Origin of the sequence: Pseudoalteromonas sp. McH1-7, assembly GCF_013366255.1 — a bacterium.
Taxonomy (GTDB): Bacteria; Pseudomonadota; Gammaproteobacteria; order Enterobacterales; family Alteromonadaceae; genus Pseudoalteromonas; species Pseudoalteromonas peptidolytica.
On the sequence record NZ_JABWPQ010000024.1, the window covers coordinates 1 to 57,671 of the forward strand.

Here is a 57,671-nt window from a genome sequence, read left to right on the forward strand (position 1 = left end):
ATTTTTTAACGCTAATACCTTTAAGTGTTCGTCAATATTCATTAGTTACTTCCTATCTATAATGAAATTTTCACCAATATGCTTTTCTAATCCGTAAGCTCAATTGGCTTATAACTTCAGCTTAAACCGCAGACAACGCAACAACCAAGTTACCGCATTGCGCCTTAAACACTCAACTTACCGCAAACCAAAACTGCCACGCGTTGGCTGTCGGTTTGAAGCTTTTGTTAGCGTCGGTTTAAAGCCATCAATGTTTCAACTTCAGACAAATACCATGTAGCTTCTTGTCGTTCCAATAATCTATCGCTATGTGTTGATATATTTCTGAAACTTACTACTTTTTGAACATTCACTCTTTCGCCATTCGGCTTTCTGGTTCTAAGTAAGCCTTTCTTTAACAGCACATTTAGGACTACTCCAAGACTTTGCCTTTTCAAAGGTTTCTTTTTGAAATATCCATAACCAAGTAGCTTAACTGATAGATCCTTCGAGTACTTTTCTAACTGTACCGACGCTGTAACAACAGCTTCATTAAAATGACCATCACCAATAAGCAATCTAGCACGATTAAGAGGACAAATAGTTACAGCAGACTTTCGTAACACTCCCAATATCTTTGATACAGTGGCTTCAAGCCCATCGCTAAAGTCAGCCGCGAGCAAATCACCTAAGGTCGGTGAGAATTTAATTACTTCATGTTTCGCAACGTTGTGCCAGATTGGGAGAATGATTTTACCTTCTTCGATCTGCCTTGCTTTTAGACCCTTAAATTCCTCTTTCGTCCATTTTTTATTCATAAAATGTTGACTAATAACAACAGCAGCAAATGAGGACTCGGCAAGTCCTTGGTCGATTGATTCAGAGAGACTGTCACCCAGTGTCAGAGAAAACTCATCATACCAAACATCTACCCCATGATTCCTTAGAGATATAGCTAAAGGGCGAGCTACTAACTCTTTATCTTCACTAGCATGACTAATAAATAGATCCGGCACCTTCAAATCCTCCTATCATTAAGACGCTAACGCCTCGCATAACGGGCTAATAATGCTTGGCTAAAATTGGTGAGGCACGAACCAAGCCAAGCTTTATTAGTCCATGCGTTGATGCGTTTGTTAGCTTCCGTGTTTAATAAGAAACTGCAAACACTCAGTTTTAATTTCATCTGAATTGCCATAAATTCCCAAGTTTGCATCAGCCAATTCGTCCCAATAACACATCATTTGACCTTCAATTTGAGAATCAGGCGCGTACCCAGAAAATGCCATGTCGTATAGCTTTCTAGTAACTCGCTCATAAGTTGTTTTATTTCCTTGAAGTCCCTCAGCAAACAAAGTGAAAGCGCGAGCACCTATTTCGTTTAATTTTTCATGCTGCTCGAATTGGTTCAACAGGGAAACGATTTCATAAGTATCCTTGGCAACGGAAATATCAAACAAACGAACATCTGGTTCAGTAGATTCTAAGATAATTTGATCTGCCCAATTTATTGCATCTTGTTTTGTTAAAGCTCGGCACTCAAGAGCCAAAATCATAGAGCTGATTTCTAATTTATCCATAAGGAAGCTAACGCCTTAATAAACGGCGGAAAATAGCAGGCTAAACTAAGCGAAGAATGAGCGCAAGCCTGTTGTTTTGCGTCCATTGTTTAATTAACTTGTTATATTTCCAATGAACTAACCTTGGAAATCCCAAGGTATTTCTTTTTTAAATAATTCTATAGAAGCTTCAACAACCTCTAGTGGTATATCTTTGTTATAACTTGTCACTTCACGCGACTTTTTTGTGTCATCACGAAATATCTCAAGTATCAACTTACCCTTGAAGTAAATCTCAACTCCTATTCCGTCTCGACCGTTACTGACATCACTTGCAATCGTGACCTCATACTCATTGTTAAGAATCACGACAGACTCCAAAGGAAATATAACAATTTAATATCGAGCGATTGGGTCGTTTGTCTGCCATAATCTGTCTCGCTTTTGTCCTCTGACCATTAATATCAAATTCAGAAAGTATTTACCAGCCTTGAAGTTACGCTGTATTGCTCTGAATGTATACACGGCAAGAGCGACCCAATGGGTCGTTTTCTTGACTATAGGAGAAACGCAACAATACTGTATATAAACACAGTCACTTTGAGGCTGGCTCAATGAGAACGCGTTCACCATTTCTAAACCACATCGCTGAGTTTATGCTGACTAAGCAATATTCGCTTAGAACAGTTGATACATATCTTAAATGGATTTCTTCCTATATTCATTTTCATGATAAGCGTCACCCAGCTTCAATGGGTGATAACGAGGTTGTCCAATATCTCGACTACCTTGTTCTTAAATGTAATGTGTCGCCTAAAACACAAGCGACAGCGTTAAATGCATTATCTTTTCTGTATAAACAAACAATTAAACAGGATTTGTGTCCTAATCTAACGTTTGTCAGAAGCAAACGCCAATCTAAGTTGCCAATTGTTATGACCCCTGAGGAGGTTAAACGTCTCATGTCGTTTTTAAGTAAACGATATTATTTAATTTCAGGTTTAATGTATGGTAGCGGCTTACGTGTAATGGAAGCTGTGCAACTCCGAGTTCAGGATATTGACTTTGACTACAAGTGCATTCGGATCTGGAATGGGAAAGGAAATAAACATCGGGTGGTTACACTCGCCACAGAGCTTATACCTTTGCTAAGAAATCAAATTGCTCAGGCTGATGAATACTTAAAATTAGATTCCCAGAATGAACATTATGCTGGAGTTTGGATGCCAAATGCACTAGCAAGAAAATATCCTAACGCCAACAAATCAATTGCTTGGCAGTATCTATTTCCCTCATATAAGTTAAGTGCTGACCCTGAAACTGGCGAGATCCGCCGACATCATTTTCATCAAACAGGAGTAAGAAAAGCGGTTAAAGAGGCAGCCAAAAAAGCACAAATAACAAAGCCTATAACGCCCCACACTTTTAGACATTCATTTGCTACTCATTTACTACAAAGTGGTGCAGATATCAGAACCGTGCAAGCTCAACTTGGTCATTCCGATGTGAAGACAACGCAAATATATACCCATGTTTTACAGCAAGGCGCTAAAGGTGTTGTTAGCCCTTTAAGCAAAATTTTCTAGCTTGTTTTGGGGCATAAATAAGTTAGTGGAACGTGCGCTTCGTGGAACAAAAGTAACGTTGATGACCGTCTTTTATTCGCTCAAAACGCCTGTTAGGTAAAATCTAATCCCGTTCTTTTTAAACGGTGAGATTCGGGTATGGGCTACTACGTTTTATACCTGGTAAAAAGTGCAAATCCTGCTAAACAATAATGATCACAGCAATCAAGTCGCGCCGGTTACTGGCATATCCGAATCAAAGCCAACACTGGTAAACAGGCTATCTAGTTCAAGCTCAAAATCTTTGCGATTCAAATCCAAAGATTTTAGTGCTGTCCCACCAAGTACGGTTTCTTGGCCTCTTTCTAATCGTGCATGTAAACTTGCTATTACCGTACGGATGCGATCTCTATCTTGCTGTGCTAGCGCTTTTTGACTTTCGGTTTCATGGTCGAGCTTGGCTAACATTTCCAACCGTTCCGAGAGTTCTTTATATGCCAAGAAGTCCAGCTCTAAATTTTTAAACAGTAGTAACTGAGATTGATCTTTACTGCCGATCGTGACTTTTATCGGGTTGACCATAATGTCCGCTAGCAGTCTTTTAAGCTCCTCAAAGGCAGCTTCATCTTGTTGTGCGAGACTTGCAAGATCAAACAAAACCTCATGCTCTGCAAAGTGGAATTTCAGTGGCTCTTGCTCATTTTTATGGTTTTCTATCTCAACAGCAGGCTTAGCTTGTACCGCCTCTATCAAATTTTGTTCAAACGATGCTGTCCGTTGTATTTTTGTATTTGCATCAAATTGGTAGTCTTCACTGCTTAGAGCAATCTCAGGCGTAGCGCTAATTGTAGCCTCGCTAAGCCCAGGGGCTTGTGATCCTATAAAAAATATCTGCATGAAATAATCAAGGTTTAGTTAGCTAGATAACTAGTCTTAGCAAGCACTATTCCACCTCAATACCAACTAAAAACAGGTCAAAAGAAAAGCAATAGGTAGTTCCACGCTTGATATTTCAGATAAAAACCTAGCTTCACAGGCAATTCATTGCCACTTTGGTACGTTTTATTGCCTCAAGAGTAATGGTTGATCAAGTGACTGCTTAATCTAGCCATGCTTTGCTTCATGCTAAGTCGCGACGGCTAGTAATTTGGTACAAACCTTGCTGGATAAATATCAACCACCCAATGGATGTGTTAAGCCATGAAACTAACAAAGGAAGAGTTATTGTTTATTAATCGAACGTTGACTAGTCATCCCACTGAGCAACAACGGCCATCAGACAATATTCCAAAGCAGGCGCAGCAAACTTATGCGGAAATTAAAAAGTTACTGGCAAGTATTTCGAGTCATTCACAGTTTTGTATCGTGGCTAAAAACGACAATGAGCACGTTGAGTTTCCACTTACCAATCTATCGAGCCTGATTGATTTACTCGAGCATAATGTCGAGGCTCCGAGTATTCTCGAAGCCACACAAGCAGGCTCAGCGCGCAGTTGGCGAACTTGCCCTTCGACCCCTGTTAGATTGAGAGTCTCCTCTCAATACATGCCCTTTAATATCGTTTCTATTTCACAATCTGGTGGGCTGCTGAATACTTTTCCCTTCAAAGCAAGCGCGATCCAAGCCAATTTAGCCCGTCGGATCGCAAAACTATACCTCGGTGATCCTATTCCATTACTTGCAAAGATAAACTCCATAAAAGTGATCACTCCGCTGGAGCTTGCCATCTCTTTTACTATGGATAAAGTAGACAATAGCAGGCTCAAAGCATTTATCCTACATAACTATATACAGCGAAAAGGTTTTGATAAGACGTGAGTTAACCTCATCCAAATCGATTCCCACGTACTGTCGGACGGATACTAACTATCTAAAGTTCAGATCAGTTAACCGAGTCACGACAGCATTATCATGTAACGTTCGTAGTAATGTATAAAAATCATAGTTTAATTTAAGTTTTATCCCATCAAGCTCCGCGATGGGAACACAGGGCGTCCAAGAGTTTAGTAGTGCAAGCCCATCTAGCTGCTCTATTTCACTTAACGAAATATCAACACAGCTTTGCTTTATTCCAGCTTGTTGCGCCATTGCTTCTATGATTTGCATCATGGTGCCGTGTAACTTAGGCCCTTTCGGCCAGACTAACCCTTCCCCATCCCACCCCACAAGATTCCAAATGCTGCCTTCCAATACTCGGTTATTGTGGACAAAGATGGCATCATCAAAACCAGCGTTATGTGCTTCACGCATAAAGTAAGTCTTTGCGATTTCACCCACATGTTTAGTGTCGGCTAGTGGGCGCTGATATTCAAAAGATTTCAAACGCATAGGCCCAGTTGGACCATTATGTGCTGCGCTTGTTTTAATCATAATATTGAGTTCTGCATCTTTAGATTTTTGCGTAAATTCACCGTCCGAACTAAATACTGTGATTAAGATTGAGCTGTCCTTTGGGGCCTCTCTTATAGCGGCTTGTAACTGCTCTATCACATCACCCTCATTCAATTCCATTGAAAATAATTTTTGTGAAGCTTGCAGTAATCTTGTCATATGGAACTCGAATCCTTTCACTACATAATCTCGCATCTGCATCGCAGTAAAATGTGCATGACCTGTAAATGCCAACTGCTCTAATACCTCTTCTTTGGCAACATTACCATTAATAAAAGTAGTAAACTTATTTTTCATTTCACTAGTCCAAATACCTCTGTGTGGTATTATTCTCGCCAAAGTAGAAGGCTTTGAAAAACGAATTGTTTTTTCAGCGTTACAAATTAAATTTGCAGAGATATTAAATGAAGTACTTAAGTGGCTCTCTCTTTCAAATCTTGGACGCGAGTTTGCGGCTCAAAAACTTTTCAAAAGTAGCTAACGAACTTGGACTTACACCTGCAGCCGTGAGCTACCAGATCAGACAATTTGAAAGTCGACTTGGTTTTTTATTATTTACGCGACACCCTGGAGGTCTCGAAGTGACCAAAGAGGGTCAGATCATTTGTCAACAAGCTTGCGAGTCGATTACACAAATGCGTTCGGTAATAGAGCAAGCAAAACGGCTCAACCAAGATGCTAAAACATTACGCATTACAGCAAGCACACGCTTTGCTACTCAACTGCTTTTACCTAATTTAGCTCGCTTGAAATCAATAACCCCTGATACAGACATTGAGATTGATATTTCAGATAAAATACGACCACTGGTACAGAGCGATTTTGATATAGCAATACGCTTTTGTGATGGTAAGCCGCAAGGCGCGGTTCGAGTAAAAAAAGTAATGAATACCAGTCTAGTCGCTGTTTGTAGCAAGGCTTTATGGCAACAACATCAAGCCTTATTAGCAAGTCCTAAAGCATTTCCACAATTTTTATTATGCTCAGTTAAGTGTCGCGTCGGTACGTTAGAGTGGCCAAGTTGGTCAACTTGGTTCGAAAGCTTGGCAAGCGTCGATTGGCACAATGCTGAGCATCTTACATTTGACGAAATGACCCAAGTGATCCAATTTATACAAGACGAAAACGCAATTGGCCTAGTCGAGCCCAAACTGGCTGAGAAAGAAATTTCCAACGGTCGATTGGTTCAGCTGAGCAAACACGAGCTCACTATTCCTGCGCCTTACGCATATTATGCTGTAATTCCTGATAGGCGCGAAAATAGTGCGCCTGTCCAAAAATGTGTTCAGTGGCTACAGGGATTGGTAAATAACTCGTATCGCGAGCAGTAAAAAGGCGCAGCCGAGTATTTTATCAATCACCGCACGCTTTGCTGTTAAATCAAATTTATCCCTTGCTGAGGCACTGGCCACCGAGACAAAAAAATACCATAAGGCGTCTATCGTAAGCACTGTGATACACATGACAAATCCGACGAATAGTGTCATTTTTTCGGGGTCTATAAACTGTGAGAAAAGTGCGACAAAGAAAATGGCAAGCTTTGGATTCAAAAAGGCAATTGCGAACCCGTCTTGAGCTGCTTTTCGGTATGAGCTAGCTCCATCAGCATTTGACACACTGAGACCCTCACTTTTACTTGTTAGGATTTTAATCCCCATCCACGCGAGGTATGCAGCCCCACCATAAACCAAAAACTGATATATAATTGGAAATTGGTGGATCAACCCAGACAAGCCTAAAATGGCTAAACTTGCATAAATTCCCACACCAACACCATGTGAAAGGCTCGCCACAATGCCGTGTTTAGCACTATGAAATAAGCTGTAGCGCAATACAACAGCCAAGCTAGGACCCGGTGACATCGCACCGAAAGCACAAATAGCGGCCAAACTTAGCCAAGCAGTAAGTTCCATAATATTTCCGTAGAGAATTTCAAAGCGCGTAGAATAACAGAATTAAGAAAATAGATGATAGTTTACAAGTAAAAAGGAGCAGATTGCTCCTTTTTTATGTTGATTATGCAGATTGAGATTGTAGCGTTTGCTCATCCTGCGACTGACCAATAAACCAGATGCTATTAGGCTCACCATAAAGTGCTCGAAGCCTTGTTTTATCAGCCATTTTCCAGAAAATGACACCAAGGATCGCAGCACTTAGCTCCAGAACCACCGATGACCAACCAGATGCTGGCCAAATACCTAGGCTTGGCAACATCATCGCAATAATTGAAGATAGCGGCAGTGAAAAGCATAAAATCGCGATGCTTCTTTGTGACCAAATTGCGGTTTTACTTATGCCAAAAATAAATGCAGACATTAGCGTAATAAAGAAGCAGAGATAGTAAGCCCACATATAGACTACATTTATATTTAACGCTGTCAGCGCCACCCATTTAGTCACCGCAAAAGCCGCAGCGACCCCAAGCATCGCACCCATTGCGACGCCAATAGTGAGTTTACCCATAATCTGAGTAGATTTAGATTGCTCGGCCTGCTTTTGTTTACGCCGCTTTTCGAGCCAGAGTAAGTTACCAGTGTAAAATAATACGGCTCCCAGCACGCCTAGGAAAAAATACACCCACCGTCCTATCTCGCCACCATAGCTTCCAAAATGAAGACCAAATAGTGTGGTAACTACCGCTCCCCAAATACCTTGATCGCCATTAATTACACTGCTCGTTGAGATTTCAAACGTATATGGATTCATAAACAAGAAGTCTGTTTTTGGTCCACGCATCAGATACTCATCACTTACCAGTTGCACCGAAGCTGATGGGCTTTTACTGTTTAGGCGGCTAAGTGTGATCTCTTTGATTGAGTGTTCTGGTGCATAAACTTTCGCTCTTGCCACTATTTCTTCAATGCTAGGCAAATGCGCTACGTTAAATTCAACCTTGGAGGGGGCGTCACGCGCGAAAAGCGGTTTATCGCCATATAGCTTACTTAAGCCACCATAAAGAATGTCGTGAAATGCAAATACAATGACGGTAAGCGCTATAATAATATGAAATGGTAAGCTAGTGATCCCAATTAAGTTATGAGTATCCAACCAAAAACGACTTGCCCCTTTATTATCCCTAAGTGCAAAGAAGCTTTTGACCAATGTAGGTAATAAAAATATCACCCCAGAGATCAACGCGATGAAGTACAAAATAGCAGCAATACCGAGCACATACACACCCGCTTGATCATGGCCAATTTCCCCTGCAATGCCCGCGCTTCGATGTAAATAATCAACCAAAGCAGAGAGCTCGTTGATGTAGCTCGTATGCGCCTGCAACTCTCCAGATTCATCCAATGTGCCATGCCATAGCTGTTTATCTAAGCTTAGTCCTCTTGCACTCCCTTGCTGATACCAAGTAATAGGAGATAGCCCCTCCTCAAAACTCACTTTTAGTCCATTTTGAGACTCGGGATATTGTGCTAACACACTGTGAATTAATGTATCATATTGAGTCGACTCGACTTGTGGTAATTGATGAGATGGTGGCGTCGCCCATTTATCTATGGAGCTTGCAAACATCGTAATGGCACCAGCAAAAAAACCTATAAACAACAAAAGTCCTGTCGTGATCCCGGTCCACGTATGAACAGCCTGATAAATTCTTAGAATGTCTGCTCTTACCTTCATGCTATCCCTCTCACAAAATACAATAATACATAAACCAGTATGTTTGCTCCACCTAACCAAATTAGTGCTTGCTTTGCGCTTCGAAACATAAATACAAAGCTCAGAATTAACAGCCAAATAGGTGGTATGATCCACATATTAAACTGAGTACGCCAACTATGTTTTTCTACACTAATGGTTTGGGTAAGGCCATCACTACCAAGCCATGCAAATAACCCTACCATTCCAAAACTCAACGCAAGTCCAAATACAGCACCAGCGAATATTTTCCCCCACCAATCAGGTTGGACTTTTTCTGTCGTGGCTAACCTACTCATTATGATTTCCTGAAAAGCATCAAAATAGTCAGTGGGATAAGTGCAGTCAGCGCCATTACAGCAACTAGCCAGCTAAATAAAACAGCAGCACCAACAAATAACTGAAATGCACATGTGAAAGAGATAGTCATCAAAACATAGCCTACGACCCTAGCTTTTTTGGGTAGACGTTGACTCAACAAGCGTTGGTGTTTGCTGGTGCAATAAATCAGCGTAATGGCAACAATCAAGAGAAGGACAAAAAACAAAATTACCAAAGTAAAACTCCGTTTCACATCAAAAAAGGATGAATAAAGCATGAGAATTATAGCGCGTGTTTTTATTTCAGCAACACAAAATACAATTGATATGATAATCATTTTTGTTTAGAATAAACCAAAAATGACAACAATCTGTGTCTCTAGCCTATTCGTAGCCTAGCGTGTAGATGTGTATATCTTGATTGCTCAGGCAATTATCTTAAGAAAACTACTATCAGGTAAGAAGGATCACCTCGGTGAATAAATACTCTCCAAATAAGTCTCTCATAGCGCTTTGTGTCTCAACCGCACTACTCTCTCCTCTTAGTTACGCCGATGATGATAAAGAAATCGAATCTATTGAAAAAATCATCGTATTAGGCGAAAAAACAGCACGTAGTCTAAAAGATACCGCTTCTTCCGTATCTGTAATTGATGAATCTCAACTCAAAGATCTAACGCACTTAAGCTTAAGTAGTGCAGTTTCTGAAATCGCCAATGTAGTTGTACTTTCAGGTGCAAAGCCAGATATTCGCGGTGTATCAGGCAATGGTTCGGCAACCGGGTTCAACGGTGTTTCTGGTGGTGCTAAAGCAAGAGTTTCAACCATTACCGACGGTGTGGCTGAGCCATTTATGGCTGATTTAACCGGTGATACGGGAATGTGGGATGTAGAACAAATCGAGGTATTTAGAGGACCACAATCTACTAGCCATGGCCGAAACAGTATCGGCGGCGCAATGTTTATAAAGACCAAAGATCCCTCTTTTGATTGGGAAGGTGCAGGTAGAGTTGCATATAGAAATAAAGATAGTTATATAGATAAGTCGATTATGCTATCTGGGCCGCTTATTGATAATGAGCTGGCATTTCGTATTACTGGTCAGCGTGTTGACGGTGAAGACTACGACAACAGCATTGAGTACAAAGATAACCCACCTAAATTTGACCTAAACGAACTCAATACAGAAAAAGCCAGATTTAAATTATTGTGGCAACCTAGTCAATTTGAGGGAGTAACGGCACTGCTTAGCCATTCAATTGCTTTTGAAAAAGGTAACACAGGCCGTACAAACTATATTGCAAAGGATCCTCGCGCTTTCATCCCAGCTTGGGAGCGTTATATGGATACCAATTCAAAAACAACTAGTTTAAAAATCAACCACAAGCTAAATCAAAACCTTGATTACGAAATTTTGATGGCAGCGATGGATTACAATTTCGGCTTTGATTCTTATGAAGCTAATCCGAATTTTGAACAAATCATGAGAATGAATGAGGACAATGTAAACGTCGAATTCAAACTCAATTACAACGCAGACCTTTTATCAGGCTTCATTGGTTTAGCATATTATGATAGAGAACAAAGTTATCATAGTGACGGCTTCGCTAACTATTTTGGCAGTGATGACAGCAAATCAAAAGCCATATATGGGGAGCTAAGCTATAAACTAAACCCTGATTTTACGATCATCACTGGGGCACGTATTGAACAAGAATCACAGTGGCGTGATATTCACTTTACTACTGCTCAGGGGGTACTAAACTCCCTACTCGATCAAGACAAAACAATTCGCTTACCTAAACTGGTTTTACAATACAATGTAAATGATAAAACCACAGCATCTTTTAGTGCTAGACGAGGGTATAATGGTGCAGGTGGCGCATTACAATGGGAAACTGGAGAGTATTATTATTACGACTCAGAAACCGTTAACACGTATGAACTGGGTCTAAGATCGGCATTGAGTAATGATGTGAATATCAGCGCTAATTTGTTTTATAACAATTACGATGGTTACCAAGCAAATGATCCTCAATATCGTATCTCCAATATGGATACTGTGATCACCTACGGTGCTGAATTCGAATTTTCCGCGATGTTAACACCTGATCTTCAGGTTCGAGGCGGCGCGGGGGTATTAAGAACCGAAATACAAGATACCAGCGTAAAATTCTCCGCATTTGATGGTAACGAGTTAAGCTCAGCGCCAGGCTTCACAGCCAATTTAGCAATTAAGTATTGGCTCACTGATGAGCTGCATGTTGGCCTTAGCACCGTTAAAGTAGATGAGTACTACGGTGAAATCGGCAATACTCAAGAGCGGATCGCAGGCGATTACACGCTGTCTCGCTTTAATATCGATTATGAAATTGACAATTGGTTGATTGCTGCCTTCGTAAATAATGTTTTTGACAAAGAAGCATACACTCTGGTTTCACCGAGCAGTCGTCGCTACGAATACGGTTATGTTGGTATTGTAGACCCTCGCAACATGGGTATTTCAGCTACTTACCGCTTTTAACTGTAAATCGACTAAATCTCAATGATATAAAGCGCAACATCATCATGTTGCGCTTTTTCTTATCTCAAATTAACCTTAGAGGAGGATAGTTAAGATAGTTTATTAAATGCGGGTCTTCTTCTTTTTGTTCGCTGTGTTTGTGTGTACAGTGTCCCAAGCAAAAACAAATGAACACATAATCAATATATGCTTTGAGCGTTGGTGGCCTTATAGTTTTTTTGACCAACACAAACAGGCGCAAGGTATTGAGGTTGAAATCATAAAAGTAGCGCTAATCGATAGCGACTACAAATTGGTTTTTCACGAACTTCCTTATCGCCGTTGCTTGGCTGGTGTTGCCAATAACACGTTCGATTTTACGCTACATGTTGATAAAGCTGATGGCTTTGCTACTTTGAATATGTCTTTCACTACATGGCAGCTTTCTCTTGCAGTCACCCGTGGCCGCTTTGCATCGCCAGATGATTTTTATCAGCTCGCGGCACCACGAGTGATGATTTCAGAAGACTATAATTATCCCGAGCAGGTCATTAACAGTCTCAAAGCTATCAATGCAGCCATTGTTGAACGCTCATTTTACGAACAAATCCATGAAGACGGCAAAATATTTTTCTCCGTACTAAATAACAATAGAGTTGATGCCGTGTTAGTTGACAAAGTGTGGGCGTTGGAGATGATCAAACACCATCAGCTCGCAGTCACATTTTTACCCAGTCCATTTCACGCTGAGCCCCAGTTTATGGGCTACAAAAGCAGCAATCAGACGCTAGCAGATTACGTAGGAGCAAAGCTCCATAGGGTAACACCTGAGCAGATCCAAACCATAAAAACAAAGTATTTAGGAAACTAGACGCGGAATACCTGTAACAAGCTTAGGCATTTTAGCTATCAACTTTTAGCTTAGTTACACGTATTACAATTTAATGAGTCAACATCATACATATGCACCAACATTCTGCTTTATATAACCTTTTTATTGCTGTGCATTTTATTTATGTTCAAATAACAAACAAATAACCACACTTCATTTGAGCCGTTCTACACTTAAGATATACGTCTTATAAGCGTTTGCTCATTGAATATGGTGCCTACTTAGAAATACAGAAACCGTACCGATAATGAGATGAAGATTATCCCAAGTGGTCGTGAGTACGTGAGAAGTATTAGTGCCAAAGCAATAGTGTTGATACCCATTTTTTCGATCTATGCGGCTTCAAGATACCCATATTTATATGGTAAATACCACTGATGTTATCGCGTGCTTCAAAAAAGAAGTCTGGACAAAAGGTAAGTGTCTTAATTTCAAGGAATGAGCTACGTCAATAACTTGAAATCAAGAGGAGCGAATAACGCGCTTCGTAGTGCGATCTGCATTTCTTTAAACGACGCTAAAAGTAGTTTGTTTATCCAAAACATGAGGAGCGACTTATGAAATCACCAAAATTATGGCTCTTTATCGCACTTCTGATTGTGCTTATTACAGGCTCAGGATACTGGTATTGGCTGGAGAGTGAGCGTCAGCAAATCTTAGGCGTTAAGGGGATTGCCAGTAGTGAAAATACAGCAATTCTTGACTTTTATCCTCATATTTCCAAAGCAGAAAGACCCAAAGATCCCTTTGAATTCCCTATTTTTGTCGGTAAAACCGGCCCAGCAACCAGTTTATATTCTGGGCCTAATCAGTATCCTTTTTACTGTATGACTGTGGATTCCGGCCTCGGCCAACCAGACGTTGATAACCAAGATGGTGTTGGTGTTCCAGTGCTTAGCGAGCAATCTGGTAAAATAATGGGTTACAGCAAAGACTGTACAGTTAAAACGCGACTACAATATTTTCAAATAACTGAAGATGAGCGTATTACACCCGTAGACGCCACAGCAGATCTATCACAATCTGGGCTACTGCTGCGGGTAGAGCAAGGTACAATTAACCGCTTTATCTACACCATAGTGATGCCAATAAACGCAGAAGAAATTGGCAGCCAGCATGGTAAAGCAAAATGGAACCAACGGCTAATTTACCAATTTAATGGTGGCTCAGGTATTGGCTATCGCCAAGGGAGACAAAAAGCAACTCGGGTAATTGACAGGCAACTAGAGCAGCTAAAGCTGGGCTATGCCGTGATAAGCTCAAGTGGTAACAAAACCAGTTATACCTATAACATGTTATTAGCTGAAGATACTGCTAGACGGGTCAAAAAACAGTTCACGAGTTTATATGGCGAACCACTTTATACCGTTGGTATTGGTGGTTCTGGTGGTGGAATAGCTCAATACCTCATTGCCCAAAATAGCGATGGGATCTTAGATGGTCTAATTCCATTGTATAGTTACCCAGATATGATCACACAAACCACTTATGCCCTTGATTGTGATCTGCTAAATAACTACTTCACCTTTCGTGCTAATGACCGTAACGCATGGCGCGATTGGACCCGGCGTCGTCATATAGAAGGAATGAATGCCATTAACGACTTTCCCCAACGAGCTGGCTTTTTACAACCACTAAACCAGTTGATGTCGGGGTTCGTTCCCTCATTTCCTGATGGCAACAGTGAGTGCATTAATGGATATTTTGGCTTATCTGCTTTTATTAATAACCCAAGGCAAGGATTTTTGAGGCCTTTTTTCGCAGACTCGGTTGTAGAAAATACAAATTGGAGTTACTGGCAAGACATGGCTAACCTATTTGGTACCGACGACTCTGGAATGGGGCTGAGTACGTGGGATAATCAAGGTGTCCAGTATGGTCTGGAAGCGTTAAAAGCGCAGCAGATCACCCTAGCGGAATTTATTGATATCAATAAAAACATCGGCGCGTGGAAGCCACAAGCGCAAATGCAGCAAGAAAAGATAGCCCTGCCCTTTGGTCATAACCTACCAATTTGGTTAACACTTTGGGGGAATCACAATATCACAACACCGGATGACACCGGTGTAGCACCTCGGCACCAAGGCAGCCTGCAAGCAATGGAAAAAGCTTATCGCTCTGGCCAAGTATTTATCGGTAAAGTCAATTTACCCATTATTGATGCTCGGCATTATCTAGAAAATGAGTTAGATATGCACCATATGTCAGCTTCATTCTACACTCGATTACGAATGGAAGCTGCAAACTCAACCCCTAGCAATCAAGTGATTTGGGTAGCCCATCAATCATTTAACCCAACAAAATTGGCATTTGAGAAAATGGACGAATGGCTGCTTAACCTAAAAGAAAACCCGAGTTTATCAGTAGCAGACGCTAAACCTGCAACCCTTTTTGACACTTGCTATGACGAACACGGCAATGTTATTGCTAGCGGTGACACTGTCTTTAATGGGATCTGGAATAATCAGCCTCAAGGTACCTGCACAGCCAAATACCCGATGTTTTCTACCAGCCGAATTCAAGCTGGTGCAAGCTGGGCTGGAGATATTTTTAAATGTCATCGCATTTCGATTGACCAAGCTATCGCCAAAGGGCTATACACAGGTATCGATATCGCACCAGCGGTTCGCGAATTAAAACAGATTTACCCGGATGGTGTGTGCGATTACAGTCAACCTGACATGGGAAGACCGCAAGATCTGCATTAATGACACGTAGGAGGTATTATAGCCTGATACCTCCTTTGCTAGTTGGTGTTGTGATGCTGCTATTATTCTCATTCTTCACGTTTTGCGATACGTATACTTGAAGTAAAAAGATACTTATGTTTTTCTGCTAATTTGTAACCTTGAAGATAAAGTAGCAGGAACTTGTCTTTTTCGATAGCCTGAGGTTTGGATAATGGCATAAGCGAATGAGGTCAAGCCGCAAGGCATATAGCCGACAAGCGAGTCTCTGCTTACTGAGTTGCCACTTAGAAAAACTCTACTGAATTTACACCGCATCAGCGCATGCAAAGAGCGCTATAACTTACTAATTCTCCATATACCTCAGATATATAGTATTGCTTTTAATTACTCTCCACCATAATATGTTACTACATTGTTGCGATTCATTACTCTCACATTTCGCACCATACTGTTGATTAAGCGCACGCGCTACCAAAACTAGAAGAAAAGAATGTCTGCTAAATACCAACCTTTGCCCACTGACTTTGACGCACTAGCCGAAGAAACTTACACAAAATTCAACAAACGAATAGCTATATATCACCAATTACACAAGTTAACTCGTCGGCTTGCTGTCATTTCCACCATGTTCATTATCCCAAGTTTTGTCTACTTTTTATCTTCGCTTGACGTATTTTCTGGTACATCTTTTGAGAACATCAGCGATATAGGCGAGACCGCTATTATAGGCTTAGCTGCAGATAGTTTCTTAGGCTTGTGGTCAGCTATTTTAATCTGTACGTTTTCACTTTTCTTCATACTTATTTTATTCAAAGCGCTAGTAACGGATAAAAATACAGAAAAAGATACATCACCAATAAAAATTATATTAAAAGATTTCTATCGAATTTATTATCTAATTACCACTCTCGCACTCACCACCCTGATATTTATCGATTTTAAAACACTGACTCCATACTACTTTATTTTAGGCTCCACCATTTTCATTGTAAGTTATTCTGTAAATCGCAAACTTGGCTATACCCGTGCTTGGTCGAGAAAAAGACTTTATATCGAGCGATTGCATGTGATTGTCGCTCGCCATAAATCAGGCGTGATCTTTAGAGATAAGGCAATGGAAGAGCTACTTAAACTAATAGAGCAATACGAGATACAAACGCATCAAGATATTGTTAACGACTATATCCGTTATGGTGACTCTGCATTAAGTTCATTGAAAGGGTTAAGGAAGTAAACCATGAGCAGAAAATATAAATTAAATTTAGATAAAAATGAGTTCAGAGATGACTATATTGCTGGCAATAATCTAGATGAGTTTTGGCAAGACGATGCAAAAAATGCGCTGCTAAGTCGGTTAACAAATTGCTTGGGCGAAGCAAAAGAGTATCACTCATTTAGGCAAGGGAGCAGTAAAACATGGTTGTCTCATAATGCGATTTTGGTCTCGGGACAGCGCGGAACAGGCAAAACGGTATTTTTAAGAAACAGTAAAGCAATGTGGGAAAGCGCTCATTCAACTGGCGAAGATGAAAAGTCACTGTATTTTCTTGATGTCATTGACCCCACCATGTTGATTAATGAAGACACCTTCGCCAATGTTATCGTGGCGCAGATATACAGCGAAGTAGAGAAACAGCTCCTTAAACACACAGAGTTTGCATGCTCAAGTGCAAAGCAAAACGACAAAAATAAGTTTACTTATGCGTTAAAAAAACTTGCAGATTCACTAGGAAAGTCTAGCGAATTTAACGGCTATACCGGTATCGATAAAATCCAACAATATAAATCCGGTATACATATCGAGTCTTTTTTTCATCAATTTGTTGAAATAGCGATTAACATACTTGGTTGTAAAGCCTTAGTGCTACCCATCGATGATGTTGATATGGCATTGGATCGCGCGTTTGAGGTTGTCGATGACGTCCGCAGATTGTTAGGTTGTCCTTATATTATCCCTATTGTCAGTGGCGATATGCGTTTATATGAACACATGACTCACGTACATTTTGATGATAAAGCGTATAAAAAACACGTACACAACAAGGAGCTAACAAAGGAAGGGTTGGCTGTTGCAGAAGAGCTCACCACAGCATATCTAACCAAAGTCTTTCCCAATCAAATGCGTATTTCACTGCAGCCTATTAGCCGCTTAATACCTAACTTAACGATAGCCGAGCGCTCAAGTAAAGAGAGTTTCCAAGAAACAACCGTTGGTGACTACGAACAATTGTTGTTTCAGGCCTTTTACCCCTTATGTCATAATGACGAAGCGCTGCATCACTGGCCAAAACCTGAATCTTCACGGGAGCTGGTGCAACTTATCCGTTCAATTCCTCCTAGGTATATTAATAATTCACACACATCTAACCAATCAGCAAAGCCTGACCTTCATACACTTTGGAATAATTTTATTACGTGGGCTGAGCAGAAAAAAAATGGCGTTGCATTTACAAATGCCGACTCCTATCTAACACTGCTCAACCAAAATAATAGTAAAGAGTTTAATATTCAGACATTATTGGCTTTTAATCCTAGACAACAAATTAATAAAGAATTATACCCATGGGCAAAGAAAGACTTTTATCAAAATCAATTAACGGTTCTTGAGCCACTAACACAACAAGCTCGCGCTTATAGTGGCAACACATCCATTTTAGACTCAGTCTTCAAAGCTAACTCGCATACGCTAAGAAGCATGCCACCGCTGGAGTTTTACGACGAAAGAATATTTATTTCGCAAAAAGCCATAGTTAACGCGAAAGACAATCCAGAACTCAGATTAATTGAAACAGAAGACCGTGGGGTTATCGAAATACCACTACATCAATTATTGTTAGATATTTATACCCACGGTGAAGTCTACTCATCCATGGCTAATACCTATCAATTTATCTTTTTTAGCCGAGCCTTTGAGTTAATTGCTTACTCCTGTTTAAAGCCTACAGCAGAGTTAACCATACTGGAGCGCAATATAGCGGCCATACTCAACCGCGTACCGTTTTATTCAATCTTTAGTATCAATCAAACCAAGCCTGTATTTGGTTCAACCGATCAGGAATCAACAGAAGAAGAGCAGGCGCAGTTAGATGAGGACTCAGATAAAACGCTAAGTGCAAAAATACTGGCGATACAAATTGCTAACTGGCAAAAGGCACACGAAAATACGTTTAATACACTAGACAGTAAAGCTCTGGTGGCGCTGCTCTCGTATATGTTTAACAAAACCTTCACTGCTTTTGCGGTATTTAAGTACCAAAACTTACTCAAATCAGACCGCTATGACGATGAGCATTTATCTGACTTGGTTAATCGCTTTAGTTATATGTTAGTTAATTCAGCTTACACCGCTGGTATTCAGGGGGAGTCTATACCTGCAAACGTCGCAATCTCTGGTGAGTACACAACCTTCAGAGACCGGGCGAAATTTGAGAGAACGGAACGTACATTAAGTCGTAATAAATCGTTTCTAGAAAAGGAAGCTGAGGAGAGTGAGTATTCCGTACTTGCACTTAACTTCTGCCGTGCCTTAGAGCAACATCCCGTTTTATTTGCATTTACCGATACACCGCAACTGAAATTAGGTAAAACACAAAGTAATAGTGCTAACACCAAAACTACCAAAACGGCTTGGAATATAGATCCAGAGAATAACGCCGGTTCATGGAAACCCAGTAAAGGTGCAGAGAAAAGCTCATTTTCGCCAGTGAGAAGTAGTAGAGCGACAAGGGCTGATAATAAGTCAGCTGCGTCTATAGACTCAAAGAGCACTAGAGATAATCCAGAAATAGCAGCTACCAAAGAGCCTAACTTTACCCGTAATGATCAAGATAAAACTAAGCCTGTAAACCCTAAAGTTATTAAAAATAACGAAGAAATAGACCAAGCTATAAACGCGATTTTGAGAGAGTATAAAGCCGCAACAAGCGCCAAACCCAGTGTTGGAAAGCTGCGACTTTACATGCGTAATAACAAGCAAAAAATTGTATTAATTGGACTAGGGTCAGATTTTTCAACAGAGGCTATAGATAATTATGCTGCCGCCAAAGGTTTACATAATCGAAAGGGTGATATATCCGGAAGTAAATCTGAAGGTAAAGTGATCATAGCACTTCGGCGTGAAGAGTTTATCCAATGATCTGTGCATCAGATAAGTCTATTGTCGCTGCAGCTGCGTTAACATCTGATCGGTTGCTCGCTTCTCCTTCTGAGCATGGCTCATTGCTATCGAGCACCTCGACAAAGCCCATCACAGAAGCGCTCACGGCTGCGGTATCAGACTACCAAGCCTATACCCGCCACACACTTCGAAGCGATGATATTTATCATATGCTAAAGCTTAACTTTGTTTCTTTTGACAACGAAGACTATGAGCAAGTATTAAGTCACCTCAGTGACTATTATTTACAGTGGCAAGGAAATAGATTTGAAGTTAAGCCTAAAAAACTGGATCAATGGCTTGAATTATTAACGCTGCTTGACCCAAGCTGGGTAATTGCACAGGCTTATAAAGATTTATCCTCACGCCATGGCGTGAGCAAACATGATGTCATCAGCGCGATTACGCGCACTCAATGCCCTTTCGCATTATCTAATGACAGATATGACAAAGCATATGCTGACAACCATGTACATTTGGGAGGTCATGGCTATATCGGCCCTTCCCTATTGGGGTTTGCACTTTATGGCCAATGCCTAGATGACAAAATTGTGTGGCCGAGGCGAGCAGAATACACTTTGTTTGAGAGCGGCGCTTATAAAAAGCAACACCTACCAGCGTGGTGTCACCAATTAGGCACCACCTTGATTGAACACACTTTTAACTATCAGGCTTCCACTTTGCGTGAGTTTGACCCAAGCGAGGATATCGCCAAAATACACAACGTATTACCATATTTACACCAAGATAAAGCCGATCTGGTTACACAGCACTACTTTGTTGCCGCACACAATCGTTTTGCTCCATCGTCAAAACGCTGGCTACTCTTCTGTCTTGGGGTATTACACTGTGATAAAGCGCTCAGTCACCAAATCAATGCTTTTATTCGTGTTAGCGCTATCTTTCGAAACTATATGGTGGTGTCGGGTGTCGGTTTAAGTCAATTCGTTAGTCACTCTCGCTTTCAAGCTCGGAGTAAACGAGCGCTTGCGTACCAAAGTCACAGTGGGGTAGATGCACTCAGTGCTGATATGCAAAACACTTATCGTGAATTTAGGACTACACCGCAAGTACTACTGGGCACTGAGCAATTCCCAGCCGATCCAGAGTCCTTAACCCAAGCACTGCGGGTACTGTACGAGTCTTCCTTAGCTGAACAGGTGCATTTTGTGTTGCACTTTACGCGCTCAGGTAATAGAGCAGATAAATACCAAGAACAAATTAGAAAGGCATTGAAAGCGCAAGTAAACATGCTGCAAGCGTTTGCATGCTCAACGACCTTTTCAAGTTACGAGATAAAAGAGTTTGGTATTGCTGACAATACTTGCCCCCTTACTTTTGACTTGCGCAAGGCCATTCGCGGCTTTGACGTAGCAGGCAATGAAAATGAGCTACCGATAGAAGTATTTGCTCCCGCACTTCGAATACTCCGCCAGGCCAAATATAGTGCCTCTGGGATATTTTCAAATCGGATGCAGAGACCTTTTTTAACCGTCCATGCTGGTGAAGACTTTAGCCACCTCCTGAGTGGACTGCGCGCAATTGATGAAGCGGTGTACTTTTGTGATTATCAAGCTGGGGATAGATTGGGACATGCGCTGGCGCTAGGTGTGCTACCTCGTAAATGGGCAAAGCGACAACGAGTTGCCTACCTCTCTATCGACGAGCATCTAGATAATCTCGTGTGGTGTTATCAAAAAGCCCTAGAAGTTGTTCAGCAAGTACCTCAATTTACAGGTGTGCTGCAACTACTTAATGAAAAGATCCAATACTGGTCAGGGTTACTTTATGATGACGAATATAGTTGTAGAGCGTTATATGAAGCGTGGAAACTACGCAGAAATTGCCCGTACGCTGTGCGCGAAACCAACTTAATGGAGCCAGGCTGGGCAGTTGACTTTGAGCAAGGTGAAGCCGTTAACAGTTCAAAAAAAGCGCTAGCGCTTTGGCAAAGCTACGTAGATAGGGACGTACTTGCACCACATCAGCAAAAATCGGTAATGATACATTGCATTCCTAAACCTGCGGAAGAGCCATTTGGCGTGGAACAAGGGGTATATTTTGATTCTATTTCTGCAGCAGAACTGGAGTTATATGAGGCTATCCAAGATTTGCAAATGGAGAAGTATGCCGCTGATGAAATCATGATTGAGGCATGTCCAACTTCAAATATTTATATTGGCCGATTCCATCATCATCATGAGCATCCCATTTTTCGCTGGGATCCACCTGAACAAGAGTGGATCAAAGCCGGTGAAAAGTATAACCGCTTTGGCCTCAGAAAGGGTTCCGTTGCGGTATGTGTGAACACAGATGACTCAGCATTAATGCCTACTACCATTCAAAATGAACACAGGATATTGCAACAAGTTGCAATTGAGCATTATCAAATAGGTGTTAATCAAACCGAAGTTTGGATTGAAAGGATCCGACAAAAAGGTATCGAGATTTTCCAAAGCAACCACTTATCCTGGTTAAAACCCTGAGCTGCCTTGGTGGAATATCAAATTCGTCTTAATACTTGGCTAATTTGAGAGAGTATTAAGACGATAGCTATATTATACCAATTTGACTTAATACTTGCTCAATTTGAAGGAGTAAATCTGACGCTAACAGTGTTAAAAATTTCTCATTTAGAACAACTAAATAGCAAAATTTTTGCCTTGCCTATATGGATGTAGGTACCTTAGCGATAGCAGGACGCGGTAGCGGAGTTATCGACAAGATTTTCTCGCCTCAAAATAGACCACTTAATTAAGCAAATTGGTATTAGATGTTTCTTGTTCGCCACTTTTTACATTGCGCACATCGCATAGACACCTCATTGATTGCAATAGTCACAAGTAGTATTTTCACCAGAGTTTCAGCTTCAAAAAAACGGCTCATTAACAAGTGGATACTGTAAAAAATGTAAAAAAATGTCTTTTACTATTGTGTACTATTTTAGAAACTATTTACAGCATGTATACTGAATACGTATTCTGACAATCAAAGGAGATGAAATGAAATACATTTATGGGTTAACAAGTTTACTGTTTATTTTGGGAACCAGTGGCTGCTCTAGTGAGTCCACTACTTCAGATATTGTCGCGACCGAAAAAATTTGGGCAGAAATTCGTCTTACCGCAGACGGTAATCGCGCGCGAGTCGTTACTGAATTTAATAAAAACAGTAGTATAGGCGCAAATATTATTCTTAGCCCCAGCGACAAAGTACAAGCCACCGTTGGTAATGAAGTAAAAGTGTTAGAGATGGATGAAGATATTTTAGATATCGACTACCAAGGATACTTTAGCCAACCGGCTAAAAATACTGAATTTAAACTTGAATTAATAAGAAGCAAAGAAAACAAAACACTAACCTCAAAAGTGGTCTTACCGGAAGAGGTGTTGTTATATTCACCGGTCGCTGCTACATATCGCAAAGATAGCCGGATAGTTGTTGAGTGGAAGCCAGTCAATGAGCCAGACACCACCCTCACCCTATCTTTTAACGCAAGTTGCACTTCCAATACAGGTGATCCTTCATCAATCAATCACTATGTAGAGTTGGATGATAATGACGGCAGCTACACTATTTTACTTGGAAGTATAGAAGGACTACATGACGATAGTTTGAACAAGAAAAAACCTTGTAAGTCACATATTACCCTATCACGCTTAAAAGAAGGCACAGTCGATAGCCAATTTAAATCTGGTAGCTCAATACATGCTATTCAAGAAAAGGGATCTGAAGAGTTAACTATCTTACTCAACTAACCTAAACTTGAAGTCACAAGCTGTATATTTATACCAATTAGCCTAAATACTTGCTCAATTTGAAGGGGTAAGTCTGACGCTAACTGCGTTTAATTCACTTCCAATAGCCAGCTATTGGAAGTGAATTCGCCTTGCCTACAGGATGTAGGTACCTTAGCAAGAGCAGGACGCGGGAGCGGTGTTTTCCCTATGGACAAGGAAAAAACTAAGTTTTGCTTTAGCAACAATGAGTTGAGACATTCCTTATCCAAACCTCAGGTTCATTGGCAAGATTTTCTCGCCTAAAAATAGGTTACGTAATTAAGCCTATTGGTAATAGCTGTTTAGATTGGCCGTTTAGCAGTTCAATAAATATCGAATTGCTAAACGGCCAATAACAGTAGCGCTAAAACTGATAACTCACGCTAATCGCTACATCTTGAACATCGTTTGCTGAAATAAAGTAATGACTATAATCAACACCAAGCGTTAACTCATTCGAAAGTTGATAATGTACCCCTCCACCTAAGTAACCACTTGTACCACTGTCTTCAAAACGTGTGGAAAAGCGCTCTTCTCTCACACTGTTGATTTTGTAGTCCCAGTTAAATGCACCTAAAAACATTTTTCCAACAAACTTATCTGCAAAGGTTTTTGTGTAATTGAATTGCAGCGCTGGCCCCTCTGGTAATACCGGTGCAACACGCGAAATTAGATTTTGACTTTGTTCTGGGTTGCCACTTAAGCCTTCAAACTCCACGCTTCCCTGACCGAGATCAACATAACGCAGACCAACATGCCAGTTAGGGATCAACTCATAGAATGCCCCAATAGACCAGCTGCTACTTGTATCATCTAAACTGATGAGGCTCAGATCTGGGCTAGTTAATTCACTATCCGCAGTTGATTGTCCAACTGACGCTTCAATGTTCCAACTACCCGCTTGCACTTGAGTGCTTAACACACATGTACTACTGATCAACGCAAAGGCTGGTAATAATGATTTCCTGCGGCGGATCACTAATGCACTAATTAACAGTACCAACATACCTCCCATCGTCCCTGAAGACGTATTTTTAACGGATGTTACCTCTTTGATCGATACAGTAACACGAACTTGTCCTTCAGCTAAAGCTCCTAGCTCATCTCTTACCGTGTAGAGTATGGTATCTACACCTTCAAAGCCAGATTTTGGTGTATAGCTCAAAGTACCATCAATATTTATTGCAACCGTACCTTGACTCGCAGTGGCAGAGACAAGACTTAATACTCCTCCTTCGGGATCAGCGTCGTTTGCTAATACATCTATCGTAATTTGTGTACCATATGATGTCGCCGTGTCATTCGCGGCTTGAGGTGGCTGGTTTGCAATAATTGTCACTGTTGCAGTGCTACTGCTAGAGCCTCCCTTGCCGTCGGTGATACCGTATTGAATAGTTGCGTTGCCAATGAACGTGGCAGGTGGGGTATAGCGAAGTTTGTTATCTTCTATTGTAACATCACCAAAATCGACAGATGCGCTAGTAATAGAGAGTGTGTCGCTATCAGCATCGGTGTCATTTTCTAGCACGTCAATTAAGAGTGTTTGACCCGAGTAAATAGAAGCAGAGTCATTATTGGCAATTGGCTGCGTATTATCACTAATTGGAACTGCAATACCACCTGGGTCAACAATGCTACCATTTGCTAGACCATCATCATCATTGGGACCACCGTCGGCTATTCGAAGCTGCACACACCAATCTCCTTCATTTAGCCCAGCAACCCACTCATTGCTGCCAGGGGGCGGACAAAAACCTGGTTCTCCCTCTGTTGAAAGTAGTTCGTTACCGTCGCCTAACACAAAGTCTTGCCACTGACCGCCAATCAGCTTTCGATATACCGCATTTAGCGGGATTGGCTGACGTTGTGGTAGCACGATGCTGTATACATCACCTGGCTGTGGTAAACCCGTTGCAATGAAATCAAAGATCCCACCAGCGTTATTAGCTGTCGGATCAGAAGGTAACTCCTCCTCTAACAGCTGCAAACCACCTGTGTTATTTTGTGGCACTGTCGCGCCTTTACGTAGACAAACTCCAGGATCTCCCTCAACTAAGAACTGAGTCGACTCCAAGGCTTGCTCTTGAATAACATTACACTCGGTAATGGCATCCAGAAAATCAGGGATCCCATCATCATCCTCATCAGCATAACCTTCTTGATCATCGGGAATTAAATCGCCATCACTGTCATCCCCAGTTAACTCAGCCAAGGTAGAGACAACCTCAATAATAATATTTCGAGAAGTAGATAAACTTGGCGTAGCATTATCTTCTGCTGTCACTTTCACTTTATAGATACCAGCAGAGATATTGGTAGGGTCAAACTCAAACACAAATGGGTCACTCGAGATATCTGTTATCGGTGAGTCCGGGATCCAAGATACGCTCACTTGATCATTTGGATTTGGATCTGAAGCTGTCGCTGTGATTGTGACTGAACCGCCAGATGTTGTAACTAAACTACGTTCTTCGCCACTCTGCGATACCAAGGTAGTAAGGCTAGGGGCGACATTTTGCTCAACAATCGTCACAACTGATGTCGATTTAGCCCCTTTGTTTACTGAATCATCAAGACTTACAATGATTGTTTCATCGCCTTCGGCTACCCCATCGGCAAAAATATTGAAATTAATACTGGTGCTGGTGCCAGAGTTAATAACCACCTCTGCTGAGCGCAAATCATGATCTGAGCTATCAGCAGTGCCCGATACCGTATAAGGAATAGTGACAGGGTAACTCGGTGCAGGACCATTCAGATATACCGCTATTGAATGACTTCTATCTTCTGCAACTCTGCTATCTTTTTGCAATGATACAAGTGGGTTTACAGTTAAGTTTTGGCTGGCAGTCGCCACTTGACCTTGGCTATCAATAGTCTGCCAGTAAACTATATGTTTACCAGGTGCAAAAATCGGAGCGCCCCCAACCAAAGAAACTGGCAAGGCATTTCCTGCACTGTCTGTCGCAACAGCCGTTCCAAGGTTCACTTTTGTATACAAGCCTGTTGCATTAACTGTTAAATCATTAGGTGCGGTGATTTCAGGAGTATTTCCAGTACCCGAACTACTTATGGTCACATTGGCCGTCGCTCTTGCCCGCGCTTTACTGCTATCTTCCACCAAGTAAGTAATGACGATTGGTACTTGTGAGTTTGGCACGGCTTGATACGTCAGCGTATCATTAGAAACAAACACATTACCGATTGAGGCTTTAGCACCCACGATAGTTAGTGCGCTGCCATCTGGATCGGTATCATTTTCTAAAACGGGTAACACATATTGATTAGACGCTACAGGGTCAAAGCTAAAGTTATCGTCTATAGCAATTGGTGCGTCATTCACAGATGTCACAGACATAGAAACCGACGCCACGGCAGATGTCAACTCACCGTCAGATGCTCTGTAGGTAAACGTATCTGAGCCGTTAAAGTTTGGTAATGGAGTATAACTAAACACATTTCCTTGAACTCCAACTACACCGTTTTGTGGCTGTGAAACCAGTTCTACTGTTAATGTATCTCCATCTTGGTCACTAACGTCCGCTAGGAAACTCGTTGTTCCATCTTCGGCAACGCTTCTTTGCATATTATTGGCAATGGGTGCCGCATTGACTGCCTCAACATTGATACTAAAGGCAGGTAGACTTGCACTCAAAGAACCATCACTGACACTAATAACAATATTGTTATAACTGCCTACACTCTCTCTAGATGGCGTACCAGAGAGTTGACCACTAGCAGTATCAAAACTTGCCCATAGAGGCTGGTTTGTGATGGAGAAACTCAGCGTTTGAGAATCCACGTCCGTCGCTGAAGGCGTAAAGCTATATCCTTCGTCTTGTTTTACTGATGTACTCGGTGTGCCCGAGATAGTTGGTGCATCATTCACTGCATTTACAATGATACTGAATGCGGTCAGTGAAGATTCGGCTTGGCCATCAGACACGCTAATCACAATACCACTATAAGTGCCGTCTTGCCCTTCTGTCGGCGTACCTGAGATTGTGCCTGATGTGCTATTAAAGCTTGCCCAACTCGGTAAATTGGCAACACTGAATGTCAAGCTGTCGCCATCAACATCGGAGGCACTAGGCGTAAAACTATATGTGTTGTCTTCATTCACTGATGTGGGCGGCGTTCCAGAAATTACCGGACTGTCATTAACTGATGTTACTGTGATATTAACCGTCGCAGTATTGGATGTCAGGCCCTCTGCATCATTCACGGTATAAGTAAAGCTATCATTACCGAAGAAGTTAGCATTCGGTGTGTACACTACTCGCCCCGTCGTTTGCACTTGCACCGTACCGCCTTGAGGTTGACTAACGATTGCAACACTTGTAACGTCCAGCTGACTGTCTACATCTGTGTCATTTCCAAGTATATTGATCTCTATATTGCCATCTTCTTGGATTTGCTGAACCGGATTATCGACCGCCACAGGCGCATCATTTACTGCATTAATTGTGACAGTTACAGTTGCAGGATCGGATCTCAGCCCTTCACTATCAACAATAGTATACGTGAATGTAAGCTCACCATTTTGATCTTGTTTTGGTGTGATAGTCAGTAGACCATCGGTACCCACAGTTACCGTTGCTAAATTATAATTACCAACACCATCTCCTTTGTCTTCTAGAGTAATATCTGAACCATCAAAACCTTGATCTTCTACATCTGAGTCATTAGCTAAGATATTTATGGTTGTAACAGTATCTTCATTGGTTGAGCCAGAGTCATTTGATGCCACAGGTCGGTCATTAATCGCGCCGATGTTGACGGAAATGGTCGCGATGTTGGACTTTCCACCTTCACTATCAAGGATTGAATAAGTGAAACTATCATCACCTGTCTCATTAGCATTTGGGGTATATGTTATGGTGCCGTTATTTAAATCAACGGCAGTTTGCCCTTTGGTTGGCTGCGATTCAATTGTGATTACACCAGATGGATTGGTATCTTCCACATCGGTTGCACTAGCTCGTACCGTTAGGGCTGATGTTGGCGTGTCTTCATCAATATTCGGCGTAAAGTTTGCTGCTACTGGTAAATCATTAACCGGTGTGATAGTGATATTGACTGTCGCAACATTTGACTCAGCATCGGTCGAGTCTTTCACTGTGTAAGTGAAAGAATCAGAGCCGTTTGCATTGGCTGTTGGGGTGAAAGTAACAACACCATTGGTATTAACACCCAATGACCCTTTGGTCGGTTGTGTTTTAATCGTAATGGATGACGCGACTAAATTATTTTCAGGATCACTGTCATTGGTGGTGACATTAATCGCTTTTGCAACATCTTCCAATGTTTCTAACGCATCGTTCGATGCCGTAGGAGCATCCTCAACCGCATTCATATTAATAGTTACGGTATAAACCGGTGAGCTGGCACTTGAATTATCTTCGACATGATAGGTAAAAGTATCTGTATGATTTTCACTACCGTCGTGGATGTAGCTAAAGCTACCATCGGTATTGAGTGTGAGCGTGCCATATTGAGGATCTGTGTCTTTGACTATTGTTAGGCTATCACTGGAATCTAAATCGTCATCACTGGCAAGCGACAATAGGCCATTGTTCAAATCACGAGATAGTGTCCCTCCTTCATCGATCGTATAGCCAATACTCTGCCCTGTGGGGGCATCATTCGTATTTATTACTTCTATGCTAAATGCCGTCAATGAGTCGCTGTCAGTGCCATCGTTAACCGAAATCGTAATATTTGCAGTTGTCCCTACATCTGCATCAGTTGGCGTGCCAGACAGTTTACCAGTTTGAGTATTAAAACTTGCCCAACTAGGCGAGTTAGTAATACTGAATGTATGCGTATCATTTGTGTCAGAGTCCGTCAGAGTTGGTGTAAACTCATAAAGACTGTCTTCATTTACACTGGTCGCTGGTGTGCCAGAAAGTACAGGCGCAACGTTGTACTTTTTCGTTACCGTATCAGTAAATGGTGCGCTTTGGTTTCCAGCCGCGTCAGTAATAACAACGCTCAAGGTCAAGGTTCCCTCTGCCAAGCTCGACACATCAACAGAATTAACTTGAGCAGTCGTACCTGTAATGGTAATACTTGCTGAGCTGCTAACCGTATTAGTTCCATCCGATATTGAATACGAAAAGCTGCCCGAACCATCCAAACCAGACAAGGCGAAGCTTAATGCCGATTCATTTGCCGCGTTGATTACGCTTTGGTCTATCGTAGCAGTTACGCCCGTAGGAGCGCTGGCATCAATGGTCACCGATAATGCACCACTGTCAGCGGTGTTACCCGCGGTATCAGTGGCTCTAGCTGAAATAGAATGCCCACCTTCTGACATCGCGGAGCTGGGTGTGATAGTCCAGCTACCGCTAGACACCACAACACTGCCAAGCGTACCGTCCACGCTAGAAATCAGTGTAACCGTGTCACCATTAGTCCCTGAGCCTGTAAATGTTGGCGTTGTATCATTAGTGATATTATCCGTATTTGACGAGCCGCTATCTGTAGCAGCAGTCATATCAGGTGTTGTTGGAGCATTAGGCACGCTTGTATCAATTGTGACGTTTAATGCACTAGAGCTGCTGCTAACGTTATTCGCACTGTCAGTGGCAGTGGCAGTAATGGCATGTACTATTCCTGCGGTTAGTGCAGAGGTGGTAATTTGCCAGTTGCCGCCTGTTGCAGTCCCAGTGCCAATTACTGTGTTTCCGCTACCAACTTGGCTACTGTAAAGTTTAACTGTCGTGCCATCTTCCGCAGTACCAGAGAACGTTGGTGTGGTGTCATTTGTGATGTTATCCGTGTTAGATGCACCGCTATCTGAACCTGCTATTAAATCGGGAGTAGAAGGAGCGTTTGGCGCAACGTCGTCAATAACCGTAATCGTGAAGGATTTTTGTAGCGTATTAGTTGAATCATCAGTTTGAATACAAACCGTATGTGAACCTGCATCTAAGTCATTTTTTACAGACAGCAAGGAACCGCTAATTTCAAAGTTCGCATTGTCAGTACTCGCTGTACAGGTTCCTGCATCACTGCTACCCACAGTAACCAAGGAATAAGTATGTGAGGAATCGTCGACATCAGTCGTGGATAAAGTGCCAATATTATACCCTGTCGTAGCAGCAGACTGATTTATGCTGTTCGAGCTGAGTGTCAATGTCAGTAGTGTGGGGGCATCATCATTCGCCGTAATAGTGACAGCAGCTTGATTAGTCCCGGAGCTATTAGCTTCCCCATCATTAAATACATAATCCAGTGTCACTGAGGGTGGCGGCGCTTCCGAACTATTTTGATAAGTAATACTTTGTAGTACAGAATCAACAATGGCAGAGGTTGCACTAGTGTTAAAGGTTAACACTAAGGTGCCAGCAGAGTTTGTCGTAACAGTGCCAACAGTGGCTGAGTTATAAACAAATGTATTCCCCTCAGTAAGCGTTCCCAATAATCCGCCGTTACCAAATATATCTTGCGAACTTGCACCACCATTTCGTGAAATAGTCAGGCTTGCGTTGTTGTAATTACCTACCCCGCTATCAAGTGCATCAAGTTCGGTATCAGAAATCACCACATCAGAGTCAATAGCTACCGCGGAGCCATTTTCCAAGAAGGTTGCACCGCCATTTAAATTACTAAATACCGGCACATCGTTCGGGCTAACAAAGGTGATATCAGTATTTGCGCCGTTGTCAGCAACCGTAAAGACAAGCGAATTACTCGGTGCATTTGACAGGCTAATAGCTACTTCAACCGCACTGAAATCCGTCGCATCTGTATCAACCTGAAGTGTACTGGTACCATTAAAACGTACATTACTTGTCGTTAAACCGGTAACGCCAGTGATGGTAATGATATCTCCGATGCTTAAGTCCGTGATAGTATCACCATTGAGATCTGAGGCACTGCCCACAAAGCTATCATTACCAGCGTTACCTGTCAGTGAATCCGTACCTCCGCCAGGTCTAATGATGTCTGCACCACTACCACCGGTTATGGTATCGTTGCCATTAAAATCCGTCGCCGTCATGTTAATTGAATCGCCGCTGAGCGCACTTGCATTCAGTGTAAGTGCAGCAGAAAGCGGAAAACCGAGTGAATTAGAAATGGCAACTGTACCGCCATCTGAGTCAAAGTTATCGGTTAGGGTTATCGTAAATATGTTTAGGGAGCCAATCGCGATGTTCTCAATTTCAGATACGCTAGTGTTTGCAAAGTTGAATGTTCCGCCATCCATCAGCTTGAGTGTTTCTGATCCAGCAGCCCCCGTAATTGCAGTGGTAAAGCTGTTGCTAATATTAGCCGCGTCCAAAGTCACTGTTGCGCCACTTAAAAGCGTTAGTGAACCTATATTAACAAACCCGCCGCTGGTCAAGTCTGCGCCATCAGAAGCGCGAACAGAGTCGGCAACAGTGGCATCCCCAGTTAATGTTCTGGCATATGCGCTGCCGCCAATATCAAAAATAATGGCATCATCAGCAGCAACAGCAGACACATTTGTTGTCGCACTGCCAACTGTAATGGTTCTGGTATTTCGAGTATCGTCGCCAACGCTGTAGGTTTCAACGCCTGTAAAAGTTGTAAAGTCTCCATCTCCGGTCAGGTTGATGGTTTCTGAGCCTGCTGCGGTGATGGTACCAGTAAAACTATTATGCTGTGCCACAGACATAGTTACGGTACTGTTTGAGGCAAGCGTTAGATTTGTAACTGCATTAATCGTCGCAGCGCTAATGTCCGCACCAGAACTTAACGCAAGCGTATCCGCTGTTGTGTTATCACCTGTAATGGTTCCTGTGTAGCTCAATGCACCAACATCAAATGTAATGGCATCGGTACTTGAAGTGCCAGTAACTGAGTGCCCAGCACCGCTCACCGTCACGGTTCTTGAATTATTACTATCATCTAGAAGCGTGTAACTTTCAATGGCAGTTATGGTTGAAATATCACCATCTCCAGAAACCGTTAGTGACTCTCCCGTTCCACCCGCAGTGACCGTACCTGTAAACCCAGAGATCTGAGATGCGTCTATAGTTATCGCGCCATCGGTCGCAACCGAGAGGTTTTCAAAACCGCTAACACTTGCACCCGCGATGCTGCCACCATCGCCGATATTCAGCGTGTCTGTCCCTGACCCCCCAGCCAATGTCCCGCTAGCACTTATGGCGCCAATATTCACAGTGTCATCACCACTACTACCGGTAACACTTTGCCCAGTTGCACCAAGCGTAAAGGTGTTTGCGGTTGACAAAACGTAAGCCTCAACGGCTGCGTTACCTGTTAATCCATCGGAAGTATTACTAATGGTTATCGTTTCAGAGCCTGCTGCGGTAATTGAAGAAACAGCGTCATGCTGTGATTCTGTCATCGTTACTGACGCACCACTTGCTAAGCTCAGCGTTTCAAACCCAGTAATTGACGTCGCCCCGCTTATATTGGCACCATTACCGAGCTGTAATGTATCCGTTCCAGTTCCCCCTGATAGCGTTCCAGTTGCGCTAAATCCTGCAACATTTACAGTATCATTACCCGTGCTACCTGTAATATTTTGACTCGCAGCGGCGAGTGTAATTGTAAACGCAGCATCTAAAACATAAATTTCAATATCTGCATCGGCGGTAATAACACCATCTACAGTGGTGCTTGATAGCGTGAAAGTATTGGTACCTGAACCGTTAATCGTGGTAAAGCTATCATGCTGTGCCTCTGATAATGTCAAATTACCGGAAGAAACCGGAGAAAGCGTCTCAAACCCACTAAGTGAGGTAAGCGCTGTTAAGTCCGTGTTAGTCGCAACAATGAGCTCATCAGTACCAGCACCAGCTCCACCATCAGCGCTCGAGCCTGTTGCGTGGGTTGCGTCAGCGATGGTCAACGTTTCACTTTCTGTAGTGAAAGTAATCGCGGGTGATAGGTTAGTACCACTATTTGTATTAAACCCTGCAGCATTGGAGCTTGCCGCGGTGACATTAGTCACTGATATGGTTGCCGTTCTTGATACACTGCTTGCAGAGCCATCATTAATAACAACCGTCACCGTTCTAGCCGTTTCATTTGGTGCGCTGGAGGTATTGTTGTATGTGATTGCTTGCAGAAAAGTTTGCACTTCTGAAGCTGTTGCTGAGGCACCTGTTATTGAGATGGTATCTTGTAACGTAATATCAGAGGCGCCAGAAACCCCTGTTAGCGCATTTTGTGCCGCGGCCGTTATATTCAACCCTTCAGCAGCACCGTCTTGATCATTAGTTAATGACACAGTAACCGTGGTTATCGTATCCCCATCAGCCTCGGTGACAGCCGCATTTGTTGCAATATTAACAGCCCCTCCACCTTCTGAGAAAGCCGCGCTGCTGTCATCTGAGCCAGAGCTCGAATCTAAGTCAACCACAGGCAGGGTGTTGGCTGTTGAAAAATTAAAAGTAGTATCGTCGCTAATGCCTGCAAAGCTAAAGCTTGCATTATCATCGACTGCGGTCGCGTCAATTCGTATCGCGTAGTTGCGGTTGCCAGTTAAATTTGTGGTTGGGTTTAAATAAATTTTGTCACCCGAAATACCGATACCACCCGCACCAGGAGTTGTTGTTGCGGTAGCAGACGTCACATCAAAAACCTGAAAATTACTACTACCTGTCACGTCTCTAATGGTAATGTTGCCAGTCCCAGCCACAATATTTTCACTGAAGTCGATAACAATATCATTGCTGGCTGTCACGTTAGTGGCATTGTCATTTGGCGTAGAATTAGCGCCATCAAATGTTGGCGCTGCTGTATCGACAGTAAACGCAGTAATTGCTAACGGTGTGTTGGTATTACCTGCAGCATCTTGGACTGTAATAGTACAGTCACTATAGGTACCCTCTGCGAGTGGCGAAGTGTTGTCACTCTGGGTTAGGGTTATTGTTTGGTTTCCAGTGCTGCTAATCGTTGTAGAAGTTGATGTACCACAACTGCCACCCACAGATAATGTGCCAGTTTCAGTAGTACTAAACGTATAGTTTGGCGTTGTATCACTCGTTGGTGTCGACACTGCTGTGACTTCAGCCACCGTTGGCGCGGTGGTATCCACTACAAAAGATGGAATATTGAGTGTATTACTAGTATTCGACGCATCGTCCGTAACCGTGATAGTGCAATTACTATACGTCCCATCTGCTAAAGGCGATGAGTTGTTTGTTTGTGTTAACGTGATGGTCTGGTTACCCGTACTACTTATGGTAGTAGAAGTTGACGTACCGCAACTGCCTCCAACAGCTAACATGCCAGCTTCGTCTGTAGTAAAAATATAATCTGGTGTGTTGTCTTGGGTTGGCGTAGTAACCGGTGTCACTTGACTGATAATAGGGGCTGTCGAGTCTGGGTTTTGGATATTAGTCAACACGAAATCATCGAACCGGCTATAGTCTATATCTGAATTATCATTTTTACGAATGGTAATCTTTGAAACACCAGTCCAATTCAAGTTAACCTGCTGATTACTGCCCACTGTCACATTTACTGAATTGCCCTTATTAGATTCAATCGTGAAGTACTGTGAGCTCGAGCTATAGAGGTGTACACTGGTGATATCAAAGATCTGCCCGGTACTGAAATAAAAATACAGTTTTTTATCACCCGTACTAGTTCCGGATCTATCTACCAAACATTCTCGAGTACCGCTGTACACGTAACATGACAAATCTCCACTATCTAGTTTTAATTTCGCTATATACCCACTACCAATATCGTACGTTTTAGCATTTTCATAAATATTACTAAAGGCATCCATATTGATGGTTTTATCAACAGCTAATACATCACTAAAATCTTTTAATGTAGCCTCAGAAAAAGGGGTAGTGGTATTCACTTCACCTTTATGTATTTCTAGCTCCCAGTCGCCATTTAGATCGCGACTACCCGTCAAGTTATTTGAGGCTGCAATATCAACATGCGTATTTTTCTTGATGATTTCGACTAATTCAAAGCCATGATTGTTGGCCGCTAATTCACAGCCATAAAATAGCAGATCAGCGCCGGGCTTCATTGCTTGATTTATCACGTCAGTAAGCTGGCTATCGTGTGCGAAGTCTGTTTTATTTACTCGCTCATCGCCTAAGTGGATAGTGCCCGCTGTCGCATGCGACACCAAATGGACAGCATCAAGGCCACGATATTGCTTAAGCCAAAATATCAGTTGTTGCTTACCGCTAGACCCTGCTTTTAAATCAATAACCTCTATACCGGGACGGATGCGCTGATAAAACAAGTGCTTATCTTTCACATCAGCAGCAAGGATAATTAGCTCTTTCACACCAGCCAGTTTGCTAAGGCTAATTTCCCCTTCTATTGCTGTCGATTCTTCGGCTTCGTAAAAGAATGATTCAAGTTGATAATTTGATTTACCTCGAGCCAAACGTTCAGGCTGAATACTACTTGGATGAAGGTTAAAAAGTGCGTTTTGCTGTATCGCAGCATAACTACTGACAGGTAATAGAGCGGAAACTATTCCATTTAACACGAGATGATGCATATTACTTCCTTCTTATATCACAAGGTAGCTTAAGTTCAGTTTTACTTTGGAGAAATAATACTGGCGCTTGTTCCCAACGGGTCTTGCCAAAATTGCATTTCGTTATATTTTGCAAAAAGATCGGGCGGTAAAATGGTATTACGTGCTTTATATTCAACTTTTCTTTTCACGGTGTGCAGATCTTTCACACCCAATTGAATATCAAATTCATTTTCGCTGTATTCCACATTGTCAAAATCATGTTGAAAACCGTCGAGTTGCAAAAACTCATAGAGTAATGCCAACGTTTTGTGCGGATACTGAGTAAAAATGTCGTAATCTATAATCAACAATCTATCCGAAAACTCGCCATAATATGCTTCTTTCAAAGCCGTCCAGGCAGAGCCAACAGCGCCAGCTGATTGCACTAATGACTCACAGCGAGTATAGACTGTTGTGCGAGAGGCAGGAGAAAACATCCGGCTATAGTCGAATGGGTTTTTACGATAAATCCGCTCAAAGCTGTCCATTATCCAAGCAGGGTTCCTGACTAAACAAATAACTTTAAGATTTTGATGCAACTCAACTTGCTGATGAAGTCTTGCCGTCCACAACCTATTTGTATCGAAAATCACGGACTTATTTTGTTGCGCTTCGTAGTACGATTTAAATATAGCAGTAACTAAAGATTTGCGCTTTTTCTCATCAAAAAATGAACCAAACTCACTACCTGCACCTATTTGCTCAAGACATGTGTTTATCAACACAGCTACGGGGCTAGACATGCCGGCATGAAAAGCTGGGTTTTGTCTTAAAATACCTGCTAGCAGGGTGGAACCTGAGCGCGGCAAGCCAGAGATAAAATGAAATTGCTGTGTCATAAAACAGTCCCTATACAGCCCTTGAGTTCGAATTTAGCCATTAATTGCAACCAATATAGAAACAAAATAGCGATATTTTTATAATTGAATTATTCTATATAAAATGTAGTCACCTTTTATTTTACATGCAAGCAAGCCTAAGCATTACCGATTTTAGAAAATCGATATGAATAATAAAGAAGAGTCGTTATCTAAAATAAACCGGGTGGCTTATAGAGCAGGTAAAACATACCTTGCTCATACGCAATGGCCATAAAATTCCGTAATGCTAAACACATCTACAGGTGTTACTTTAAGCGCAGTTGAGTTTGGGTCAGCTCACCTAGTAAACAGCTAAATGAGCTAACCATCACGTCCGACATAGCAGCTACGTCAGCTCTTAATTCCTTTGTGGAAAAATGCCTTCCATACAAATTACATAATTCACCGCTTGGTAAGGGCTACGACTTCTCACCGCAACAGCAGCGCCTGTTACTCCAGTTTCACCGCTAACATGTCCAGATGCAGAACCAGTCTGAGTCACTTCTATTCCTCCGAGTGCTACGGTAGAAGAGGGATTACCACCTGTGTAGTAAATTTTTTCCGGTGCATCAGGACCCGCGATATCTGGTGCTGTTGCAAGGTACGCTCCTGCCTGTGGTGTGGCTGAATCACCTTCCAATTGAGTCGCATTTAAAGTCACATGTGTGGTTGTAGCGTCTCCTGCTCCAGTAACATTAAGATTAACTCCATGATGGTGTGGTGGTAGGTTAGACTCGGTCAATATGAAGGAATCTCCACCACCAAACTGCCCCATATTAAATGGACCATAATATGGAGATGTACCATAGCCCAAAGGCGATCTACCTCTAAAATCAGGCAAACCAAATGATACTCTCCCATCACCACCAAAGTAGGTACCGAGTAACGCGAACACGGCAGTATATTGTGTTATTTGAACGGTCCCACCCATACAGAATGCAAAATCGACCGGCGCAAAGTGAAAGCCGCATGGCATAATCTGCCCAGTATATTCATCACTCATTTATTTCTCCTAATTAAAGTCAAAAGCCTGCTGGCTATAGTTGCATCCCAGCTTGAGTACCACCTACTCTCGAAAACTGGTGATCTGTTACTGAATTACCTCTTATCTCTGACCAACATAAAGATACACTTTGCAGAACGTTTCATTTAAAACAGCTCTAATGACATCTTTTCTCAGAGCAACCTGCCTGAAAACATATTCTTGGCTAGCTCTTTCTTTGTTGACAAAAATTAGATTCGATGACAGCAAGTCACCTAAAAAATCGACATACGATGCGCTTGTACAAACACGTTTCAGCAATAATCGTTTACTTTTACAATGGCAAGCGTCAGCCCTTTGAGACTTTTTTACGCCACCTGCTTTTGAGTGTGCCCATTACTAGCGCTTCATATTGAGTGAGTCATCGACTCTCCTTTAATATGTTCAGCGATCCACTCATTTACCACACAGTCAATGACCAAATTGACACGATCATTACCACCATTATTCTTTACGCTGTGTGTCTTGTCGGCATTGATATACCAAAGCTCACCAACAGCCATTGGTACGACCTTGCCATTAACTAAAAATAATACCTCGTCATTAGCCAATATCGGCACGTGTAGCCTTACTTCTCCCTTACACAAGCATAGTCCTCTGTCTCTGTGTGGCTTGATATATGCCCCAGGCTTTAACCGCATTAGACGCGCCGACTTTACGTCACATTGCAAACTCCATATTAAGCTTCGTATCGTTGGCAAACTGTCCATTAAAGGTAGATTTTTCCATTCGCTACCATCCCCCATAGCAAAGCACTGCAAAATCGGATGCGCATTTGTATGCTCCAGCTGACATCGCAGCGGTAATACATCCCAATCTCCAACGTAATCTCTATGATTCACATGAGGATTCCAGCTTTTGGTCAGTAATCGGCTAACTTCACTACACATAGAAGCACTGTTGATACCAATTGGTAGCCTACAGAAATCAGTATCAATCGCGCTCATCTTAAAAATAGTTCCTTTAATGAAATTAGATAGTTATGCTTCTGTGACAAGCAACCAGCTAATGGCTTTATATGATGCGCCACAATAACGAATAGTTATTAGCCTAGTATAAAGGGACAATAGTGCTATTAAAGATTGCAAAAAGTTTTGAGATTACTGGGTACACTCTCGTGCTGACTGGTTTTATAATTATCTTGTACAGGAGGCGCATTCTGGCGCAAGCAGCATTAGCATAGGGATTTTGACTTCAAGCTTGTGTTTATACCAATTGGACCTAATACTTGCCCAATTTGTAGGAGTAAATCTGACGCTAACAGCGTTAAAACTTCTTATCTAGAACAACTAAATAGCAAAATTTTTGCCTTGCCTGCACGGATGTGGGTTCCTTGGCGATAGCAGGACGCGGTAGCGGGGTTATCGACAAGGTTTTCTCGTCTCAAAGTAGGCCTCTTAAATAAGATAATTGGTATTACCTCTGCGCTTTAGTCAGGGGATGTGGTTTGGCTGAGTGGGATAGTTTTCTCGAAAATAGCCTTGTTTGCCTTGGTTACATAGGGGAGGTTTCGTTTAATTAAAGCGTTAATAGCGGATCTACAAATTTGCTTCTCCGCTACAACATTAATATTGCATCGATTATTGCTGGTATTAAAGGTCTCTTTGACAGGGTTAGCGATTAATGGATTGCACGTAAGCTTTGGTCTTCTGAGTCCAAATACCAAAGGCGCTCACCTGATAAACCACCGCTGACCACTACTTTTTGATTACCATCTAAACTGGTAAACTTTTTACCTTTTGTAAATCTTCCTAAGCTATAGTCTCTCAGGAACATGCCATTGTTTCCAAACACTTTTATACGTGTATTGTCTGAATCCAACACATAGACCCTGTGATGGCTATCTATCGTAATACTTCTTGGGCCATTAAGTTTATCTGTTTGATCATGGCCGAATTCGCCAAGTGTGTTTAGCACGTTACCGGAATAGTCCGTAACGATAACCTGGTGGCCGCCAAGTCTCAACCAGTAAACACTGCCGCTACTCGTATCAATTGCGAAATCATGTATCGGTATATCATCGCCTTCTGGAGTTGTAATTTGAGCGACTAAGTTCCCATACATATCAAATACATCAATAAAGCGGCTTAATTCAAAATATACAAACACTCTAGTGTCGTAGCGACGAATAATCTTTGCTTTCATCGTTACGTCAACACTTCCACCTGTTGGAGGGCTTATCTTTCTAACCGGTTCACTAATACCAAGTGACAGCAATTGCTCTCTCGATAATCTCGTGGAGTCAGCATTTGCTGCTATCAATTCATTTCCGGTCGCCATCGCAGGAAATGGTAGCACTGAAGCGGCTAATAACATCGAACTAGTATTCAAAAACGCTCTACGATCCACGAGCCTATCCTTTTGTTGTATTTATAGAAAAAATAATATATCAGCTTGGCAAAAAAACACAATTACTCTGTAATTACACAACATTACGCGAACAAAAAACAGACAAGATTTAATAAAAAAGAGTTCATAAATAAAAGATTACAGTATTTGGACTTGAAGTAACTAGTTTATAACCCATCACACCAGCCTGTTTAATTTTTTTAAATAATAGATAATCTCATACTAGACAAGTATTTACATTCCAATTAACCTATTACGTTAACATAGAATAAGAATTAGTAATCGTATGTCTCTGACTCAGTTTTCGGACAGCCATATTGTCGATGTCTTTCAGTCTGACAAGTATCAACTACTTGAAAAGATTGGGGAAGGTGGTTTTGGCAAAGTTTTTAAAGCTCGTCAATTAAATACAGGGCAGTTCGTGGCACTTAAGTTTTTGGCATTAGAGCCACAACTTGATGTAACAAAAAAACAACGATATGCCGAGCGATTTAATCGTGAAACTCTGCTTTGTAGTCAGCTTAATCATCCAAATATTGTTCGATTATTAGATAAAGGACAATTAAATGAAAATTTAATGTTTGGTGTCTTTGAGTATGTTGAAGGGCAAACATTAAGAGACTATTTAAGTCAAAATGGCGCTATTGATTCTGTCTATACCACTGATATTATGTTGCAGGTTTTGGATGCCCTTATCCATGCTCATCAACAAGGTATTATTCACAGGGATATAAAGCCCACAAATATTATGTTGAGCCAATCAGGGGCAAAAACCTATGCCAAAATACTCGATTTTGGTATTGGTACCCTAGCGCAAGAAAGTCGCCAGCATGATTTTGAGACGATTACCCTCACCCAAGAAACTCTCGGTACACCATCATATAGCGCGCCAGAGCAATTAAGGGGAGAGCCTGCATCAGCAAAGTCAGATCTGTATGTTTGGGGGTTGGTTTTTTTGGAATGTTTGACCGGTGTGCCAGCAGTAACCGGCACCAGTGTTGCGTCAATTTACCATAAACAACTCAGTGACGTACATATTCCTATCCCAAGCGCCCTGCTCGGTCATCCTCTGGCAGGTTTGTTAAGAAGAGTACTGCATAAAAGTGCACTAGAACGTGTCATAACAGCAACCGAGGCGTTTTCAGAGCTCGCTCGAATGAACGTTTCCAATCTAGTCGGTGTACTTAGCGACGTAAAGGCACAACACGGTTACGATGAAACAACAATAATGATCCGCGATGACGATCCAGATCATCGCGCAATTCAAGAGTATACGGCACTTACTGAGCGTAAACAGCTTACGGTTTTAGCGGTACGCTTAAGTGTTAAAGCGCTCGACAACCATGATAAAGACTACGATGTGATTGACACAGTTTATAAGTCTCAACGTAATCACTTTATCGATATTGCCACCCGCTACGGTGCCTACCATGTTGGGAACTTAGCCGATACTTGTCTTTTTTATTTTGGTTACCCCGTAAGCAGTGATAATGATGCACGCTTGTCTGCGCGCACAGCGCTAGAAATGATAAGCGAACTTGCCAAACGAAATGCATTGATGCAAGAAGCGCACAGAGTCTCACTCAATGCCCATATTGGTATTCATAGCGGAGTATTTATTACTTATGCCAACGCTGTTCCTGAAGGCCATCATGCAAATATTGCCGCAGCACTCTCTCGCGAAGCTGGCGAGCGACAAATTTTATGTAGTGCAGAATCGCGCTCACTCCTAGATGCTTTTTCAGAGTTTAACCTGTACGGCCAGTTACAAATTGGCCCATTGTTCGAGCTAACTCCAGTATACAATTTACAGGGTGAACGTCGCGTCGAAGCGTTTGGCTTTATGCGCGGTACTAAAAATAACCATGAGCTAGTTGGTCGCCATGCTGAGCTTGAGCAAACACTGTCACTCATTAATACAGAAATTGAGGGCGAAACACGTATTGCGCATATTCATGGCGAAGCTGGTATAGGTAAATCTCGTTTATTACAAGAGATCCGTGCTAATGCTCCACAATACCAACACTTGGTCGCTCAATGTTTGCCTGAGCATCAAAACAATGCCTTATACCCAATACTTAACTTAGTAAGGTATCTATTTAATACAGATCAGCTTGATGCCCATTCAGCAAATACCGTATTTAGCTACGTGTTATCAAGCATTGACAGTGAGCTTGATTTGACTCAGGCCATTCCTGTACTGCTTGTTTGGCTCAATATTTCTCTTGGTGATGATATAGCACCTTCAACTCTCGCACCTGATGAGCAAAAACAAGTGTTATTTAAAGGGTTATGTGCATTATTGCTGTCAAACCGCCATGGGATAAGTAAGTTTAAGCTCTATATTATTGAAGATATTCATTGGGCAGATAATACAACCTTAGAGTTTTTACATCATTTTGCGGGCGCATTAACGTCTGGCAATGTACTACTGAGTACATCGCGCCAAGATGTACCTAGCCAGTTAAAAGATTTAACCTTAGTCGATGTTTGTTTGAAAAAGCTAACGGCCAAAGCGACCGAGGACTTTATCATTAATCTATTTGACGGTCGCCAAGTCTCTGAACAAGTGCTTACTGTACTCACTAGCCGTACAGATGGGATCCCACTTTTTATTGAAGAGCTGGTCAACATGCTAAAGCAGAAAGCACTGGTTGGAGATAAAGGCGGAGTCATCGACTTTTTGGCACCTGATAAATTGGAGCAAGTTCCAACCAGCCTAAGAGAATCACTGCAACAAAAGCTCGACAACCTTCATCATGCCAAAGAGACAGCGCAACTGGCGGCAACCATCGGCCGAGAGTTTGAATACAATTTACTTATTGCTACATCATCCTTAAGTGAAAGCCAAATTCAAAACGACTTAAATGAGTTAATGGCTAACGATCTTATCGTGCATCAACGTCGTGTTGATAACGATAGCTACATTTTTAAACATGCTTTGGTAAGGGATGCTGCCTATGAAAGTATGGGTAAGCATGAATCATATGCACATCACATGAGTATAATTGAAGTACTCAACAATACAGGAATGAGCCAAAAGCAGCCCCTACTTACAACCCATCATTTAGCAAAAGTGGGAGATCATAATGCGGCTGTTGAATTATTACTAACATCAGCAAAAAGTGCTGCTGCCATCTACTCTGTCGCAGAGGCCAGTATTTACTATGCAGAAGCATTAAACTTCTTTCAAAATGGGTTAATTGATAACCAGCCTTTACTCCATAAAATTAAAAATGCGCTTGCTTCATCACGGGTTGCATACAATGGTTGGCTAGACACGTTGGCTAAAAAGCACGTGCTTCAAAATATCAGTGAACTCGCCACAATTTTAGACCCTAAAGAGCGCTTCATTACGATGAGAGGTGAATGGCTACACGCCTACGCTACCGGTGATATATTAAAAGCTCATAATATTGGATTACAGCTGCACGAAAACAAAAACGAATATCCACCTCACCAACACCCAGTGATCTTCGAGCTTTTATCGCAATCCTACTTTTCGCTAGGAGAGTTTGACAAAGTAATTGCGCTTGTCGATACGTTACCAAAAGAGGGCTTCTTCGATAATAGCTCTCAAGCCATAACTGATAATTACGGCTTTTGTTCTGAACTCACTTGTATTGCTTTTAAAGCGCTATCACAGTTGCTCACTGGTAAGGTTGATTTGGCACAAAGCGCCATGAACGATTTAGCTGAGCTTTCCAAAAATATTAATATAAATGACATTAGCTCAGCAACAAATGGGATATGGGCGTGGTTTAAACTAATACATGCTTCAATACAAAAAGATTCAGCTAATTTTAAAAAATATCAAGATGAAGCAAAAAATTACTCATCAACAGGGGTAAGCCTTGCAAAAAATTCTAATAATGTTGGCTGGTTGGGTTATAATAACATGCTCAACTACTTGGCTAATTTAGATAATATAGATAGCTTACAAGAATTCGAAGAAAAAATATCAAGCTTTGCTGGATATCGTTCACATCGTACTTTTTATTATTACTTTTTATACAAAGTATTACTATTTAATAAAAACACAATGAAAGATGACGCTTATAACGAATACTTAAATGATAAGGCTAGTACTAAAACCTTATATCTCCAAAACTATGAAAATTAGGAAATGAAAAATGAGTGATAATACAACACTACCAACTGGTTTAATCTCTTACATCTATAATGTAACTAACGATGAAGCTTTGAAGCAACGAGCGACCGACAACTTAGCCGAAGTGATGGCAGAGTTTGATTTAACAGCAGATCAAAAACGCATTATTACTGAAATTTCTTTAGAAACTGGATTAACAGATGATCTGTGGGATCAACTATCAGCAGAACTAAGACCTGAAATTCAACACACTATCAAAACAATTTGGTAATACATAGGAGCAGCGGGTGATTTTTTATCTTAATCAAGCGTGTATTTTTTGTAGTGAGTCCCTGTCAGTAATAAAAGTTGAGTTATTTATTTTGTACATAATCAATCTCTAATACTGTTGACATCATGAACAAAAAACAAACCAAAATTAAGTTAAATTGGCATTTCACCCGCATTCATCATGAAATATAGTAAAAGTGAGCTTTACAGCATTGCACTTGATAGTGAGGTTCAACATCTCAATAATACCGTATTAGAAGAGCTTCAGACAATTGTCAGTGAAATCCCTGAAAATATACACGCTATATGTTTCGAAAAGAGAATTGATCAGTTTGAAGATCCTGTTGACTTTTTAGTATGTTATTACTGCTCTCCTCATAATTTAGACAGCGTTTCATCCTATATAAATCAAAAAACTCCAAATAAATACGCCCTTAGAATAAATGAGTTTATAACGAATAGGAAGCACTCCCCTGCTTATAAACTAGTAAATTTAATATGGTTTAGCTTTGATTATGAAGAGGGTCGATATAGCACAGCTCCAACATTTTGTGTAAGTACACAACATTGTCAGTTTTCTGACTTTAGCCTATTAAGCTCATTTATAATTAACGCATCTGAATTTTTAGCTCCTGAGTTTTTAAACAAAACAAAAGAGTTACTTCCTAGTTTAGAATGCACTAGGATAAACCACTTCAGTTTTACATTTGGTAGAAAGGAATTTAGAGCTAAACTCGTTTTTAAATTAGAAACCTTAAGACTTCCTAGTCTACTCAAAGATCTAGACTGGAAAGGAAACTTATATCTGCTGAAACAGTTATTAAATACTATTGTTCAAGTATCAGATGAAATACAAGTTGGGCTTTCCTATTCAACGGAGTTGTCAGAAAAGATTGAAATTGAATTGCCTTGGATAACAAGACTTGACGAAAATTATCTACAAGATAGCTTTTTGAGCTCGCTAAGAAAAATAACAGAAAAAGAATTAAGCACTAATTTAACTCCTTGGCTCAACCTGAAAGTACAAACTGGTTACTATATAAAAATAACCCTTACATCAGCATCAGAATTTAATATCAAGTCATATTTATATTCTTCACCTTATAAAAAAAGGAAATAATCATGAAAAGTGTAATAGCGAAACTCTCTTTACTATTCGTAAGTACTGGTACTTTTGCTACTGAATACAGCATTTTTCCAGATTGGCTAGTCAAAGATGAATGCACATTAACAGAGCCATTTCCTTTTCCAAACGACTTGACTCAGCTAAAACCCTACCCGCTTGACGCATACAATAAATTAGTGAAGTCGTGTGAAGAGTTAAAACCTGTAAAGCCTAATGAATCGCAGAAGCTTGATTATTTGGATCACCGATACGCGCTATTTTCATGGCTGAGCTTTACTGCGCTAAATAGGCAATTGGACGAAAACTATAAGCTCACGCAAGATAATCTAAAAGTGTGTGCTGCTGACTCAAACGTCAATTGCCCGCTTCCACTTTGGATAAATTGGCGTGAAACCGAGACTATTTTCACAGCAGATGCAGCGCCTCCAAAAAACTGGGAAATATCCAAAAACTTCGCCATGATGCAGCCTTTATCTGCAGTGGAGCAAGTTGCGCCCAAAAATACACCGAAAAAACAGGCAATTTTAACTGACCAAAAAAACAACCCTGTATATTATCAGAAGTTTGTTAGTCCCTATGTATTCAATTTTATTACCAAAAATAAACTATATAGCATAGATGGCCAAATCGAATTCGCGAATAACCCAACTTATAGTTGGGCATGCAAAAGCCAGAGCGCGAGTAGCATGTGCATCAACATGAATACGATTGGCTTTTTAGCGTGTTCCAGTGGTTCCTCATTACCCACTTGTAACTTGCCACAAGACCTGACCAATTTTGACCCTAAGCCGCCAGGCCTTGCTATCGAGATAAAGGTAGCGTGGAAAATACTCGATGAGTCTGATGATCCGAGTAAGTACATTCGCGCAACACTGCCCGTAAAACGCTACCACCAAATACAAAGTGGTGAAACAGGCTCATTTAAAGTCGAAGAACAAGAAGTTGGCGTAGTTGGATTTCACATAATGCAGAAAACCGGCACGTCTAGTAATTGGATTTACGCAACCTTTTCACATCAGGATAATGTTTGGGGCAACTCTCCAACCTTTTTCGATAAGCAATGTCCAACATGCGCAATCAATCACCCAGTAGGAGGCACTAAGCCTACTCAAGTGGTTCGATTGGAACAAATATCACCGGTTGTTGAAAAAGTGAATCAGCATATTTCTAAGCTATTCAAACAAGAAAACGCTGTTTTGCAATATTACAAACTAATTGGTACGCAGTATTCAACTAATAACAGCAGTAAGCCAATGACTGATATTAATGGCCAACCAAGTGATACAATTGAAACCAAGCTCACCAATTATTCAGGTGGATTGCCCCACCCTGTTTATCTAACTAATGAGGTGATTGAGACATTTTTACAACTAGGAAATCAGCCATTAGGTAAACAAGAAGCGCTTTATTATAAAAGCTCCTCTTGTATGAATTGTCATGCAGCAGGCGGGATCGCAACCGACTGTGATAAGAATACCGGCAAACCGATATTTACACCACGTACAGCAGACTTCTCTTTTATATATCAAGATGCAAAGGCACAGTTTAAAGAGCAAAACTGTATCAAAGAGGAGCAGTCTAATTAACCTTCGGTTTGGGGCTAGCTGCCTAAGCTGATGTGTATTTCTGTGAGCTGCAATGAGCACTTGTGGTTTCAACCGCATAATGCTCAACAGTCCGTCAAACTATAAAGCAAGATAGCAGTCATGCTATCTTGCTTTTACTTTAAAAAGTAAAGATTAGCGCTGTGCTAACTTTCCTCTTGCTGTATGAAGCTTCTTGTAACTCTCAATAAGACGCAGATGCTTGTCTAACCCTTCTAACTTCATATTAGTTGGCGTTAAGCCATAGAATTTCACATCGCCATTAATTGAGCCAATAACTGCATCCATCACCTCTTTACCAAACATACGAGTAAAGTTGTGAATGTAATCCTCTATTTCTAACTCGTCATCCAATGCAATTTCGAGTGTGGCGTGCATTGCTTGGTAGAATAAGCCTCGCTCAACGGTGTTGTCGTTAAACTGCAAGAAGGTTTCCACCAGTTCAATAGCCGCTTCGATATCACCAAGCGCTAGATAAATCAAAATCTTAAGCTCTAGAATAGTAAGCTGACCCCACACCGTATTTTCGTCAAACTCAACGCCGATAAGGGTGATAATGTCGATATAATTATCAAGCTGGCTGTCTTCTAAGCGCTCAACCAAGTCAGCTAATGCTTCGTCATCTAGTGAATGAATGTTAAGAATATCTTCGCGATATTGCAGTGCTTTATTGGTATTATCCCAGATCAGATCTTCGGCTGGATATACTTCAGAGAATCCCGGAACTAAAATACGGCAAGCAACGCCTAAATCTGTGAACTCCGCAATATAAGCTTCTTTACCTAACGCCTCTAGAATGCCAAATAACTTATCGCATTCTTCTTCATTAGTGCCTGTAAAATCCCACTCAACAAAGTCGTAGTCGTGCTTTGCACTAAAGAAGCGCCATGAAATCACGCCCGTTGAATCGATAAAGTGCTCAACAAAGTTCTCCGGCTCAGATACTGCCATGCTGTTAAACGTAGGTTTTGGTACATCGTTTAAGCCTTCAAAGCTACGCCCTTGCAACAGCTCGGTTAAGCTTCGCTCAAGCGCTACTTCAAAACTTGGATGCGCCCCAAAAGAAGCAAAGACACCGCCTGTTTTTGGATTCATTAGCGTGACACACATTACAGGGAATTGACCGCCAAGAGACGCATCTTTAACCACAACTGGGAACCCTTGATCCTCAAGTCCTTTGATCCCTTCAACAATACCTGGATATTTAGCAAGTACAGACTCTGGTACATCAGGCAACACAATTTCTTGTTCGATGATTTGCTTTTTCACCGCACGTTCAAAGATCTCAGATAAACACTGCACTTTGGCTTCAAACAGATTATTACCAGCACTCATCCCATTACTTAGGAATAAGTTCTCTATTAGGTTTGATGGGAAATATACCGTTTCACCATCTGAATGGCGGGTATAAGGAATAGAACAAATGCCGCGCGCTACATTACCTGAGTTTGTATCAACAAGGTGTGAGCCACGTAATTCACCTTCTGGGTCGTAAATTTCGCGGGTGTAATCATCTAAGATTTCGTTAGGCAGCGCATCATCAGCACCTGGTGTAAACCATTTCTCGTTCGGATAATGCACAAACTCAGCATTGGCAATTTCTTCACCAAAGAATTGGTCGTTATAAAAGAAGTTGCAGTTTAAACGTTCAATAAACTCGCCAAGTGCTGAGCAAAGTGCACTCTCTTTGGTTGCCCCTTTACCATTAGTGAAACACATTGGCGAAGCAGCATCACGAATATGCAGTGACCAGACGTGTGGCACGATATTACGCCATGATGCAACCTCAATCTTCATACCCAAGTCAGACAGGATCTTGGTCATGTTTGCAATTGTTTGTTCAAGCGGCAGATCTTTACCCAAAATAAAAGTACTATCGCTTTCACTGGTATCAACCATCAGCATTGCTTGGGCGTCATCCTCTAGGCTCTCAACTGCTTCTACTTGAAATTCCGGCCCAGTTTGAATCACTTTTTTCACGGTACAGCGGTCGATTGAGCGCAAAATACCTTGGCGGTCTTTTTCAGAAATGCTCTCCGGTAACTCAACCTGAATTTTAAAAATTTGGTTATAGCGGTTTTCTGGATCAACAATGTTATTTTGCGCTACGCGAATACCATCTGTCGAAATATCGCGAGCATTACAATACACCTTCACAAAGTAAGCTGCACAAAGCGCTGAAGACGCTAAAAAATAGTCGAATGGGCTTGGTGCTGAACCATCGCCTTTATAACGAATGGGCTGATCTGCAATGACAGAAAAGTCGTCAAACTTGGCATCAATTCTGAGATTATCGAGGTAATTTACTTTGATTTCCATTGGAAGGTTCCGGTGTGTTGCAATCGAAAACGCTCATTGTACTTGAGGATGCAAGGCCACGCCAATGGAAGTTACATTTAGAGAGCATCTCATGGCAATAAAAAACGATGGATAAAGGTAGTTAACTGAGCTTCGGATCATTGTGATTAAACACACTTTGAGGCCCCCAGGTCTGATAGCGTGACTCAGCCAGCCATATGCTAATTCAGCCTGAGATTTAAAAATAATAAGCTAACTCAGACTGACTTATAAAGCCGCAAGTAAGTCTCGCTGACTTACCTTACCCAGTTTAAGCTGCTCATAAGAGTCATAGATAGCTTTTTTACTGTCTTGCAGGCGCTCAGCAACATCTTCACCTTCAAGCAGCGCTGCTTGCGCGGCTTCCAGTCGGTCTTGCATATCTGCAATAATAGCTGTTAACTTCGCTTTATCTGACTTGAGTAGTGTACTGTCCTGATCCACTTTTTGCTCAAGCATAGAAAACAGCTCAGAGCGCACAGAAATAGTTTTATACTCTTTAAAATCTAACCCTAAATGGTTGAATAACAGAGCTTGATTCATTTCCTCTGGTGCAATCTCTACTTCTATAGGCATTTCCACAATATTCGTCATCATTTCGCGATACATCTCAATGTTATATTCACGACTGCCGACTTTATGGCTTGAGCTGACTAAGGACTCATGGGCTATTTTTTCAGCTTGCTCAAAATGCTTGACAAGATAAATCGATTGCGGATTGTTCGACGTCTTTTCTTGAACCGCTTTTGCAGCTGCCATAAAAGAGTTTGTTTCCGAACTTTTTGCCACGGGGTTGGCAAATCCTTGACCTTCTATGGTGTTGTTACTCGCATCACCAATTTGTTTACGCGAACTATACACTGGCGAATACGCCGAATTTTGAATATACATATACACTCCTTGGTATTAACACACTTATAAAGCAATAAGTGCGCCAAGGAAATGTGGTTAAGATTTTAGCCTCTTAACCACAGTTACCGGCTCTTGTAGCTAAAAATTTGCCGTTCAACCCCCTCATATTAGCGCACTTAAGGCAAACTTTTTCCGCTACCGATTAGCCAGCCACTTTCTCTCTCCAGCGGATCATCAGCATATAAACTGCTGGTAACACAATCAAAGTGAGCAAAAGTGCACTAGCCATACCACCAACCATAGGCGCAGCAATGCGACTCATTACTTCAGAGCCTGTACCTGAGCCGTAAAGGATAGGTAATAGTCCAATGATAATGGTCGCCACTGTCATCATAACCGGGCGAATGCGCTTACCCGCCCCTTCTAAAATGGCGTTATTTATAGCCTCAGGAGTCATAATCTGTTGTTTTTCTTTCAGCTCACTTATAGCTTGATTGAGATACACCAGCATTATTACCCCTATTTCAACCGCGACACCTGCCAGTGCAATAAAACCGACCCCAACCGCGACAGAAAAGTTAAACCCCTCTAGGTATAGTAACCACAGCCCACCTATCATGGCCATTGGTAACGTTGCCATGATAATCGCCACTTCACTCAACCTTCTAAAGTTTACATAGAGTAGAACAACGATGATCCCAAGTGTAAGTGGCACCACATAGGCTAATTTTGCTTTCGCACGTTCCATATATTCGTATTGCCCTGCCCAGCTGATGGAGTAGCCTGCTGGCAGCTCCAGCTGTTCATTCAGCACTTGCTTAGCCGTGTCCACGTAACTACCAATGTCTACCCCATCTAAGTCAATAAATGTCCATCCGTTTATTCTCGCGTTTTCACTTTTGATACCGGGCGGGCCATTTTCAATATAAATGGTCGCAACGTCACCTAGGGCAATATTCAGTCCTTCAGCCGTCACAATCGGGAGCTGCTTTAACGCTTCAGGGGAATTTCGTAAGTCTTGAGGGTAGCGTAAACTCACCGGATAGCGCTCTTGGCCTTCCACAGTTTGCGTCACGTCCATCCCGCCAATTGCAGTTGCGACGACCTGTTGCACATCAGCAATGTTTAACCCAAATCGCGCGGCCTTATCACGCTGAATATCAATTTTAACGTAACGTCCGCCAGCTACCCGCTCTGAATAGACAGAGGCAGTGCCCTCTACTTTGTTCAGTATGCGCTCAATGTCCTGACCAATACGCTGAATGGTATCTAAGTCTGGACCTGCTACTTTTATGCCCACTGGCGTTTTTATTCCCGTTGCGAGCATATCAATACGGGTTTTAATTGGCATTACCCAAGCATTGGTCAATCCGGGGAATTGTACGAGTTTATCAAGTTCAGCTTTTAGTTTTTCAGTGGTCATCCCCTCACGCCACTGGTCTTTGGGTCTTAATTGAATAAAGGTTTCAATCATAGTCAATGGTGCAGGGTCGGTGGCCGTTTCCGCGCGGCCAATCTTACCAAAGACATTTTTGACTTCTGGCACAGTCGCAATCAGCTTATCCGTTTGCTGTAGAATTTCTCTCGCTTTGCCAATGGAAATACTTGGATAAGTGGTTGGCATATACATCAGATCCCCTTCATCCAGTGGCGGGATAAACTCACTCCCGATTTTATCCATCGGATAGAATCCCACTATGGTAATTGCGGTAGCAGCGATAAGTGTAAGCTTCGGAAAATGTAAAACTTGCCTCAACAATGGCGTATATGCGCCAACCAAAACTCGATTTACGGGGTTTTTGTGTTCAGGAACAACCTTGCCGCGAATAAAGTAGCCCATTAAAACTGGAATAAGGGTAATAGCAAGCCCCGCCGAAGCGGCCATCGCATACGTTTTAGTATACGCAAGTGGGGCAAACATACGTCCTTCTTGCGCCTCTAAAATAAACACAGGTAAAAAGCTCACTGTAATAATCAACAAACTAAAAAATAGTGCAGGCCCTACTTCTGAGGCTGACTTTGCGACAATTTCCCAGCGGTTTTCATCGTTTAGCGGCGTTTTCTCCATGTGCTTGTGCATGTTTTCAATCATCACGATTGCGCCATCTGTCATCGCCCCAATCGCTATGGCTATGCCACCAAGGGACATAATGTTGGCATTCACCCCTTGAAAGTACATCACGATAAAAGCAACCAATATCCCCAGTGGTAGAGTGACCACCGCAACAATAGAGGAGCGAATATGGAATAAGAATACAACGCAGACTAACGCCACCACCATTAGCTCTTCGAGCAACTTGGACCAAAGGTTATCAATGGCTTTGCTGATAAGCTCAGAGCGGTCATAAACGGTCACCACTTCAACGCCTTCCGGTAAGCTCTTTTGCAACTGGGCCAGCTTTTGTTTAACACCCTCTATGGTATTTTGCGCGTTTTCACCAAAGCGCATCACCACCACTGCACCAACAACTTCTCCCTCGCCGTTAAGCTCCGCTATACCACGGCGCATTTGTGGCCCAATATTGACCGACGCAACATCCGCAATCGTTAGTGGAGTCCCCTTAACGGCTTGGCCTAGTGGTATTGCTTCAATATCTTTAACACTTTGAATATATCCTGTGCTGGTTACCATGTATTCAGCTTCAGCCATTTCAATAACAGATGCCCCTGACTCTTGGTTTCCACGCTGTAAAGCCTGCTGAATATGGGTTAGGGGAATGCCATAAGCACGCAGTTTATTGGGGTCAACCTGTACTTGATACTGTTTAACCATACCGCCAATTGGCGCAACTTCAGATACACCAGCAACCGATTGCAGCTCAAATTTTAAAAACCAATCTTGCAAGCTGCGTAGCTGACTAATATCGTGCTTACCGGTTTTATCTACTAACGCATACAGATACACCCAGCCCACGCCCGTAGCATCAGGCCCCAGTTGCGGCTTTGCTGCTTCAGGTAATTGCGGTGCAACTTGACTTAGATACTCAAGTACGCGACTACGTGCCCAATAAAGGTCTGTTTTGTCATCAAAAATAACGTACACATAGGAGTCACCAAAAAAAGAATAGCCCCTTACCGTTTTTGCACCAGGCACGGAGAGCATTGCCGTGGTGAGTGGAAACGTTACCTGGTCTTGTACTACTTGTGGTGCTTGCCCAGGATAGGGGGTTTTTACAATGACTTGAACATCTGACAGATCTGGGATCGCGTCAACTGGCGTATTTTTTAAGGTAAATAGCCCAATACCAACCGTCATTAAGGTCAGCAATACCACAAAAAAGCGGTTATACACCGACCAACGTATGATAGCTTGGATCATAATACGCTCTCCTAGTGGTCTGTATGTGTATTTACTGACATCTCATCAGCAGCTTTAATGTCAGTAACCACAAATTCGTCACCTACTTCAAAGGTGAAGCTAATTGCCATCCCTTGTTTCAGTTGACTTAAATCAAGATGATGAGCGGCCACAAAATCCATCGTCGTCGCTGGGCGGTTCCACTTTTTGATGGCGTCGCGAGAAATATTCAACACTCGGGTATCAATATCAATGGCATTGATCACACCACCGACAGTTGCACTAGGTAGTGTATCAATATCCTCGCTGCTGTCGGACATAATATGAATACCTGTGAGTAATACACTGCCATCGTCTTGTTTTGTCGCTTCGAAGTGCAAAACCTGTCCTGCATTTAGTGCGTCAATATTAACACTCTCAGCCACTGTAAAATCCATCACCATTTCGGGCCATTCCCACTCAGGTACAGGTTGATGATCGATATTCACTACGCGGCTTTGATAGTTCACGCGTTGAATTTCTCCTTCAATCCAAACAGACTTAGCCTCAGCAACTGGCGCCATACGCATAAAGTCAGAGTTAATGCTAGATTGAGAGTCAATCAAAAAATGGGCTGACGTAACGATTGTGTCTCCTTCGTTAAGACCATTGAGGATTTCAATGTTTTCACCACTGACTTGCCCTAGTTCAACAGCAACTGATTTAAAGCTACCGGGTGCAACTTCAACGACAACACGGTTTTGTTTGGCTGTACGGATCACCGCTTCACTTGGCACTTGTAATACCTGATCACGAGAATCTGCATGAATCGTTACTTGCGCAAACATATTTGGCTTTAATAACGCATCACTATTGTCAAATCTGAGCCTGACTCTGAGTGTTCGTGTTTTTTCATTGAGTGAGGGGTAGACATAATCAACTTGCCCTCGCCACGTTCTACCGGGTAAAAAGTCCAACCTCATGGAAACTGCTTGTCCCTGAGCGACCAGCATTGCATCACGTTCAAATACGTCAGCTTCAACCCAAATCTCGTCTAGTTTGGCAATACTCATGAGTGTTGTACCTGGCTTTACATAAAACCCCTCTCGGATCTGCAGACCGTCGAGTACCCCGGACTGGCGAGCATAAAAAGTAATACTTTGATGTACTTCGCCTGTGCGTTTTAGTGTACTGATAAATTCCTCACTTAAATGTAACGCCTTAAGACGCTCCTGTGCTGCACTGACAAGTGCTTTATTATTGCGTTTACGTGCGATCAGATACTCCTCTTGCGCATTCACAAGCTGAGGAGAATATAGTGTGTAAAGTGGCTCACCTTGTTTTACTGCCTCTCCCGCGGCTTTCACATAAAGCTTTTCAATCCAGCCTTCAACTCGGGGATGGATGTGTACCAAGCTATCTTCATTGTATTGGATATAACCCACTGTCTGAACTTGATAAGACATCATATCCCGACTTACCAGTGCTTTGCGAACCCCCATATTGTTTTCAACATGGGGGGCAATCTCCACAACCCCCTCACCAAAGGCAGCATTAGAGCTCTCCTCTTCATATACAGGGATCAAATCCATGCCCATTGGAGATTTACCTGGCTTATCACGGCGATAATTGGGATCCATGGGAGCAACCCAGTAAAGTGGGGCCTGCGCTTCATTCGTTGCAATCTCTTGCTCGCCATTTGTAGATAGAGTCAAACCAACAAACATGCCCAATGTTAGAGTAACTACCCCAACTAGTATTAGCTTAACGTTACTGTTCATGTGTGGTCTCCTTGGCAACTTGGGTCAAATAGTAATTACTGCGTACTACCGCCTTGAGCAAGGCAATATCTATAGCAAGCGCCGATAATTGCGCGTTCAATTTGGCAATACGCGCCCTCACTACTTCAGCAAAGTCACCATCGTCATTTGTATACGCTGTCAACGCGGCTTCTGCTTGCTCTGCACTTTGTGCCACAATCGCCTTTTCGTAAAGGAAGCGGCGCTGCTGCAAACGTTGAATTGACTGAATTTCACCGTTCAAATTCGCAAATAGTTGCTTTAACACTATCAAGCGATCAGTCTTAGTCGCTTCAAACTCCGCAATAGCTGCGGCCTTTGCTTGATCTTGTTTACTATCAGTGAAGAGTGGCAGATCAAACGAGACACCCACGCTAAAAAAGTCAGAGCGTGACATTTTATTCGGCGCATCATCACGAAAGGCATAACTTGCGTTCAAAGCAAACTGCGGTTTATAAGCTTGTTCAGCTAATTTAATACCTTGTTCTGCTTGATAGGTCGTGACATCAGCAGCAACGACTTGTGGGTGTCGTGCTAAATACTGCACAAGCGTTTGGCTGTCACCATGACCTTCACGCAAAAACTGAGGTGCCAAAAAGGGGATCTTAGGTAACGTAATGTGGTCTTCAATAGATATTGGTAGTGTTTTTTTATTGTACAGAGAATCATCTAGTAACCATTGCTCAAGTTTTGCTTTGGCGGTATTAAGTTGTTGAAAAGCCGCTGAACGTTTATCGTCGAGCTGCATAACCTCGAGCTGTGCTCTGATGACATCTTGTTGACGAGTCGGCCCAACCGCATTAGCGTAACTCGCGTTTGCGATTTCAACCATCTGTTCGAAAAGCACGCTATCGCGTTCAATTAACGATAACGTTTTCTTTGCCTGTACCATATCCAACCAAAGAAGAGAGACATCACGACGTACCTGAGCTTGTCGGTCTAGTTGTAATATCGGCTGCTTATTCGCATTAAGTTTTAATTGCGTACTTTTGATTTCAAGACTATCTCCACGAGGGAGCATTTGCATGACACCCACTTTAAGTTGGGTCATGCCCTCTTGGTTAAACTCCCAGCTATCGACTGGTAAATTCATTGTAGCGACGCTTACTTGTGGATCTGGGTAGCTTAGCGCCTCACGACTCATGGACAACATCGCAGAACGTCGATGATTACTAGATTTAAGCCAAGGATCGTGTTGTATCGCTACTTTTATTGCATTTTCCAGTGTCATTGTATTTGCTCGCAGCGAAGCAGAAAACACAATAGCTGCAAACAGGACACAGATGATTACTTTCATTAGAACTGTTCCTCATAGCGACTCACTTCAGCAAAAACCTCATAGCTGCCATCTTTTTTTAGTAACAACACTTGGAATGGCATAAATCGCTCTCCCATTTCCATGCCCACAGAGCCAATTGGCATTGCTGGTACACTTAACCCAATGTTATTGCTGTCTTGTGTTAGCGTTTCATCTTGTAGAAAGCGCTTGATAAACTTGGCAGGTACATGACCCTCAAATACAAAGCCATCTTTAGAAACACCAGTATGGCAAGACTGATAATTTTGTTTGATACCAAATTTGTTTTTAAGCGAGCCTAAATAATTTAGATCTGTCGCCTGGTGCGAAATACCTTGAGCGGTGAGATGGTTGAGCCAAAGCTCACAACAGCCACAAGTTGGGGATTTAAATACTTCTAGTTCAATATGGGATTTACCGTATGCCACAGCACTCATTACCCATAGCACCAACATTAGAAAAAGTTTTCTCATGCTAACCTCGCACATGATTCAAAGCACAAAAGCCTTGAAAATTACATTATGAAAAACACTACCTGATCCGATGGATAGATATAAATCAGTATAAAAAAGGCAGATCTGCCCTGTGGCTAGGCGATTATCGGTGGCTTATAAAGAGATTGAGGGTAAGTACTTAGCTGCCCGCTTACAAAGTTAAGTTTATCGCTGTGTAACGCGATCAGCGCAAGCCATTCGTTTAAGGAAAAAGCAGCTAAATTTGTTGAGCACATGTGTGTTGGACAGGTGCATTCATTGCACTGTGT

34 protein-coding genes (1 of these 34 running past the window's edge) are annotated in these 57,671 nt (G+C 41.9%); 14 read left to right on the forward strand and 20 right to left on the reverse strand.

Translation table 11 applies throughout. The annotated features are described in order from the left end of the window. Window positions 1-227: 227 nt before the first annotated feature. The 3 genes from HUZ36_RS16375 to HUZ36_RS16385 form a co-directional block, all read right to left on the reverse strand. Window positions 228-995, reverse strand: a complete 768-nt coding sequence (locus tag HUZ36_RS16375) for a toll/interleukin-1 receptor domain-containing protein (RefSeq protein WP_176033428.1) — start codon at window positions 993-995, stop codon at window positions 228-230. Window positions 996-1,115: 120 nt separating this feature from the next. Beyond that, a complete protein-coding gene (locus HUZ36_RS16380) occupies window positions 1,116-1,559 on the reverse strand; it encodes a hypothetical protein (RefSeq protein ID WP_176033429.1) in 444 nt (147 codons plus the stop codon). Window positions 1,560-1,676: 117 nt separating this feature from the next. After that, complete coding sequence (locus HUZ36_RS16385; protein ID WP_252094775.1) at window positions 1,677-1,907, reverse strand: hypothetical protein; 231 nt, start codon at window positions 1,905-1,907, stop codon at window positions 1,677-1,679. Window positions 1,908-2,152: 245 nt separating this feature from the next. On the opposite strand from HUZ36_RS16385, the gene HUZ36_RS16390 reads away from it, so the two are divergent. After that, complete coding sequence (locus tag HUZ36_RS16390) at window positions 2,153-3,124, forward strand: integron integrase (RefSeq protein WP_176033430.1); 972 nt, start codon at window positions 2,153-2,155, stop codon at window positions 3,122-3,124. 204 nt (window positions 3,125-3,328) lie between these two features. On the opposite strand, the gene HUZ36_RS16395 is transcribed toward HUZ36_RS16390, so the two are convergent. Continuing rightward, window positions 3,329-4,000 (reverse strand): hypothetical protein, encoded by a 672-nt coding sequence (locus HUZ36_RS16395; RefSeq protein ID WP_254879571.1) that lies wholly within the window; start codon window positions 3,998-4,000, stop codon window positions 3,329-3,331. 303 nt (window positions 4,001-4,303) lie between these two features. Here HUZ36_RS16395 and HUZ36_RS16400 point away from each other — a divergent pair, with 303 nt between their 5' ends. Then, on the forward strand, window positions 4,304-4,921 hold the full coding sequence (locus tag HUZ36_RS16400) for a hypothetical protein (RefSeq protein WP_147390938.1): 618 nt from the start codon (window positions 4,304-4,306) through the stop codon (window positions 4,919-4,921). 48 nt (window positions 4,922-4,969) lie between these two features. Here HUZ36_RS16400 and HUZ36_RS16405 read toward each other — a convergent pair whose 3' ends face one another. Further along, entirely contained in the window at window positions 4,970-5,791 is an 822-nt protein-coding gene (locus HUZ36_RS16405) for an aminotransferase class IV (protein WP_176033431.1), read from the reverse strand. A gap of 107 nt (window positions 5,792-5,898) precedes the next feature. Here HUZ36_RS16405 and HUZ36_RS16410 point away from each other — a divergent pair, with 107 nt between their 5' ends. Next, complete coding sequence (locus tag HUZ36_RS16410; protein ID WP_147390936.1) at window positions 5,899-6,825, forward strand: LysR substrate-binding domain-containing protein; 927 nt, start codon at window positions 5,899-5,901, stop codon at window positions 6,823-6,825. Here HUZ36_RS16410 and HUZ36_RS16415 read toward each other — a convergent pair. From HUZ36_RS16415 to HUZ36_RS16425, 3 genes are all read right to left on the reverse strand, one after another. Continuing rightward, window positions 6,787-7,407 carry a LysE family translocator gene (locus tag HUZ36_RS16415; RefSeq protein WP_125253422.1) on the reverse strand — a complete coding sequence of 207 codons (621 nt, stop codon included), beginning with the start codon at window positions 7,405-7,407 and terminating at the stop codon, window positions 6,787-6,789. The two genes, HUZ36_RS16410 and HUZ36_RS16415, sit on opposite strands and share 39 nt — an antisense overlap. Before the next feature lie 103 nt (window positions 7,408-7,510). Then, entirely contained in the window at window positions 7,511-9,124 is a 1,614-nt protein-coding gene (locus HUZ36_RS16420; protein WP_176033432.1) for a PepSY-associated TM helix domain-containing protein, read from the reverse strand. Then, entirely contained in the window at window positions 9,121-9,441 is a 321-nt protein-coding gene (locus tag HUZ36_RS16425; protein WP_147390934.1) for a hypothetical protein, read from the reverse strand. The genes HUZ36_RS16420 and HUZ36_RS16425 overlap by 4 nt, the downstream gene beginning before the upstream one ends. Window positions 9,442-9,937: 496 nt before the next feature. On the opposite strand from HUZ36_RS16425, the gene HUZ36_RS16430 reads away from it, so the two are divergent. The 7 genes from HUZ36_RS16430 (at window position 9,938) to HUZ36_RS16460 (ending at window position 23,461) form a co-directional block, all read left to right on the forward strand. Continuing rightward, window positions 9,938-11,986, forward strand: a complete 2,049-nt coding sequence (locus HUZ36_RS16430; protein ID WP_125253419.1) for a TonB-dependent receptor — start codon at window positions 9,938-9,940, stop codon at window positions 11,984-11,986. A gap of 148 nt (window positions 11,987-12,134) precedes the next feature. Next, window positions 12,135-12,836, forward strand: a complete 702-nt coding sequence (locus tag HUZ36_RS16435) for a substrate-binding periplasmic protein (RefSeq protein WP_368659803.1) — start codon at window positions 12,135-12,137, stop codon at window positions 12,834-12,836. A gap of 578 nt (window positions 12,837-13,414) precedes the next feature. Further along, complete coding sequence (locus HUZ36_RS16440; RefSeq protein WP_176033434.1) at window positions 13,415-15,565, forward strand: DUF6351 family protein; 2,151 nt, start codon at window positions 13,415-13,417, stop codon at window positions 15,563-15,565. A 472-nt stretch (window positions 15,566-16,037) separates the two neighbouring features. Beyond that, window positions 16,038-16,781 (forward strand): hypothetical protein, encoded by a 744-nt coding sequence (locus tag HUZ36_RS16445; protein WP_176033435.1) that lies wholly within the window; start codon window positions 16,038-16,040, stop codon window positions 16,779-16,781. Window positions 16,782-16,784: 3 nt separating this feature from the next. Beyond that, a complete protein-coding gene (rdrA, locus tag HUZ36_RS16450; RefSeq protein WP_176033436.1) occupies window positions 16,785-19,682 on the forward strand; it encodes an antiviral RADAR system adenosine triphosphatase RdrA in 2,898 nt (965 codons plus the stop codon). Beyond that, window positions 19,679-22,189, forward strand: coding sequence for an antiviral RADAR system adenosine deaminase RdrB (gene rdrB / locus HUZ36_RS16455; protein WP_176033437.1), 2,511 nt, complete (start codon window positions 19,679-19,681; stop codon window positions 22,187-22,189). Before rdrA ends, rdrB begins: the two co-directional genes overlap by 4 nt. A gap of 516 nt (window positions 22,190-22,705) precedes the next feature. Beyond that, on the forward strand, window positions 22,706-23,461 hold the full coding sequence (locus HUZ36_RS16460) for a hypothetical protein (RefSeq protein WP_176033438.1): 756 nt from the start codon (window positions 22,706-22,708) through the stop codon (window positions 23,459-23,461). A gap of 385 nt (window positions 23,462-23,846) precedes the next feature. On the opposite strand, the gene HUZ36_RS16465 is transcribed toward HUZ36_RS16460, so the two are convergent. The 5 genes from HUZ36_RS16465 to HUZ36_RS21980 form a co-directional block, all read right to left on the reverse strand. After that, window positions 23,847-35,963, reverse strand: a complete 12,117-nt coding sequence (locus tag HUZ36_RS16465) for a tandem-95 repeat protein (protein WP_176033439.1) — start codon at window positions 35,961-35,963, stop codon at window positions 23,847-23,849. Window positions 35,964-36,004: 41 nt separating this feature from the next. Then, a complete protein-coding gene (locus HUZ36_RS16470; protein ID WP_176033440.1) occupies window positions 36,005-36,823 on the reverse strand; it encodes a sulfotransferase family protein in 819 nt (272 codons plus the stop codon). Window positions 36,824-37,202: 379 nt separating this feature from the next. Then, window positions 37,203-37,847, reverse strand: a complete 645-nt coding sequence (locus tag HUZ36_RS16475; protein WP_147391479.1) for a phage tail protein — start codon at window positions 37,845-37,847, stop codon at window positions 37,203-37,205. 386 nt (window positions 37,848-38,233) lie between these two features. Then, on the reverse strand, window positions 38,234-38,833 hold the full coding sequence (locus tag HUZ36_RS16480; protein WP_147391480.1) for an aspartyl/asparaginyl beta-hydroxylase domain-containing protein: 600 nt from the start codon (window positions 38,831-38,833) through the stop codon (window positions 38,234-38,236). A gap of 673 nt (window positions 38,834-39,506) precedes the next feature. Beyond that, a complete protein-coding gene (locus tag HUZ36_RS21980) occupies window positions 39,507-40,235 on the reverse strand; it encodes a hypothetical protein (protein ID WP_176033441.1) in 729 nt (242 codons plus the stop codon). Window positions 40,236-40,521: 286 nt separating this feature from the next. On the opposite strand from HUZ36_RS21980, the gene HUZ36_RS16490 reads away from it, so the two are divergent. From HUZ36_RS16490 to HUZ36_RS16505, 4 genes are all read left to right on the forward strand, one after another. Beyond that, the gene (locus HUZ36_RS16490) at window positions 40,522-44,358 is read left to right on the forward strand and encodes a TOMM system kinase/cyclase fusion protein (protein WP_176033442.1); all 3,837 of its coding nucleotides are present in this window, start codon (window positions 40,522-40,524) and stop codon (window positions 44,356-44,358) included. A 10-nt stretch (window positions 44,359-44,368) separates the two neighbouring features. Continuing rightward, window positions 44,369-44,617 (forward strand): hypothetical protein, encoded by a 249-nt coding sequence (locus HUZ36_RS16495; RefSeq protein WP_125252815.1) that lies wholly within the window; start codon window positions 44,369-44,371, stop codon window positions 44,615-44,617. Window positions 44,618-44,797: 180 nt separating this feature from the next. Then, the gene (locus HUZ36_RS16500; RefSeq protein WP_128729831.1) at window positions 44,798-45,736 is read left to right on the forward strand and encodes a hypothetical protein; all 939 of its coding nucleotides are present in this window, start codon (window positions 44,798-44,800) and stop codon (window positions 45,734-45,736) included. Window positions 45,737-45,738: 2 nt separating this feature from the next. Next, window positions 45,739-47,328 carry a hypothetical protein gene (locus HUZ36_RS16505; protein ID WP_176033443.1) on the forward strand — a complete coding sequence of 530 codons (1,590 nt, stop codon included), beginning with the start codon at window positions 45,739-45,741 and terminating at the stop codon, window positions 47,326-47,328. A gap of 153 nt (window positions 47,329-47,481) precedes the next feature. Here the strand turns inward: HUZ36_RS16505 and HUZ36_RS16510 are convergent, their stop codons facing one another. The 7 genes from HUZ36_RS16510 to HUZ36_RS16540 form a co-directional block, all read right to left on the reverse strand. Continuing rightward, window positions 47,482-49,665 carry an OsmC domain/YcaO domain-containing protein gene (locus HUZ36_RS16510; protein WP_176033444.1) on the reverse strand — a complete coding sequence of 728 codons (2,184 nt, stop codon included), beginning with the start codon at window positions 49,663-49,665 and terminating at the stop codon, window positions 47,482-47,484. Window positions 49,666-49,911: 246 nt separating this feature from the next. Further along, window positions 49,912-50,574, reverse strand: a complete 663-nt coding sequence (locus tag HUZ36_RS16515; protein WP_147390266.1) for a hypothetical protein — start codon at window positions 50,572-50,574, stop codon at window positions 49,912-49,914. Between the two features lie 163 nt (window positions 50,575-50,737). Then, window positions 50,738-53,854: an efflux RND transporter permease subunit gene (locus tag HUZ36_RS16520; protein WP_176033445.1), complete on the reverse strand. Its 3,117-nt coding sequence runs from the start codon at window positions 53,852-53,854 to the stop codon at window positions 50,738-50,740. Window positions 53,855-53,865: 11 nt separating this feature from the next. Beyond that, the gene (locus HUZ36_RS16525; protein WP_176033446.1) at window positions 53,866-55,593 is read right to left on the reverse strand and encodes an efflux RND transporter periplasmic adaptor subunit; all 1,728 of its coding nucleotides are present in this window, start codon (window positions 55,591-55,593) and stop codon (window positions 53,866-53,868) included. Further along, window positions 55,583-56,908 (reverse strand): TolC family protein, encoded by a 1,326-nt coding sequence (locus tag HUZ36_RS16530; protein ID WP_176033447.1) that lies wholly within the window; start codon window positions 56,906-56,908, stop codon window positions 55,583-55,585. The genes HUZ36_RS16525 and HUZ36_RS16530 overlap by 11 nt, the downstream gene beginning before the upstream one ends. Next, window positions 56,908-57,381 (reverse strand): DUF411 domain-containing protein, encoded by a 474-nt coding sequence (locus HUZ36_RS16535; RefSeq protein WP_125252807.1) that lies wholly within the window; start codon window positions 57,379-57,381, stop codon window positions 56,908-56,910. Before HUZ36_RS16535 ends, HUZ36_RS16530 begins: the two co-directional genes overlap by 1 nt. A gap of 116 nt (window positions 57,382-57,497) precedes the next feature. Beyond that, window positions 57,498-57,671 carry the final stretch of a hypothetical protein gene (locus tag HUZ36_RS16540; RefSeq protein WP_225740810.1) on the reverse strand. It continues 195 nt past the right edge of the window, so only the last 174 of its 369 coding nucleotides appear in the window; its start codon lies beyond the right edge, outside the window; the stop codon is at window positions 57,498-57,500.

Coding starts and splice junctions, on each gene's coding strand:
- HUZ36_RS16380 (WP_176033429.1), bottom strand. CDS start 1,559: ATGGATAAATTAGAAATCAGCTCTATGATTTTGGCTCTTGAGTGCCGA.
- HUZ36_RS16390 (WP_176033430.1), top strand. CDS start 2,153: ATGAGAACGCGTTCACCATTTCTAAACCACATCGCTGAGTTTATGCTG.
- HUZ36_RS16395 (WP_254879571.1), bottom strand. CDS start 4,000: ATGCAGATATTTTTTATAGGATCACAAGCCCCTGGGCTTAGCGAGGCT.
- HUZ36_RS16400 (WP_147390938.1), top strand. CDS start 4,304: ATGAAACTAACAAAGGAAGAGTTATTGTTTATTAATCGAACGTTGACT.
- HUZ36_RS16405 (WP_176033431.1), bottom strand. CDS start 5,791: ATGAAAAATAAGTTTACTACTTTTATTAATGGTAATGTTGCCAAAGAA.
- HUZ36_RS16410 (WP_147390936.1), top strand. CDS start 5,899: ATGAAGTACTTAAGTGGCTCTCTCTTTCAAATCTTGGACGCGAGTTTG.
- HUZ36_RS16415 (WP_125253422.1), bottom strand. CDS start 7,407: ATGGAACTTACTGCTTGGCTAAGTTTGGCCGCTATTTGTGCTTTCGGT.
- HUZ36_RS16420 (WP_176033432.1), bottom strand. CDS start 9,124: ATGAAGGTAAGAGCAGACATTCTAAGAATTTATCAGGCTGTTCATACG.
- HUZ36_RS16425 (WP_147390934.1), bottom strand. CDS start 9,441: ATGAGTAGGTTAGCCACGACAGAAAAAGTCCAACCTGATTGGTGGGGG.
- HUZ36_RS16440 (WP_176033434.1), top strand. CDS start 13,415: ATGAAATCACCAAAATTATGGCTCTTTATCGCACTTCTGATTGTGCTT.
- HUZ36_RS16445 (WP_176033435.1), top strand. CDS start 16,038: ATGTCTGCTAAATACCAACCTTTGCCCACTGACTTTGACGCACTAGCC.
- rdrA (WP_176033436.1), top strand. CDS start 16,785: ATGAGCAGAAAATATAAATTAAATTTAGATAAAAATGAGTTCAGAGAT.
- rdrB (WP_176033437.1), top strand. CDS start 19,679: ATGATCTGTGCATCAGATAAGTCTATTGTCGCTGCAGCTGCGTTAACA.
- HUZ36_RS16460 (WP_176033438.1), top strand. CDS start 22,706: ATGAAATACATTTATGGGTTAACAAGTTTACTGTTTATTTTGGGAACC.
- HUZ36_RS16465 (WP_176033439.1), bottom strand. CDS start 35,963: ATGCATCATCTCGTGTTAAATGGAATAGTTTCCGCTCTATTACCTGTC.
- HUZ36_RS16470 (WP_176033440.1), bottom strand. CDS start 36,823: ATGACACAGCAATTTCATTTTATCTCTGGCTTGCCGCGCTCAGGTTCC.
- HUZ36_RS16475 (WP_147391479.1), bottom strand. CDS start 37,847: ATGAGTGATGAATATACTGGGCAGATTATGCCATGCGGCTTTCACTTT.
- HUZ36_RS16480 (WP_147391480.1), bottom strand. CDS start 38,833: ATGAGCGCGATTGATACTGATTTCTGTAGGCTACCAATTGGTATCAAC.
- HUZ36_RS16490 (WP_176033442.1), top strand. CDS start 40,522: ATGTCTCTGACTCAGTTTTCGGACAGCCATATTGTCGATGTCTTTCAG.
- HUZ36_RS16495 (WP_125252815.1), top strand. CDS start 44,369: ATGAGTGATAATACAACACTACCAACTGGTTTAATCTCTTACATCTAT.
- HUZ36_RS16500 (WP_128729831.1), top strand. CDS start 44,798: ATGAAATATAGTAAAAGTGAGCTTTACAGCATTGCACTTGATAGTGAG.
- HUZ36_RS16505 (WP_176033443.1), top strand. CDS start 45,739: ATGAAAAGTGTAATAGCGAAACTCTCTTTACTATTCGTAAGTACTGGT.
- HUZ36_RS16510 (WP_176033444.1), bottom strand. CDS start 49,665: ATGGAAATCAAAGTAAATTACCTCGATAATCTCAGAATTGATGCCAAG.
- HUZ36_RS16515 (WP_147390266.1), bottom strand. CDS start 50,574: ATGTATATTCAAAATTCGGCGTATTCGCCAGTGTATAGTTCGCGTAAA.
- HUZ36_RS16520 (WP_176033445.1), bottom strand. CDS start 53,854: ATGATCCAAGCTATCATACGTTGGTCGGTGTATAACCGCTTTTTTGTG.
- HUZ36_RS16525 (WP_176033446.1), bottom strand. CDS start 55,593: ATGAACAGTAACGTTAAGCTAATACTAGTTGGGGTAGTTACTCTAACA.
- HUZ36_RS16530 (WP_176033447.1), bottom strand. CDS start 56,908: ATGAAAGTAATCATCTGTGTCCTGTTTGCAGCTATTGTGTTTTCTGCT.
- HUZ36_RS16535 (WP_125252807.1), bottom strand. CDS start 57,381: ATGAGAAAACTTTTTCTAATGTTGGTGCTATGGGTAATGAGTGCTGTG.